Annotated in this window: 60 protein-coding genes, 3 pseudogenes and 2 riboswitches (2 of these 65 only partly in view); of the genes and pseudogenes, 44 read left to right on the forward strand and 19 right to left on the reverse strand. The window is 44.1% G+C overall.

Annotated elements, in window-relative coordinates; translation table 11 throughout:
• On the reverse strand, positions 1-359 hold the start of the coding sequence (locus V6D41_RS12675; protein WP_333518427.1) for an SDR family NAD(P)-dependent oxidoreductase. It extends 433 nt beyond the left edge of the window; the window shows 359 of its 792 coding nt (coding positions 1-359); the start codon lies at positions 357-359; the stop codon falls past the left edge of the window.
• Positions 360-511: 152 nt separating this feature from the next.
• Positions 512-651, forward strand: a riboswitch (cobalamin riboswitch).
• 105 nt (positions 652-756) lie between these two features.
• Here V6D41_RS12675 and V6D41_RS12680 point away from each other — a divergent pair.
• From V6D41_RS12680 to liaR, 11 genes are all read left to right on the forward strand, one after another.
• A complete protein-coding gene (locus V6D41_RS12680) occupies positions 757-1,701 on the forward strand; it encodes an ABC transporter substrate-binding protein (RefSeq protein WP_333518428.1) in 945 nt (314 codons plus the stop codon).
• Positions 1,664-2,725, forward strand: coding sequence for a FecCD family ABC transporter permease (locus V6D41_RS12685; protein ID WP_333518429.1), 1,062 nt, complete (start codon positions 1,664-1,666; stop codon positions 2,723-2,725). The genes V6D41_RS12680 and V6D41_RS12685 overlap by 38 nt, the downstream gene beginning before the upstream one ends.
• Positions 2,725-4,050, forward strand: coding sequence for an ABC transporter ATP-binding protein (locus V6D41_RS12690; RefSeq protein ID WP_333518629.1), 1,326 nt, complete (start codon positions 2,725-2,727; stop codon positions 4,048-4,050). The genes V6D41_RS12685 and V6D41_RS12690 overlap by 1 nt, the downstream gene beginning before the upstream one ends.
• A gap of 22 nt (positions 4,051-4,072) precedes the next feature.
• Entirely contained in the window at positions 4,073-4,654 is a 582-nt protein-coding gene (locus V6D41_RS12695) for a cob(I)yrinic acid a,c-diamide adenosyltransferase (RefSeq protein WP_333518430.1), read from the forward strand.
• Positions 4,655-4,829: 175 nt separating this feature from the next.
• On the forward strand, positions 4,830-6,098 hold the full coding sequence (locus tag V6D41_RS12700; RefSeq protein WP_333518431.1) for an MFS transporter: 1,269 nt from the start codon (positions 4,830-4,832) through the stop codon (positions 6,096-6,098).
• 161 nt (positions 6,099-6,259) lie between these two features.
• The gene (liaI, locus tag V6D41_RS12705) at positions 6,260-6,640 is read left to right on the forward strand and encodes a cell envelope stress-induced membrane anchor protein LiaI (RefSeq protein ID WP_148964077.1); all 381 of its coding nucleotides are present in this window, start codon (positions 6,260-6,262) and stop codon (positions 6,638-6,640) included.
• A 26-nt stretch (positions 6,641-6,666) separates the two neighbouring features.
• Complete coding sequence (gene liaH, locus V6D41_RS12710) at positions 6,667-7,347, forward strand: stress responsive protein LiaH (protein WP_333518432.1); 681 nt, start codon at positions 6,667-6,669, stop codon at positions 7,345-7,347.
• A gap of 100 nt (positions 7,348-7,447) precedes the next feature.
• On the forward strand, positions 7,448-8,320 hold the full coding sequence (gene liaG / locus V6D41_RS12715) for a LiaG family protein (protein ID WP_333518433.1): 873 nt from the start codon (positions 7,448-7,450) through the stop codon (positions 8,318-8,320).
• 33 nt (positions 8,321-8,353) lie between these two features.
• The gene (gene liaF, locus V6D41_RS12720) at positions 8,354-9,079 is read left to right on the forward strand and encodes a LiaRS two-component regulatory system accessory protein LiaF (protein ID WP_333518434.1); all 726 of its coding nucleotides are present in this window, start codon (positions 8,354-8,356) and stop codon (positions 9,077-9,079) included.
• Positions 9,076-10,158, forward strand: coding sequence for a two-component system sensor histidine kinase LiaS (gene liaS / locus V6D41_RS12725; protein WP_333518435.1), 1,083 nt, complete (start codon positions 9,076-9,078; stop codon positions 10,156-10,158). Before liaF ends, liaS begins: the two co-directional genes overlap by 4 nt.
• On the forward strand, positions 10,136-10,771 hold the full coding sequence (liaR, locus tag V6D41_RS12730; RefSeq protein ID WP_333518436.1) for a two-component system response regulator LiaR: 636 nt from the start codon (positions 10,136-10,138) through the stop codon (positions 10,769-10,771). Before liaS ends, liaR begins: the two co-directional genes overlap by 23 nt.
• 8 nt (positions 10,772-10,779) lie before the next feature.
• On the opposite strand, the gene V6D41_RS12735 is transcribed toward liaR, so the two are convergent.
• From V6D41_RS12735 to V6D41_RS12745, 3 genes are read right to left on the reverse strand one after another with little or no spacing between them, the layout of a single operon-like run.
• On the reverse strand, positions 10,780-11,895 hold the full coding sequence (locus V6D41_RS12735) for a Ger(x)C family spore germination protein (RefSeq protein ID WP_333518437.1): 1,116 nt from the start codon (positions 11,893-11,895) through the stop codon (positions 10,780-10,782).
• Positions 11,892-12,989: a spore germination protein gene (locus V6D41_RS12740; protein WP_333518438.1), complete on the reverse strand. Its 1,098-nt coding sequence runs from the start codon at positions 12,987-12,989 to the stop codon at positions 11,892-11,894. Before V6D41_RS12740 ends, V6D41_RS12735 begins: the two co-directional genes overlap by 4 nt.
• Entirely contained in the window at positions 12,958-14,406 is a 1,449-nt protein-coding gene (locus V6D41_RS12745) for a spore germination protein (RefSeq protein ID WP_333518439.1), read from the reverse strand. Before V6D41_RS12745 ends, V6D41_RS12740 begins: the two co-directional genes overlap by 32 nt.
• Positions 14,407-14,523: 117 nt before the next feature.
• Between V6D41_RS12745 and V6D41_RS12750 the strand changes: the two genes are divergently transcribed.
• Positions 14,524-14,709, forward strand: coding sequence for a YvzF family protein (locus V6D41_RS12750; RefSeq protein WP_087991098.1), 186 nt, complete (start codon positions 14,524-14,526; stop codon positions 14,707-14,709).
• 66 nt (positions 14,710-14,775) lie between these two features.
• Entirely contained in the window at positions 14,776-16,164 is a 1,389-nt protein-coding gene (fumC, locus tag V6D41_RS12755) for a class II fumarate hydratase (RefSeq protein ID WP_333518440.1), read from the forward strand.
• A 39-nt stretch (positions 16,165-16,203) separates the two neighbouring features.
• Here fumC and V6D41_RS12760 read toward each other — a convergent pair whose 3' ends face one another.
• Complete coding sequence (locus V6D41_RS12760; RefSeq protein WP_148964068.1) at positions 16,204-17,079, reverse strand: TetR/AcrR family transcriptional regulator; 876 nt, start codon at positions 17,077-17,079, stop codon at positions 16,204-16,206.
• A 168-nt stretch (positions 17,080-17,247) separates the two neighbouring features.
• Between V6D41_RS12760 and spxO the strand changes: the two genes are divergently transcribed.
• On the forward strand, positions 17,248-17,412 hold the full coding sequence (gene spxO, locus V6D41_RS12765; RefSeq protein WP_003221681.1) for an anti-adapter protein SpxO: 165 nt from the start codon (positions 17,248-17,250) through the stop codon (positions 17,410-17,412).
• 30 nt (positions 17,413-17,442) lie between these two features.
• On the opposite strand, the gene cssS is transcribed toward spxO, so the two are convergent.
• Positions 17,443-18,798, reverse strand: a complete 1,356-nt coding sequence (gene cssS / locus V6D41_RS12770) for a secretion stress-responsive two-component system sensor histidine kinase CssS (protein ID WP_333518441.1) — start codon at positions 18,796-18,798, stop codon at positions 17,443-17,445.
• The gene (cssR, locus tag V6D41_RS12775; RefSeq protein ID WP_333518442.1) at positions 18,795-19,472 is read right to left on the reverse strand and encodes a secretion stress-responsive two-component system response regulator CssR; all 678 of its coding nucleotides are present in this window, start codon (positions 19,470-19,472) and stop codon (positions 18,795-18,797) included. The genes cssS and cssR overlap by 4 nt, the downstream gene beginning before the upstream one ends.
• A gap of 275 nt (positions 19,473-19,747) precedes the next feature.
• On the opposite strand from cssR, the gene htrB reads away from it, so the two are divergent.
• On the forward strand, positions 19,748-21,124 hold the full coding sequence (gene htrB, locus V6D41_RS12780; protein WP_333518443.1) for a serine protease Do-like protein HtrB: 1,377 nt from the start codon (positions 19,748-19,750) through the stop codon (positions 21,122-21,124).
• 41 nt (positions 21,125-21,165) lie between these two features.
• Here htrB and mrgA read toward each other — a convergent pair whose 3' ends face one another.
• Together mrgA and V6D41_RS12790 are read right to left on the reverse strand one after the other, a co-directional pair.
• Entirely contained in the window at positions 21,166-21,627 is a 462-nt protein-coding gene (gene mrgA / locus V6D41_RS12785) for a metalloregulation DNA-binding stress protein MgrA (RefSeq protein WP_087991091.1), read from the reverse strand.
• A 77-nt stretch (positions 21,628-21,704) separates the two neighbouring features.
• Entirely contained in the window at positions 21,705-22,559 is an 855-nt protein-coding gene (locus V6D41_RS12790; protein ID WP_333518444.1) for an oxidoreductase, read from the reverse strand.
• A gap of 133 nt (positions 22,560-22,692) precedes the next feature.
• On the opposite strand from V6D41_RS12790, the gene V6D41_RS12795 reads away from it, so the two are divergent.
• From V6D41_RS12795 to V6D41_RS12810, 4 genes are all read left to right on the forward strand, one after another.
• Positions 22,693-24,489 carry a M3 family oligoendopeptidase gene (locus V6D41_RS12795; protein ID WP_333518445.1) on the forward strand — a complete coding sequence of 599 codons (1,797 nt, stop codon included), beginning with the start codon at positions 22,693-22,695 and terminating at the stop codon, positions 24,487-24,489.
• 109 nt (positions 24,490-24,598) lie between these two features.
• Positions 24,599-25,036: a YusW family protein gene (locus V6D41_RS12800; protein WP_148964061.1), complete on the forward strand. Its 438-nt coding sequence runs from the start codon at positions 24,599-24,601 to the stop codon at positions 25,034-25,036.
• Between the two features lie 217 nt (positions 25,037-25,253).
• Entirely contained in the window at positions 25,254-26,081 is an 828-nt protein-coding gene (locus V6D41_RS12805; RefSeq protein WP_148964060.1) for an ABC transporter ATP-binding protein, read from the forward strand.
• A gap of 27 nt (positions 26,082-26,108) precedes the next feature.
• Positions 26,109-26,393, forward strand: a complete 285-nt coding sequence (locus tag V6D41_RS12810; RefSeq protein ID WP_333518446.1) for a YusU family protein — start codon at positions 26,109-26,111, stop codon at positions 26,391-26,393.
• 23 nt (positions 26,394-26,416) lie between these two features.
• On the opposite strand, the gene V6D41_RS12815 is transcribed toward V6D41_RS12810, so the two are convergent.
• Positions 26,417-27,304, reverse strand: a complete 888-nt coding sequence (locus V6D41_RS12815; protein WP_333518447.1) for a LysR family transcriptional regulator — start codon at positions 27,302-27,304, stop codon at positions 26,417-26,419.
• A gap of 139 nt (positions 27,305-27,443) precedes the next feature.
• Here V6D41_RS12815 and V6D41_RS12820 point away from each other — a divergent pair, with 139 nt between their 5' ends.
• Both V6D41_RS12820 and V6D41_RS12825 read left to right on the forward strand, forming a co-directional pair.
• Complete coding sequence (locus V6D41_RS12820; RefSeq protein WP_333518448.1) at positions 27,444-28,184, forward strand: SDR family NAD(P)-dependent oxidoreductase; 741 nt, start codon at positions 27,444-27,446, stop codon at positions 28,182-28,184.
• Positions 28,185-28,201: 17 nt separating this feature from the next.
• On the forward strand, positions 28,202-28,585 hold the full coding sequence (locus V6D41_RS12825) for a tautomerase family protein (protein ID WP_333518449.1): 384 nt from the start codon (positions 28,202-28,204) through the stop codon (positions 28,583-28,585).
• Positions 28,586-28,618: 33 nt separating this feature from the next.
• On the opposite strand, the gene mdtP is transcribed toward V6D41_RS12825, so the two are convergent.
• From mdtP to V6D41_RS12845, 4 genes and pseudogenes are all read right to left on the reverse strand, one after another.
• A complete protein-coding gene (gene mdtP / locus V6D41_RS12830) occupies positions 28,619-30,235 on the reverse strand; it encodes a multidrug efflux MFS transporter MdtP (protein WP_333518450.1) in 1,617 nt (538 codons plus the stop codon).
• Position 30,236: 1 nt separating this feature from the next.
• A pseudogene (gene mdtR / locus V6D41_RS12835) lies at positions 30,237-30,708 on the reverse strand (MarR family transcriptional regulator MdtR).
• A gap of 160 nt (positions 30,709-30,868) precedes the next feature.
• Positions 30,869-31,201, reverse strand: coding sequence for a spore coat protein (locus V6D41_RS12840; protein ID WP_087991082.1), 333 nt, complete (start codon positions 31,199-31,201; stop codon positions 30,869-30,871).
• A 12-nt stretch (positions 31,202-31,213) separates the two neighbouring features.
• On the reverse strand, positions 31,214-31,459 hold the full coding sequence (locus V6D41_RS12845; protein WP_071577484.1) for a hypothetical protein: 246 nt from the start codon (positions 31,457-31,459) through the stop codon (positions 31,214-31,216).
• Positions 31,460-31,554: 95 nt separating this feature from the next.
• On the opposite strand from V6D41_RS12845, the gene V6D41_RS12850 reads away from it, so the two are divergent.
• Positions 31,555-32,463, forward strand: a complete 909-nt coding sequence (locus V6D41_RS12850; RefSeq protein WP_333518451.1) for a proline dehydrogenase — start codon at positions 31,555-31,557, stop codon at positions 32,461-32,463.
• Positions 32,464-32,487: 24 nt separating this feature from the next.
• Here V6D41_RS12850 and V6D41_RS12855 read toward each other — a convergent pair whose 3' ends face one another.
• Complete coding sequence (locus tag V6D41_RS12855) at positions 32,488-32,634, reverse strand: YuzL family protein (protein WP_087991079.1); 147 nt, start codon at positions 32,632-32,634, stop codon at positions 32,488-32,490.
• 174 nt (positions 32,635-32,808) lie between these two features.
• Between V6D41_RS12855 and V6D41_RS12860 the strand changes: the two genes are divergently transcribed.
• From V6D41_RS12860 to sufB, 19 genes are all read left to right on the forward strand, one after another.
• Entirely contained in the window at positions 32,809-35,178 is a 2,370-nt protein-coding gene (locus V6D41_RS12860) for a 3-hydroxyacyl-CoA dehydrogenase/enoyl-CoA hydratase family protein (protein ID WP_333518452.1), read from the forward strand.
• Between the two features lie 10 nt (positions 35,179-35,188).
• Positions 35,189-36,364 (forward strand): acetyl-CoA C-acetyltransferase, encoded by a 1,176-nt coding sequence (locus tag V6D41_RS12865; RefSeq protein WP_333518453.1) that lies wholly within the window; start codon positions 35,189-35,191, stop codon positions 36,362-36,364.
• Positions 36,365-36,378: 14 nt separating this feature from the next.
• Entirely contained in the window at positions 36,379-38,163 is a 1,785-nt protein-coding gene (gene fadE, locus V6D41_RS12870; protein ID WP_333518454.1) for an acyl-CoA dehydrogenase FadE, read from the forward strand.
• Positions 38,164-38,272: 109 nt separating this feature from the next.
• Positions 38,273-38,629, forward strand: coding sequence for an arsenate reductase family protein (locus V6D41_RS12875; protein ID WP_003222779.1), 357 nt, complete (start codon positions 38,273-38,275; stop codon positions 38,627-38,629).
• Positions 38,630-38,695: 66 nt separating this feature from the next.
• The gene (gene gcvH / locus V6D41_RS12880; protein ID WP_010330011.1) at positions 38,696-39,079 is read left to right on the forward strand and encodes a glycine cleavage system protein GcvH; all 384 of its coding nucleotides are present in this window, start codon (positions 38,696-38,698) and stop codon (positions 39,077-39,079) included.
• A gap of 55 nt (positions 39,080-39,134) precedes the next feature.
• Positions 39,135-39,371: a YusG family protein gene (locus V6D41_RS12885; RefSeq protein WP_333518455.1), complete on the forward strand. Its 237-nt coding sequence runs from the start codon at positions 39,135-39,137 to the stop codon at positions 39,369-39,371.
• Between the two features lie 71 nt (positions 39,372-39,442).
• Entirely contained in the window at positions 39,443-39,805 is a 363-nt protein-coding gene (locus V6D41_RS12890; RefSeq protein WP_176365274.1) for a toprim domain-containing protein, read from the forward strand.
• Between the two features lies 1 nt (position 39,806).
• The gene (locus V6D41_RS12895; RefSeq protein ID WP_148964049.1) at positions 39,807-40,127 is read left to right on the forward strand and encodes a thioredoxin family protein; all 321 of its coding nucleotides are present in this window, start codon (positions 39,807-39,809) and stop codon (positions 40,125-40,127) included.
• A 107-nt stretch (positions 40,128-40,234) separates the two neighbouring features.
• A complete protein-coding gene (locus V6D41_RS12900) occupies positions 40,235-40,579 on the forward strand; it encodes an SCP2 sterol-binding domain-containing protein (RefSeq protein ID WP_333518456.1) in 345 nt (114 codons plus the stop codon).
• A gap of 114 nt (positions 40,580-40,693) precedes the next feature.
• A riboswitch (SAM riboswitch) is annotated at positions 40,694-40,800 on the forward strand.
• 105 nt (positions 40,801-40,905) lie between these two features.
• Positions 40,906-41,931 (forward strand): methionine ABC transporter ATP-binding protein MetN, encoded by a 1,026-nt coding sequence (gene metN, locus V6D41_RS12905; RefSeq protein ID WP_148964047.1) that lies wholly within the window; start codon positions 40,906-40,908, stop codon positions 41,929-41,931.
• Positions 41,924-42,592 (forward strand): methionine ABC transporter permease MetP, encoded by a 669-nt coding sequence (gene metP, locus V6D41_RS12910; protein ID WP_087991070.1) that lies wholly within the window; start codon positions 41,924-41,926, stop codon positions 42,590-42,592. Before metN ends, metP begins: the two co-directional genes overlap by 8 nt.
• A gap of 13 nt (positions 42,593-42,605) precedes the next feature.
• Positions 42,606-43,427: a methionine ABC transporter substrate-binding lipoprotein MetQ gene (gene metQ / locus V6D41_RS12915; protein WP_333518457.1), complete on the forward strand. Its 822-nt coding sequence runs from the start codon at positions 42,606-42,608 to the stop codon at positions 43,425-43,427.
• Positions 43,428-43,511: 84 nt separating this feature from the next.
• Entirely contained in the window at positions 43,512-43,889 is a 378-nt protein-coding gene (locus tag V6D41_RS12920) for a carboxymuconolactone decarboxylase family protein (protein WP_166848651.1), read from the forward strand.
• 192 nt (positions 43,890-44,081) lie between these two features.
• Entirely contained in the window at positions 44,082-44,219 is a 138-nt protein-coding gene (locus tag V6D41_RS12925; RefSeq protein WP_003228600.1) for a hypothetical protein, read from the forward strand.
• A 193-nt stretch (positions 44,220-44,412) separates the two neighbouring features.
• The gene (gene sufC / locus V6D41_RS12930) at positions 44,413-45,198 is read left to right on the forward strand and encodes a Fe-S cluster assembly ATPase SufC (protein ID WP_333518458.1); all 786 of its coding nucleotides are present in this window, start codon (positions 44,413-44,415) and stop codon (positions 45,196-45,198) included.
• Positions 45,199-45,215: 17 nt separating this feature from the next.
• Positions 45,216-46,529, forward strand: coding sequence for a Fe-S cluster assembly protein SufD (gene sufD, locus V6D41_RS12935; RefSeq protein WP_333518459.1), 1,314 nt, complete (start codon positions 45,216-45,218; stop codon positions 46,527-46,529).
• Positions 46,529-47,749, forward strand: a complete 1,221-nt coding sequence (sufS, locus tag V6D41_RS12940) for a cysteine desulfurase SufS (RefSeq protein ID WP_148964042.1) — start codon at positions 46,529-46,531, stop codon at positions 47,747-47,749. The genes sufD and sufS overlap by 1 nt, the downstream gene beginning before the upstream one ends.
• Positions 47,739-48,182: a Fe-S cluster assembly sulfur transfer protein SufU gene (sufU, locus tag V6D41_RS12945; RefSeq protein WP_019715645.1), complete on the forward strand. Its 444-nt coding sequence runs from the start codon at positions 47,739-47,741 to the stop codon at positions 48,180-48,182. The genes sufS and sufU overlap by 11 nt, the downstream gene beginning before the upstream one ends.
• Before the next feature lie 20 nt (positions 48,183-48,202).
• The gene (sufB, locus tag V6D41_RS12950) at positions 48,203-49,600 is read left to right on the forward strand and encodes a Fe-S cluster assembly protein SufB (protein WP_148964041.1); all 1,398 of its coding nucleotides are present in this window, start codon (positions 48,203-48,205) and stop codon (positions 49,598-49,600) included.
• A 569-nt stretch (positions 49,601-50,169) separates the two neighbouring features.
• Here sufB and V6D41_RS12955 read toward each other — a convergent pair.
• From V6D41_RS12955 to V6D41_RS12965, 3 genes and pseudogenes are all read right to left on the reverse strand, one after another.
• A pseudogene (locus V6D41_RS12955) lies at positions 50,170-50,533 on the reverse strand (recombinase family protein); the annotation flags it as partial.
• 434 nt (positions 50,534-50,967) lie between these two features.
• Positions 50,968-51,408 (reverse strand): SMI1/KNR4 family protein, encoded by a 441-nt coding sequence (locus V6D41_RS12960; RefSeq protein ID WP_333518460.1) that lies wholly within the window; start codon positions 51,406-51,408, stop codon positions 50,968-50,970.
• Positions 51,408-53,309 (reverse strand): ribonuclease YeeF family protein, encoded by a 1,902-nt coding sequence (locus tag V6D41_RS12965; RefSeq protein ID WP_333518461.1) that lies wholly within the window; start codon positions 53,307-53,309, stop codon positions 51,408-51,410. Before V6D41_RS12965 ends, V6D41_RS12960 begins: the two co-directional genes overlap by 1 nt.
• 201 nt (positions 53,310-53,510) lie before the next feature.
• Here V6D41_RS12965 and V6D41_RS12970 point away from each other — a divergent pair.
• Positions 53,511-54,607 (forward strand): annotated as a pseudogene (locus V6D41_RS12970) (IS3 family transposase).
• 277 nt (positions 54,608-54,884) lie between these two features.
• On the opposite strand, the gene V6D41_RS12975 reads toward V6D41_RS12970, so the two are convergent.
• A complete protein-coding gene (locus V6D41_RS12975) occupies positions 54,885-55,061 on the reverse strand; it encodes a hypothetical protein (protein ID WP_333518462.1) in 177 nt (58 codons plus the stop codon).
• Positions 55,062-56,004: 943 nt separating this feature from the next.
• Between V6D41_RS12975 and V6D41_RS12980 the strand changes: the two genes are divergently transcribed.
• Together V6D41_RS12980 and V6D41_RS12985 are read left to right on the forward strand one after the other, a co-directional pair.
• A complete protein-coding gene (locus V6D41_RS12980; RefSeq protein ID WP_333518463.1) occupies positions 56,005-56,583 on the forward strand; it encodes a restriction endonuclease subunit S in 579 nt (192 codons plus the stop codon).
• Between the two features lie 4 nt (positions 56,584-56,587).
• Positions 56,588-57,313: the start of a type I restriction endonuclease subunit R gene (locus V6D41_RS12985; RefSeq protein WP_333518464.1), read on the forward strand. It continues 2,331 nt past the right edge of the window; the window shows 726 of its 3,057 coding nt (coding positions 1-726); the start codon lies at positions 56,588-56,590; its stop codon lies beyond the right edge, outside the window.

Here is a 57,313-nt window from a genome sequence, read left to right on the forward strand (position 1 = left end):
GTCCGAACCGCGCTCATCACGTTCACTTCAAAATATTGATTCCACTCTTCATCTGTCACATCCGCAAAGTCTTTTACCTCGAAGAAACCAAGGTTGTTGACAAGGATATCGACATCACCGATTTCATTTACTTTTTCAATAAAAGCCGTTGCTTCATCTGTTTTTGATAAATCAGCAGCCGCGCCATGCACCGTTCCGTATCCAGAAAGCTCTTCAACCGTGCGATTGACAGTCTCCTGTTTGCGTCCGTTGACAATGACTGCCGCACCCTCTTGCAGAAAGCTTTTTGCTGCGGCTTTCCCGATGCCGGACGTCGAGCCGGTGATGATGACAAGTTTGTCTTTTAGCTGTAAATCCATAAGATCATTCCTTTTCATTGATGATGGTATAAAGTATACAAGAACAAATTTAGTGTTTACGAGGATTTTGCTCCCATACACATACCGGGGAAAAGTCATTCAGGACACATATACAAGCCTATCAGTCATATAGTATAATTACTCCGAAAAAAGGATACGAATGTCAAATAGGTGCCGGTCCGTGAACAACAGCCGGCTTAATAGGGAAACCGGTAAAAGCCGGTGCGGTCCCGCCACTGTAATTGGCCATAGCGCCAAGAGCCAGGATACCTGCCTGTTTGATCAGCACGAAGTCTGCGAGGACAGATGATGTGTAAACAATAGGCTTTTTTGTGTTGTTTACAGCATCTTTACCATCGTAGAGATGCTTTTTTTAGTTCACTTAGGAGGAAAGATGATGAAAAAACTAGCCGGAATATGGACTGCGCTACTGCTGGCTGCCGTTATGATAGCAGGCTGCGGCAATACGGCAGATCAGAAGGATTCCAAGGCAAAACAAAAGACGGAAGCGTTTCCTGTCACCATTGATGATGCGTCAAATCAAGATGTGACAATCAAAAAGGAGCCGGAAACGATTGTTTCATTAATGCCGAGCAACACAGAAATCACATACGCTCTCGGTCTTGGTGAAAAAGTGGTCGGTGTCACCACAAACGATACATATCCAAAGGAAGTCAAAAAGGTTGAGAAGGTCGGAGATATGAATGTGAACGTTGAGAAAGTCATTTCTCTAAAGCCAGATCTCGTTCTTGCCCATGAGTCTTCCATGTCAGCGTCAGCGGATGCCATTAAACAGCTGAAGGACGCGGGCATAACCGTGCTGACTGTCAATGATGCGCAATCATTTTCCGAGGTCTACAAATCAATTGAAATGATCGGAGAAGCTGCCGGGACAGAGAAAAAAGCCAACCAGCTCGTGAAAAGCATGAAATCAGATTTGCAGGATATTCAAGAAAAAGCGAAAACCATTTCAAAAGACGAGGAGAAAAGCGTATTTATCGAGGTTTCTCCTGCTCCCGACATTTACACAACCGGAAAAGACACGTTTATGAATGAAATGCTCAATGTCATCCATGCTAAAAACGCAGCAGCGGACCAAACAGGCTGGGTGCAAATGACAGACGAGGCGATCGTAAAACTCAATCCTGATGCTATCGTTACAACAGACGGAGTGAAAGCGAAAGCAGTGGAAAAACGCGCTGGCTGGAGCGAAATCAATGCTGTGAAACATCATCGCGTGTATGATGTGGATCCTGATCTCGTGACACGTTCCGGTCCCCGTCTGATCGAAGGGGTCGAAGAACTTGCGGAAAGCATTTATCCGGATACGTTTAAGGAATAATCGTTTTGCCGCATATGTCATCGGTTTTTCATTTTTAGCCGTAAGCATCATCTTGGGAATTTCTTGCGGCAGCCTGCAAATTCCTATTCCCGCTATCCTTCGTGTCTTCTGGCATGAAGGCTTCGGCGGCTCTATCGGCCCTGATGACCCGATGTACACAAATATTATGATGAATATCAGACTGCCGAGAGTTGTGCTGGCCGCCCTTGTGGGGGCGGCTCTTTCTATCGCGGGAGCTGCTTTTCAGGGGTTGTTGAAAAACCCGCTTGCTGATCCCTACACGCTCGGTGTTTCATCCGGTGCTTCAGTCGGAGCGGTTGTGACGCTGTTCTTCGGCTTGCAGCTTCCTGTCATCGGAGGGTTTACACTCCCGGTTGTGAGTGTAGCCGCGGCACTTGTCACGATTGCGGCGGTGCTTTCCTTCAGCCGCCTCGTTCATGCTTCGATGTCTGTTTCCACCCTCATTTTGACCGGCGTTATCATCAACTCATTTTTGGGTGCGTTTATTTCTCTGATCATTGCCCTGACAGGAGACAACCTGCTCCCGATTGTGCACTGGCTGCTTGGCAGCGTCTCAATGAGAGGCTGGAGCTATGTTGTTCTGTTTCTCCCATTTTTTCTTTTGGGAACGATTTTACTGATCATAAACGGAAGAGAGCTGAACGTGATGACATATGGAGAAGACAAAGCAAAGCTTCTCGGAGTCAGCGTTCAGCAGAGAAAAATGCTGATTTTAATAGCCGGCTCTCTTTTGACAGGAAGCGCTGTGGCTGTATCCGGCACGATCGGCTTTGTGGGTCTTGTCATTCCGCATATTACAAGGCTTTTGTGGGGAACAGACCATCGGCATTTACTGCCGCTGTCCGCCTTGCTCGGAGCAGGTTTTCTCGTTCTGGCCGACCTGATTTCCAGAACGATTATTGAGCCAGTTGAACTGCCGATTGGGATCATTACGGCCATGGCGGGAGCGCCTGTTTTCGCCTTGATTTTAATTCGGCAGCACCGCGGGGGGAGAAGCTTATGATGAAAGCAGAAGGGCTGTCGGGAGGATACGGAGACAGCCAGCTGATCAACAATGTCAGCTTAACTGTGGAGAAGGGTGAATTTCTCGGTATTCTCGGCCCTAATGGAAGCGGAAAAACTACGCTTTTGAACTTGCTGACAGGTACGCTGCGGGCCAAGGAGGGCAGCGTTTATCTGGCTGGCAAACCGCTGGCTGACTATAAACCGAAGGAACTAGCGCAAATGATGGCCGTCCTGCCGCAAAAAACGGATCAAGCCTTTACCTTTACCGTCAAAGAAACTGTAGCCTTCGGCAGATATCCATTTCAAACAGGGCTGTTCAGACAGCAGACTGACAAGGATGAAGCCATTGTACAGGAAGCAATGGAGCAAACAGGAGTGGCCGCTTTTGCGCAAAAATCGATCCGTGATCTAAGCGGAGGGGAACAGCAGCGGGTGTATTTGGCCCAAGCTTTGGCGCAGCAGCCGCGCATTTTATTTCTGGACGAGCCGACAAATTTTCTCGACCTGGCTTATCAAAAAGACCTGCTTGATCTCATCAAACGCCTGACAAGAGAAAATGGATTGGCGGCTGTCAGCGTTTTTCATGATCTGAACACCGCGAGCCTGTACTGTGATGAGCTCTTGTTTATGAAAAGCGGTACAGCCGTACCTAAGCAAAAACCGGAATATGCTGTTACAGAACATCACATAAAGGCCGTGTACAATACAGATGTCACCACATTGGTCCATCACAGCTCACCTAAACCGATGATTGCGATTCAGCCTGAACAAAACAGCGTGAAGCATAAACCTATCCCATTTGAAGCTTTGCTCCAAGCGGGGTGCGATGACATTCTTCTGCAGACAGAAATTCCGCTTCGTACATTCTCCTCAGCGCCTATAGGTGCAGGGTTCTCGTGGAGCAGGACGCTGATCCATAAACGGCTGGAAGTTCAGGAAGATCCTGTAGAAGGGCTTGCGGTTTATCTGTCAGAAAACGGTTTTCATCTGCCGGAAACTTGTGCGATGGCTTCTCCAAAAAGGCTTGACCGTTTCGTGTATCGAACGTATGAAGATGGAGAGATATCCATTGCCATATGCGTCATGACCGGCTTTTCGATCTGGATTTTAATCAACGGCTATGCGACAGATCAATGCTTTGTCAAAGCTCTTATGGCTGTCGAAGCAGAACGGGTGAAAGTGTTAGGGGACAGACGGGCAGAGGGTGATATTCTTATCGCCGCAACACAAACTGAGCAATCTCAAAACACAGAACAGCTGAATCAATTGATACAGATCGGAACAGCTGAATGTGTAAAAGAGGCGGCAGAGCTGTTTGAATAAGTCTGTAAAGGAGACATATTGCATGAAACTATATACAAAAACAGGCGATAAGGGACAAACGAGCCTAGTCGGAGGCAGAACGGACAAGGACAGCCTTCGCGTCGAAAGCTACGGCACGATTGACGAACTGAACAGCTTTGTCGGGCTTGCTTTGGCAGAGCTTTCCGGGCAGCCTGGCTTTGAAGATATGACAGCCGAGCTGCTCACCATCCAGCATGAGCTGTTTGACTGCGGAGGCGATTTGGCAATCGTCACAAAAAGAAAAGACTATACACTAAAGGAAGAATCCGTTTCCTTTTTAGAAACGCGCATTGATGCCTATACAGCAGAAGCGCCAGAATTGAAGAAATTTATTCTTCCGGGCGGATCGAAGGGCGCTTCGCTTCTCCATGCGGCGCGCACCATTACAAGGCGGGCGGAACGCAGAGTGGCGGCGCTGATGAAATCGGAGGAGATTCATGAAACAGTGCTGCGTTATCTCAATCGTCTGTCTGATTATTTTTTTGCCGCCGCACGGGTAGTGAATGTGAGAAGCGGCATTGCCGATGTAGAATATGAAAGAAGTGCTACTGTGTTTCGGGACCGAAACAGCAGCAAATCATAAAAAGAGAAAACGAAAGCCGGCGTGTTTCCATACATGCCGGCTTTTTTGTTTTTCATTCTGTCAATTACCCATTTTACGACAAAAAATGAACCTTATGAATTATTGACTGAAAAATGGAAAAGTGAGATATTGAAACAAATAGATGTAAAAAATAGGCAGTAGGGGGCTCTGATAGATGGTGAATTTAATTGAAAGTGATAGCATCTGGAAGAGAAATTTTAATTATCTTTTTTTCTCAAGAATAGTCAAGATATCCGGCGATATGTTCGCATTTAATTCGATATTATGGTTTTTAATTTATGACGGCAAAGGCGCGATCGGCACTGCATTATTGATTGCTGTCACTTTTTTGCCGGAAGCTGTGCTGGCGCCTGTGACGGGCCCTTTCATGAAGCAGAACACGCTGAAATTTTGGATGTACTTTTCAGACCTGACTAGGGCAGTGGTTGTCTTGATTATTCCTCTTTGTCATTTTGCGGGCTATTCTCCGCTGTGGTTTGTCATGTCGCTTATGATTGTGCATTCTGCTACAGGGGCTGCCTACAATCCCGCCTCCATAGCTTTAATTCCCCAAATTGTAAATGAACAGGGCATTCAAAAAGCAAACGCTGTGCTGCAGTCCTCGGCTCAAATTGTCCGGCTCGGAGCTGTCACGTTATGCGGCGCTTTTCTTACATTTATCAGTCCTTCTTATACGATGCTTATCGCACTTGTTCTCTATTTGGTTTCTGGCTTTCTCGTCCTTTTCATTAAATACACTGCGGTTGAATCTCAATCAGAGTCTTCTGCCGTTACGCAGAGAGGCACATATATGGGCAGGCTGAAACGCGGGTTTACACTCGTCAGAAAACATCAGATTTTATATCCGCTCGCCATTTACTGTATCTTTATGAATTTCGCGGCTGCCCCTTGGGAAGCGCTCTCAGCCGTTTACGTTGCGGAAGATTTAAACGGTCAGCCGATCGTTTACTCGCTTTTAAAGGCCACTACCGCCGCAGGCGCGTTTTTATTGGGATTTGTGCTGGCGAAAGTCAAAGTAAACAGGTACGGTCTGCTATTCGTAACTGCCGGCATTATTGAAGGATTTGCTTTCTTTATTACCGGGATGAATACCTTTTTGCCGCTCGTCTTTCTCGCTGCGTTTACCTTTGGCGCCGCAGTCAGTGCTGTAAATGTTCCTGAGTACACGATTATCCAGACATCTGTGGATAGTGAGGATCAGCCGCAGGTCTACGCCGTTATACATATGATCTCAAATATTTCCATACCTGCCGGAGCTGTCATTTGCGGGTATGCTGCTAACGCTTTTGGTTCAGGAACTGTAATCGCTGTCGGAGGGGTTGTCGAAATTATTGCGGGTATCGGCATTTTGCTTTTTACAAAGCTGGCCAAAGCAGAACAGGCCGACCTGGTCAAAGAAAGGGAAGCAAGCGTCCATCTGTAAAGGGTTTTGAAACGCCATGCCTCGCGCATGGCGTTTTTTTATGCCCATGGGTCCGGCACTAGATACGACCCCGGTCTTATATCAAAATCAACCTCTGATTCGTTTTGCGCAAATGCTAATTTGTTTAAGATGAAGACAAGGAAAACGAAAGGAGGATCTGTATGAAGATAAACAAGAAAACCGCCGGCGGATTCTTATTAATTGTATTTGGGATCTCCGTCTTTTTTGGAGGAGGAAGCTTCGGCTTTATTATCCCGCTCGCCATCGGGAGCTTGATGACATACGCAGGAATCAAAAGGTTTGCTGCAGGAAAAACCATCACAGGAATTATCGTAGGCGGTATCGGAGCGATGATGCTCATCTGCTCACTTCCATTTGTCGTCGGACTCGCGCTGGCGGCAGCTATGGTGTATTACGGCTGGAAGCTGATGAAAAACGGATCAGCTGATAACGGTGTATCATCTTTTGATCCGGAACCGGCTTCGGCTGCCTATCAATCTCACTTTGATGACGAATGGGAAGAATTTTTGAAGAAAAAATAATATCAGCATATGAGGAGGAATCAGGTATGGTATTCAAAAGAATGAGAGATATGTTTGTTGCGTCAGTTCATGAAGGTCTGGATAAACTGGAGAACCCAAAGGTGATGCTCAATCAATATGTCCGTGATATGGAAAGTGACATCGCAAAAGCAAAACAAACAATTGTAAAACAGCACACAATTGCCTATCAATTTAAGAAAAAATATGAAGAAGCAGCTGAGGTGGCTGGAAAACGCAAAAATCAGGCACAGCTCGCATTTGACGCAGGTGAAGAAGAACTGGCGAAAAAGGCACTGACTGAAATGAAATATTTAGAAGGGAAGGCGGCTGAGCATAAAGTGTCCTATGAACAAGCCAACAGTCAGCTGACGGATCTGAAAGAACAGCTGGCTGCACTTGAAACAAAGCTTCAGGACGTAAAGGATAAAAAACAAGCGCTGATTGCCCGGGCCAATGCCGCGAAAGCAAAAGAGCATATGAATACGACATTTGACAAGATTGACAGCGAAAGCGCGTATCGTGAATTTTTGCGCATTGAAAATCGTATTGAGGAAATGGAAATCCGTGCGAATTATTCAAAGTCAGCAGAAGCCGGCACAGAACTCACACGCAAAGAATTCGCTGATGATGTGGAAGCGGAGATTGAAAACATGCGGGCGCTCTCGCTGCAAAAACAAGACCAGACACCACAAGCAGCAAATGAATAAGCGGGACGGGGAAGGATTTGCGGACAAGTCCTTCCCTTCCGCACGTATCAATTCACAGGCTTTTCTTTTATAATAGAATGAATGAGAAGGATGAAATCGAATGAAAAAAATGCTGGGCAAACTGTTGATCATGGCTGGTATTCTTATATTTTTCGGCGTCGTGGTAAAAGACGTGTTTGCAGCGGGCTTGGGGTTCGTAAGCGGCACTGAAGCCGATTCAGCCAGCGCATCGCCGGGGGATATCGACAGCGTGGTCATTCAGTCGGATCACAAGAATGTCCGGATCATAGCGGAAGAACGAAATGACATATCGGCAGGCATCTCAGGAGAATCGGGAAAGTTATTTGTCACTGAAAGCAAAAGGAAACTGGAGCTGACCGCAAAGGAAAAAGAATTTCAATTTTTGAATGGGTTTAACCGTTCTTTCCTTGTCGTCCGGATTCCATATGATTATAAAGGTGATCTGACGGTGCGGACCTCAAGCGGGGACATATCTGTGGACGGGAATCAGCGTCTTGCGCTTACTGAGCTGAACGCAGCATCTGCGAGCGGAGATATGAGAGTGACGGACGTCCGCCTTCAAGACATGAAAGTAAAGGGATCGTCCGGCGATGTTACCATTTCCAATACGGTCTCCAAAACAGCCGACATTGATTTAGCTTCAGGAGACGCGAATTTGGCTGATGTATCAGGCTCTCTTGATGTGAAGCTGACTTCAGGAAACTTAGATGCCGCACTGAAAAAGGTATCAGGTCCTGTATCTGTCACGCTGACAAGCGGTGATGCTGATCTGAGCCTTCCCGAAAACGGCAGCTTTACAGTCAAGGCTAAATCAGCGAGCGGGAGCGTCAGTTCGCCGTATTCATTTGCTGATACAGCACATAAAGATCATCATCACATTACAGGCTCGCAAGGAAGCGGCCGGCATCCAATTGATATCAAAACGGACAGCGGGGATCTAGTGATACGGTAGCACCAGGCAGAAGAAAGGAGGCGGACACCAGGAATGACAAAAAAACAGCTTCTCGGATTGATCATTGCTTTATTCGGCATCAGTATGTTTTTACAAATTATCGGAATAGGCGATCTGCTGTTTTGGCCGCTCTTTTTTCTGATTGCCGGCTATTTTTTGAAAAAATATTCCCGTGATTGGCTCGGCTCCGTCATGTACATCTTTGCCGCGTTTTTATTTTTGAAAAACCTCTTCAGCATCACCTTTAATTTATTCGGCTATGCGTTTGCCGCATTTCTGATTTACGCCGGGTACAGGCTTGTCAAAGGAAAGCCGATATTCGAACCGAATGAGAAACGGGTCGATCTCAATAAAAAAGAACGGCATGAGCCGGCAAAAGATGATAAACATCCCGACATGCGCAGCTTTTTTATCGGAGAGCTGCAAATGATGAAGCAGCCGTTTGACCTGAATGATCTCAATATCTCTGGTTTTATCGGTGATATTAAAATCGACTTGTCTAAAGCGATGATTCCCGAGGGAGAAAGTACAATTGTCATTAGCGGAGTCATTGGAAACGTTGATATTTATGTGCCATCAGACCTTGAAGTGGCTGTCAGCTCGGCCGTTTTTATCGGTGATATCAATCTGATCGGCTCGAAGAAAAGCGGATTAAGCACGAAGGTATATGCCGCGTCATCCGATTTCATCGAGTCAAAGCGCCGGATCAAAGTGTCCGTTTCCTTATTTATCGGTGATGTGGATGTGAAGTACGTATGAGAAAAAAACTGCTTGCCAGTCTCCAGTGGCGTGCCATCCGTATGACTACGGGAATCAGCCTGCTCCTTTTTGTCTGCATGATCTCCTTTATGATGTTTTATTATCGGCTCGATCCGCTTGTTTTACTGTCGTCAAGCTGGTTTGGAATTCCGTTTATCCTGATATTGCTGCTGATCAGCGTGACGGTTGGCTTTGCCTCAGGGTATATGTACGGCAACCGGCTGAAGACAAGGGTTGATACCTTGGTCGAATCGATTTTAACCTTTGAAAACGGCAATTTCGCTTATCGAATACCGCCGCTGGGAGATGATGAAATCGGCCTGGCCGCTGATCAGCTGAATGAAATGGCGAAGCGCGTGGAGCTTCAAGTCGCTTCTTTGCAGAAACTTTCCAATGAACGTGCGGAATGGCAGGCGCAAATGAAGAAGTCAGTCATCTCAGAAGAACGCCAGCGATTGGCAAGAGATCTTCATGACGCAGTCAGCCAGCAGCTTTTTGCCATATCGATGATGACATCGGCTGTGTTGGAACACGTCAAAGATGCTGACGGTAAAACAGTCAAGCGGATCAAGATGGTCGAGCATATGGCGGGGGAAGCCCAAAATGAAATGAGGGCGTTGCTGCTCCATTTAAGGCCTGTTACCTTAGAAGGGAAAGGGCTGAAGGAGGGGCTTACGGAGCTTTTGGACGAGTTCCGGAAGAAACAGACGCTTGATATTGAGTGGGATATTCAGGACACCCCGATATCCAAGGGTGTTGAAGACCATTTGTTTAGAATCGTGCAGGAGGCTCTTTCAAATGTATTTAGGCATTCAAAAGCCTCAAAAGTATCCGTGATTCTCGGCTTAAAGAACAATCAGCTCCGGCTCAAGGTCATTGATAATGGACAGGGATTTAAAATGAATCAGGTGAAAGCATCCTCATACGGCTTAAACTCTATGAAAGAACGTGCAAGTGAAATCGGCGGGGTCGCCGAAGTGATCTCAGTCGAAGGAAAAGGCACACAAATCGAAGTGAAGGTTCCGATTTTTCCGGAAGAAAAAGGAGAGAACGAACGTGATTCGAGTATTATTGATTGATGATCATGAAATGGTCAGAATGGGGCTCGCGGCTTTTTTAGAGGCGCAGCCTGATATTGAAGTCATCGGCGAAGCGGCTGACGGCAGCGAAGGCGTGCGGCTTGCTGCTGAACTGTCGCCAGATGTCATTTTAATGGATCTTGTCATGGAGGGCATGGATGGCATTGAAGCCACAAAGCGAATTTGCCGGGAGCTCCCAGATCCGAAAATTATTGTGCTCACGAGCTTCATTGATGATGACAAAGTGTACCCGGTCATTGAAGCGGGCGCGCTCAGCTATCTATTGAAAACCTCAAAAGCGGCGGAAATCGCCGATGCCATCCGCGCCGCAAGCAAGGGAGAGCCGATGCTGGAATCAAAAGTGGCGGGGAAAGTATTATCCCGGCTGCGCCACTCAGGTGAACACGCGCTCCCGCATGAATCACTGACAAAACGGGAGCTTGAAATTCTCTGCCTGGTCGCAGAAGGAAAAACAAACAAAGAAATCAGCGAGGAACTGTTTATCACCATTAAAACAGTCAAAACCCATATCACCAATATGTTATCAAAACTCGATGTCAGCGACAGGACGCAAGCGGCCGTTTACGCGCATCGTCATCACCTCGTAAAATAGGTCATCTGTTATTTGGTCGCTCCTTTTGTGCCGAAATCTCTGATCACCACATTGACCTTGTACTCGATTTCAGCCTTTGCAAAATAGTCATCCCATTTTGTTGAAATCTTTTTCCACTTTTGCGGATAGTGGATTCTGACTTCGTTTCCTAAGTCGGTAGGATCAGCTTTTATATCTTTTTGGAGTGTGTTTACAAATTCCGTGACTGTTTTGTGTAACCTTTTAGCGAGGATGTTTTCAATTTCTTTAATATATGAATCCTTAAATGAATCTTCTTTCGGGTTCCAATCCTCAGACAGCCGGCCTTCGATGTTGCGGGTGACAGTGAATTTGAACGTTCCATCTTTGTACGCTGTCTTGATCTTTCGATTGCTTGAATAGACCTCGTAAGAAAAAAAGTAGCCGTCATGCTTCAAGTCGATGACACCGCCTTTGACTGTACCGGTAAATAAGTTCATGTTTTGCACCTGGCCCGGTGTTAGGTCCGCGTGCCATAATCGATCTTTGATGATGGATGCCCCGGTAATCGCAAGTTTGCCGTTTTCTTTGCCGACATGAGGAATCGCAAAAGTATCGTCAGAGGTCAAGTGTCCTGAGACCTCTCCTAATGTAACGGGATCCATCATTCTGATCGTCACACTGTTATTCTCTGTCAGCTCATAAATGACATTGGATGCTGGATTTCCCTCATCAGTCATCTTCAGCAGATCTTTCGTTTTGCCGTCAGCGACAAACATATACGAGCTCCTTCTTGTACCATTATCTCTGACAAATTGATTAATGAGCGCGTCCATTCCTGTATGACCGTCAAGTAACTCTTTTGACAGCAGAATAACACGCAAATGCTGAGAAAAAGTAGGGTAGTTTTTCAATGCGGAAGTCCTCAGTATTTGATGAACGGTTTCCCCCTTTGTTGATACGAGTTTAGTCGGGTCTGAGGATGAGCCTTCTTTCGTGCTGATTTTTTTAGGAACAAGAATTTGCTGTGTCAGCTCCAAATTCTTATCTTTCGGTTTGTCCAGACCTTCGCCGACGATAAGGCTCAATTCCTCAATGTTCCTGCTGTCCCAGCAGCCGGTAAGCAGAAGGGTGCACACGAAAACAATTAGAACGCTTTTTATCATTTTTCTGTTAGCCTCCTTTTGAGCGCAACGATCAAAAACAGTATAAAGGGCAGTAAAAACAGAAAGACGAAAGTGTATCCGAGGTAATCGCTATACATCATGACCTGATTGGTGTCGCGCGGCCACAGGGAAAAATAATAGGTAACCGCACCGACAAGAATCAATCCTTTTTTGATAGATAAGCCAAACGTCTTTTTTAACCCGCTTGCAGCGAAATAACCGTAAATGACGAAGGTTGCGAAAAATTGAATGATCCAAACGATCAGTAAAAACGATTCAAACCGTTCAATGAATATGCCTTTTAGCTCAAAGGACTGAAAGAGAGAAATGGTGGGCCAGATTAACGTTTTAACCTCAGGCACAGTCAAAGCTCCGACAACAATGATGTACGTAATGATATATAAAGTAATCGGAATGAGAAATCCAATCGTCGCGTATCTGAAAGTATATTTCCTTTTCTTCATATGCTCAGGAAGAAAAAGCATAATTTCCACCCCTAAAAAGGAGATGGAAACGATAGTAAGTGAATTGGCAATCGGAGAGAAGCCTTCGCCTAGTACAGGGCGTAAATGATTGATATCAAAAATTTTAAAGCTGATACAGAATACAATCAGCAAAATAATGATCGTAACCATTAAATAAAATGGAAACAGCCGTGACACATCACTCAGGCCGCCGATCATTAAATAAATCCCACAGCAGATAAACGTAATAATAATAATTTGAATCGGCGTTCTCTCTAACAGGAAAAATTTAACAATTTCGGCCATTGCCCGGACTTCAAAGCTGGCCACACCAATAAAATAACAGCAAATCAAAAGGCCGATGATGCTGCCAATCCATTTCCCAAGCCCTTCCCGCAAATATTCAAACAGAGAAGGGTATTGATGTTTTTTTTGAATGAGCGTATTTAAATAAATAAAAAAGATAAAAAAGATACCTTCTAATATCAGCACGATCCAGCCGTCAGGAGTATTCGCCTTAGTGGTCAGCGCTCGCGGCAATGTTAAAAGACCGGCCCCGAGCATCGTATTCGCTATAATTGAAATTCCCTGGAAAGTATTAAGTTTCAGTGGAGTCTGTTTTTGGCTCATTTGGATTATTCGCCTCTTTTGGTTTGTTTTTAATTGGGAGACGGATAATGGAATCATCCGTATTTTTCAAACTGAAGAATCCGTTTGGAGAAAAATACGGAGATCCAAAGCTCGTTTGTCTCGTTAGGTGCGTATAAATCACAAGCATAAATAAAATAATCCCGTACAGCCCGAGAATAGCGGCCGAAAACATCGAAATAAAACGCAGCACCCGGAAAGAAAGCCCCATTCCGTATTGGGGAACGGTAAATGATGAAAGGGCAATGACGCTGACAACGATGACCATAATCGAACTGACGAGATTCGCCTCTACAGCCGCCTGTCCGATGACAACGCCCCCGACAAGACCGATCGTTTGGCCAAGCGGATTCGGGAGGCGCAGCCCGGCTTCTCTCAGAAGCTCGATCGTCACTTCCATCAGCAGGGCTTCGAATATCGGCGGAAACGGCACGTTTTCCCTGTTTGCCGAAATCGTGACAGCAAGCGCTGTCGGCAGCAGCCCTTGATGAAAGGACACGAGCGCGATATAAATTGATGACAAAAACAAGGTAATAAAGATGGAAGCAAAACGCAGCAATCGGATAAGAGATGCTGAGATCCAGCGCTCATAGTAGTCATCCGGAGATTGCATCAGTACACCGAGAGAAACCGGGACCAGCAGCACAAATGGTGAACTGTCGACCAAAATGGCCACCCGGCCGTTATATAGGGCAGACGATACCTTGTCAGGTCTTTCCGTATTTTGAATCTGCGGAAACGGCGAATATTTATTATCTTCTATGATCTCCTCAAGCGTTCCGCTGTCCTGAATATCCTCCAGCTGGACATTTTTAAGCCGCGCTTTCACTTCTTTTATGACGGACTTTTTTGCTCTGCCTTCAATGTACATAATGGCCGCCGGCTTCAGCTCGTTTTTGCCGATCATGATTTTTTTAGTGGTTAGTTTCGGATGAGAGGTTCTTTGTCTGATCAGAGCGAGATTTGTATTGAGATCTTCCACAAACGCAACTTTTGGTCCGCGAACCACTTTTTCAGTTGTCGGCTCTGCCAAGCTTCTTGTTTTTTTCTTTCCTGTAGACAGGATATAGACATGATCCAATCCGTTAATAAATACAGCACAATTGCCGCTAAGAATAGACTTGACCGTTTTTTCCGCGGTTTTAACCGGTCTTGCGTCAAGCTGGTCAAGACGTTTTTTGACCTGATCAAGCGTGAGGGTCTCTTCATCTTTGATTAAGGTTTGCATCGATTCTGAAACCTTCTGCTGATCATTCAGTTCACTAAAATAAAGATAGTAAAAAACAAGCCCGTTGGAGAGCATTTTTTTGTTTTTTACGAGATCATCGTTTTCTTTTAATTTAGGAAGCACCAATGCTAAATTATCGTGTATATATTCCTTAAACTCTGTTTGTTCCAACGAGGTCACCTCTTGTCCAAAACCTTAGTAGAGGTTATCTTTTCCTGTTAAATAAATGATATACTGTGTTACAGTATTTCATGGCAGAAGTTTTTTTATGAAAGCGGAGGATACGAAGTGGCACAGGTAAGACTTGCAGGAAAACAAGAAGAAATCGAACAGCTCATCAAATCTTTTGAAAAGAATTATGATGTCTCCTATACATCAAAGGAGTACGGCAGGACGAATCCAAAGTACAAATATTCAAAGGATTCCCGCGTATATCTCGAATTAAAATTAAAATCAGCCAAGATCGAAAAATAAAAAGGATTTTTTGTGTCACTGGCGAATTATGATCTATTGAAGCAACCGTTATGGAGGGATACATAAATGGAATACAGAATTGAACGAGACACCATGGGAGAAGTAAAAGTTCCAGCTGACAAATTTTGGGGCGCCCAAACACAGCGAAGCAAGGAGAACTTCAAGATCGGTTTTGAAAAAATGCCGATGCGTGTTGTGAAGGCGTTTGCAATATTAAAACGAAGCACAGCGCTTGCTAATAAACGCCTTGGCAATCTGGATGCGGAAAAAGCGGAAGCGATTGCAGCGGTTTGTGATGATGTGCTCAAAGGCAAATACGATGACAACTTCCCGCTTGTCGTATGGCAGACAGGAAGCGGCACACAAAGCAATATGAACATGAATGAAGTGGTAGCCAACCGCGCGACTGCTCTATTAAAAGAAAAGAACTCTGATCAAACGATTCATCCAAATGATGACGTGAACCGCAGCCAAAGCTCCAACGACACATTCCCGACAGCGATGCATGTGGCCGCTGTTTTGGCTGTTTACGAGCAGCTTGTGCCTGCGCTTGACCAGCTTCGCAATACATTGGATGAAAAAGCGAAAGCATACAACGATATTGTCAAAATCGGGCGCACGCACCTTCAGGATGCTACGCCTCTGACGCTCGGACAGGAAATCAGCGGATGGGTTTACATGCTGGACCGTTCGAAGGAAATGATGTTGGAAGCGACGGAAAAAATGCGTGCGCTTGCAATCGGGGGAACGGCTGTCGGAACGGGAATCAACGCTCACCCAGAGTTTGGAGAGCTTGTCTCAGAAGAGATCACAAAACTGACCGGCCAAACGTTCACCAGCTCGCCGAATAAATTCCACGCGCTGACAAGCCATGACGAAATCACTTATGCACATGGCGCATTAAAAGCGCTTGCGGCTGACTTAATGAAAATCGCGAACGATGTCAGATGGCTTGCGAGCGGACCTCGCTGCGGCATCGGGGAGATTGTCATCCCTGAAAATGAACCGGGCAGCTCCATTATGCCTGGTAAAGTCAACCCGACACAAAGTGAAGCATTAACAATGATCGCAGCGCAAATCATGGGGAACGATGCGACAATCGGCTTTGCGGCGAGTCAGGGGAACTTTGAACTGAACGTGTTTAAGCCTGTGATTATTTACAACTTCCTGCAGTCTGTGCAGCTGCTGAGTGACGGCATGAATTCCTTCCATGATAAATGTGCTGTCGGTATTGAGCCTGACAAAGAAACCATTCAGGAAAACCTGTCAAATTCATTAATGCTCGTTACGGCGCTGAATCCGCATATCGGATATGAAAACGCGGCGAAAATCGCCAAGGTCGCCCATAAAGAGGGATTGACGCTGAAAGAAGCGGCTTTGAAGCTTGAATTGCTGACAGAGGAGCAATTTAACGAAATGGTTAAGCCGGAAGATATGGTAAAACCAAAGGCGTAATAGAAAGAAAAAACGGCTGCTGTTTAAGCAGCCGTTCTTCTAAATATACTGCTGTTTTAATAGATATTTAAGCTGCTCCGCATCTTTGGCGAGGGTTTCAGACTCCGTCAGATTATGGATCATCCCTTTTATGATCGCCAGCTTCGGTGTTTTTTTCTTCATTTCTGCTTCAAGTATGTCCAAGCTCTCCGATAATTCAAGAGAGGAGTTTGTGTTTAAGCTGTTAATTTTGTCACGAAGGCTTTTCACAATCGATTCAGTCAGCGGGTCAGGCCGTCCGTGCGTAAGAGGCCCAAATAAAGAGCTTGCCTCTTCCAATGTGACGAAAGGCTTATCGTTTCGTTCAGACATGCCTTGTACCATATCATCAATTCTATTCATCATGATATCAGCTAATTGGTCAGGCTTCACAGTGTGGCCGAGCAGGATCATGCATTCCAGATAAATCTGGCTGATGCCCTCTATTAAGAAACAAAGCTCTGCAGTATACGGTTCCGCCTTTTTTCCGTAAATGTTCAGCAGGCTGTCGATATGAAATTGAAGTGAGGACTGGCGGACTTTTTTTGCGCATTGCTCCACTTCTGCTGTGTAAGGCAGAGAACCCTCCTTCATCTGCATGCCGATAAAATCCTTGTGTTCAAGGATGTTTTCATAGAGCACGGTCAGCTGTTTGCGGTAAGCTGTTCTGGGGCTGTCACCCTTCGTTTGTATATTTAAAATTCGGGTAAACGTTTTATCGTAATAGTAATTCAGCATAGACAGAAGAAGCGCTTCTTTCGAAGGAAAATAAATATAAAAAGCGCCTTTAGATATTTTGCATGCTTTTGCGATTTCCTGAACTGATGTTGAGTTGTATCCTTTTTGGGCAAATAGTTTTAAGGCTGTTTCAATAATCAGCTTTTCTTTTTCCTTCAATGGTTCCACCCTTTCGGAGCCCGGAGGCTTGCATAGGATATGACCATATAGTCACATCTTCTGTTATAAAATTAACCTTATTGTAACTTGTTTTTTTATCATGTATTATTTATATTATAAATTGAGATGACCAAACGGTCAAAGCTCAAGCGAAAGGGTGAATCTAAAATGAGAGAATTGGACGAAATGATCAGCCGCTTGCGAAACAGAGGAATTAAAGTGGAAAAAGTCAAATATCCAAAGCAAACTTTGTCAGAGAAAAAATGGGTTCATCAATGCAAACAGCCGCTCAAAACAAATTACAGAGATTTTAACGGCTATTCTTTCACATGAAAAAATAGACTGCAAAAAAACATTTACAGTCTATTTAGGCACTGCTATTCGGTATGTTACACCCGTTTTGTCATTTTCAATTGAGATAGACGCCTGATGAAGAGTTAAAATTCGTTTTACGATGCTGAGACCAATCCCGAATTCGCCTTTCTTCCCCTTATTAAAAGGCTCATAGAGGCTGGAGAGCATCTCATCTTCAATATGCGGGCCGTCATTTTTAATGGTGATCACGATATTCCGATCATCTTGTTTCATGCTGATTTCTATTTTTGCCGCAGCATAACGGATTTGATTTTCCAGAATATTCTCGAGAAGTTTATTCCATTGCTCCGGATCGCCCGGCATAAGAATGTCTTCCGCTACATTAATTTCCCACGATAATTCTTTTCGCGCCCACTTGAGTCTTTCAATGACTTCTTCTGTCACTTCCACGATACTGAACATATCGTATTGCACTTTTTGCTTCGCTAAATAATCCAGCTTCGTTAAATATAATAAATCCTTTATTTTTTTCTCCAGCTTAAGAGCTTCGCCTTCAATGACATCTACTGTATTTTCAAGGTCTCCTTTAGGAAAAATCCCATCTTTAATTGATTGCGTATAGCCTCTGATGACCATAACCGGCGTCTTTAAATCGTGAGAGATATTTTGCAATAGGGTTCTTTCTGTTTCGTCCTTTTGCACAAGCTTTTGGCGCATCTCTTCAATGGTATGGCCCAATTTGCCGATCTCATCTTTCCGATCCACTTTCACTGGGTCATCCCAATCCTGTTCGGAAATCCGTTTGACGTGCTTTTCAAATGACACGAGAGGCCTTGATAAATACTTCGCAAGCCAAATGGCCGGAATCCAGCTTAATAAAATGACAACAGCTATAATAAACAGAAGCTGTTTGAATAGGGTATAGGCCAAATCGTCCCGATAAGAATCAAGCGCGTAAGAGAGCATCATAGCTGATTGTCCATTGACGGAAAGCCCCTTTTTGATGACAAAAAATACTTTCTCTCCATTGACGTCTTCGCTGTACCGTTTCTTTTCGTCCTTCTGTTTATCGGCCAGCTTGTACACCTTATGGATAAACGAAGACGACAGAATGCTTAAATCCTTGTCTGAAGAAGATTTTTCATTTTCAGGCAAAAGCACGTGCTGTACGGAGCGGACGGTTGTCGGCGCCGTGGCTTCCTCGCTGTAATAGCGCCTTTCAATTGAACCAGGAAGACGGTACTCCGTCAGAACATGCTGCTCATTTTCAATCGTCGTATACGTTTCATTGGTGAAGAAATCGCGCAGCGTGTTTGAAAATAAAACAAGCAGCAAAATGGATATCGCTAACAGGATGCCGGATATGACAACCCATATTTGAAACGAGAGCGGCTTGTTTTTCATGATGTCATCATCCTGTAGCCGAACCCGTAAATCGTCTCCACCTTCAATTCAGGCATCTTTTTGCGCAGTCTCCGGACGAGGTCATCAACGACCCGGTCTGTTCCAAAGTAGTCATATCCCCATACTTTAATGAGAATATCCTCACGAGAGTATGGGTGTCCTTTATGATGGATAAATAACAGCAGCAGATCAAATTCCTTCGCCGTTAAATTGATGATATTTCCGTTTTCATCATAAACCTCGCGGGCGTCTTCTGAGACCCGATACGAGGAGACGGCGATTTCATGTTTTTGTACAGGCGGAGCGTCCTTATAAACGAGCTCCAGCAGCTTTTGCACACGTATAATCAGCTCCCGCGGCAGGAATGGCTTTGAAATATAGTCGTTGCTGCCAAGCTCTAAGCCAAGCACTCTGTCAATATCTGCATCTCGGGCGGAAATAAAAATGACCGGCACGTCAGGGTCTTTCGCTTTGATTTCTTTTATTAATGTATAGCCGTCGGTATCCGGCAGCATGATATCGAGAATCCACAGATGAGGAGACGGCGTCATTTTCTTTCTGGCGTCTTCACCTTTCGTAAAAGATGTAATGTTCCAGCCCTCATTCTCTAAATACTTCGTCAGCAGTTCATTCAGGTTATCCTCATCTTCAACTAGATAAATGATGTATGACAAGGCTCTTCACATCCTTTCAACGTCATTATAAACTAGTTTTAACATACGGCAGGCGATTTTCATAATTTCACATATTCTTTTCATTTTTATCCCACAATGTTTGTTTATGATATGTATAAGGGAAGAAAGGAAGAAAAAGAGCGAGGAAGATGCAGGATGATCAAACATATTCTATTTTGGTGCTTTGCTTTTCTCCTCATCATTGGGACAATTCAACTTGTACATGCGATGAATATGTAACGATAAATGAAAAACCGTTAAAGGAGTGTAAGAACATGGATTATCGACGTGATGACCAAAATGATCAACATCAAACAGAATCTTCACATACAGAACATCAGGATACAGAAAACCGGCAGCAGATTAACCAGCCTGACCAGGAATTGCTTGACGCGCCTGTTTCGTATGAAGCAGGACGGAAAGAAACGGCTTCCGCTTTAGAAATGGAAAAGACAGAAACGGCTGTGAAAAAAGAAAAGAAACGAAGAGCCGCATGGCTGAGCCCGATTTTAGGCGGGATTATCGGCGGGGGCCTGATGCTCGGGATCGCGCCTTATCTGCCGTCGGATCAAGATCAGACGACCGAGACCGTTTCCGCCAATAAACAGGTGCAGTCAGATAATTTTACAACGACACCGATCACGAACGCTTCAAACGTCGCGGATATGGTAGAGGATTTAGAGCCGACGATTGTCGGAATCTCAAATATCCAAACCTCGCAAAATAACACTTTCGGCACGGGAGGCGGTTCCAGTTCAGAAAGTGAAAGCGGAACCGGGTCAGGCGTCATTTTCAAAAAAGACAGTAATAAAGCGTATGTCATTACAAATAACCATGTCGTTGAAGGCGCGAATAAGCTGACTGTCACGTTATACAACGGAGAAACAGAGACTGCCAAGCTTGTCGGCAGCGACGCCATTACTGATTTGGCTGTTCTGGAAATCAGCGGCAAAAACATCAAAAAAGTGGCGAGTTTCGGTGACTCTTCACAGCTGCGTACGGGAGAAAAAGTAATCGCCATCGGAAATCCGCTCGGACAGCAGTTTTCCGGTACGGTGACACAAGGCATCATCAGCGGATTGAACCGGACGATTGATGTGGATACCACACAAGGCACGGTGGAAATGAACGTGCTGCAAACTGACGCAGCGATCAATCCGGGGAACAGCGGAGGCCCGTTAATCAATGCAAGCGGCCAGGTCATTGGCATCAACAGTTTGAAGGTGAGCGAAAGCGGCGTAGAGTCACTTGGATTTGCGATCCCGAGCAATGATGTCGAGCCGATTGTTGACAGTCTGCTGGAAAATGGAAAGGTAGATCGTCCGTTTTTAGGCGTGCAGATGATTGACATGTCACAAGTACCGGAAACGTATCAGGAAAATACGCTCGGCCTGTTTGGAGATCAATTGGGCAAAGGTGTTTATGTAAAAGAAGTTCAGGCAAATTCACCAGCGGCAAAAGCAGGTATTAAATCTGAGGATGTCATTGTCAAACTAAACGGTAAAGACGTGGAAAGCAGCGCGGATATCCGTCAGATCCTTTACAAAGACTTGAAAGTCGGAGATAAAACGACAATTCAAGTGCTGCGAAACGGAAAAACGAAAACCTTGAACGTGACGCTGACCAAGCAGACAGAAAGCAGCTCAAGCTAGGAGTAATCAAAAAGCTGAACCCGAAAAGGGTTCAGCTTTTTTTATCCTAAGTAAGCGGAAAGCATCCACACTTGTTTTTCAACTTCATCAATTAATCCGACAAATAAGTCCGCTGTCGCATTGTCTTGATTCTCTTCAGCCAGGCCGATCACGAATTTAGATTCGCTGCTGATTTGTTTGTAGTCTTTTACCAAGGCTTGTACCATGTCTGACGCTGATGTTTCGTTCCCGCCGTCTGTGATAGACGCATGCTCAGTGTACTCTTTCAATGTGGCAACAGGCTGGCCGCCGATCGCCAGCAGGCGTTCAGCAATGGTATCGAGTGTTTCCGCCGCATGGTCATACAGTTCTTCAAATTTTTCATGTAATGTAAAGAAATGCGGCCCTTTCACATACCAATGGAAACGGTGGAGCTTAGAGTATAAAAGAAACCAGTTTGATAATTGTGTGTTCATTGAATTCTCAACTAATGTTTGATTTGTTTTTGCGTTTTCAGTTTTCATAAGATAACGTCCTCCTTGTGATCTGTTAATTTAATTGTACCACGTATTAATTAAAAATCAATACTAAATTATAATGATTATAATTTAGATGAACTGAATAGTTTTTTCTTTAGGATAGACTCCCATGCAGACCAAGGAAAAAGCGATCGGAATAACAAGGTGAGCTTGATGCCTTTTCCGATCGGGTATCGCAATTTCTTTAGATGCTGTTTTGTCGCCAATTGATATATGAGGTCGGCAACCTCTTGAGGATCTCCACTTTCATCTGCGTTTTTTTCAACGTAGGAAAGGATCTTTTTGTAGTATTGATGATAGGCTGAATCGTCAGCAGGCACCGACATATAATGTGATAATGAGGTTGACCAGATCGATGTCTTGTATGAGCCAGGCTCGACCAATGCGGTTTGGATACCGAACGGAAGCAGCTCCGCACGCAGGCTCTCAGAAAAACCCTCCAATGCATGCTTGGAAGAGGCATAAGGCGACATCGCGGGGAATCCGGTCAGACCGCTGATGCTACTCATGTTTATAATCTTTGCTCCGCTATGCTTTCTTATGTAAGGCAGAACGGTTTTTGTCACATGAATTACTCCGAAGACATTCGTTTCATATTGTTGTCTGAAATGTTCCATCGGGACATCCTCGACAAATCCCCCGTAAGCCGTTCCTGCGTTGTTGACGAGAAGATCAATGGGAGCGTAAGCGCTAACGGCTTTTCCAAATGAGGCGATGGATTGCTCATCGGTGACATCGAGAGCGGTAATATGAATAGAATCAGCCACATTGTGTGCTGCGGCCAATTCCCGAAGCTCTTCTGCTTTCTCAAGCTGTCTTGTTGTGGCAATCACGAAAAATGACTTGGCGAGCTTCACGGCTGCCAGCTGGCCAAAGCCTTTTGACGCTCCTGTTACGATTGCGATTTTTTTATTCATCATAAACCTCCTCATGTAACTGCTACAGCTATTGTACAATCATGAACGGAAAATGACGCTTATAAAAGAATTTTTATACAATAATTCAGAATTATTCTATAATAAAACGAAAGAAGGAAAGGGGTTTTATGTTATGGCGCTGCAAGGGGTAGACCAAAGATGGGATCTTGATTCATTTTTTAAGGGCGGGAGCCAGTCAGAAGAATTCAAGGGATATATCGAAAAACTGTCACAAAGCCTGCGTGCATTTCAAGATATGACTGATGCGTTTCAGGTGCCCGAATCGTCTGAAGAGGCTGAAGGGCTGACGGCAATACTTGATGTATTCGAACAGATATCAGTCAAGCTTCAGCAGGCCGGCGCTTTTGTCGCTTGTCTTCAGGCTCAAAATATCAGTGATCACAAGGCTAATGAGTATAAATCGCTGATGCATCAGCTTTCTGCAGATTTTCAGTCCTCTCTCGTCACATTAGATCATAAGCTTGTGGACATTGAACAAGACGTGTGGAATGAATTGTTAACAAAACCGGGATTATGCGATGTATCGTACATATTAAATGAAAGAAGACAGAGGGTCGCCGAAAAGCTCGGCCCCGGTAAAGAAAAACTGATTGGAAACCTTGCAGTGGACGGATATCACGCTTGGAGTGACTTATACAATATGGTTGTCGGGAAAATGACGATCCCGTATGAGGAAAATGGCGGGAACAAGCCATTGTCTGTCGGTCAGGCTGAAAATATGCTGGCTCATCAAGACCGTGCTGTCAGAAAAACAATATATAAACGTTTGCATCAAGCGTGGAAAAGCAAGCAGGATATTTTCAGCAGCACGCTGAATCATTTGGCGGGATTCCGGCTTGAAACCTATCACGCGCGCGGCTGGGAGGATGTCCTGAAGGAGCCGCTGCAAATCAACAGGATGAAAAAAGAAACACTGGATACGATGTGGCAGGTCATCACCGAAAACAAGCAGCCGTTCGTTCAGTTTCTGAACCGGAAAGCGTCCATGCTCGGTCTTGAAAAGCTCAGCTGGTACGATGTTGAGGCCCCAATTGGGTCTGATGGAAAGGTCTACTCATATGATGAAGCCGCAAATGTTATCGTCAGCCAGTTTTCAACGTTCGGCAAAAAGCTTTCCGCTTTCACTGAGAAAGCGTTTCGGGACCGTTGGATTGAAGCGGAAGACAGGAGCGGAAAAAGGGTCGGCGGCTTTTGCACGAGTTTCCCGGACAGCGGAGAATCACGGATTTTCATGACGTTTTCGGGAAGCGCCTCAAATGTCTCAACGCTTGCACATGAGCTCGGACACGCGTTCCATCAGGAAGCGATGCTTAATGTCAGACCGTTAAACCGGTCCTATGCCATGAACGTCGCGGAAACGGCTTCAACGTTTGCGGAGATGATCGTGGCAGACGCGACTGTTCAGCAGGCGGAGACGAAGGAAGAAAAGCTTGTCCTTCTCGAGGATAAAGTGCAAAGAAGCGTTGCTTTCTTCATGAATATCCATGCCAGATTCCTATTCGAAACGAGGTTTCACGAAGAACGAAAGCGGGGAGCAGTACCGGCAGACCGTCTGAATGAGCTGATGGAGGAGGCGCAAAAAGAGGCATACTGCAATGCGTTAGGAGAGTATCATCCGCTCTTTTGGGCGTCGAAGCTCCACTTTCATATCACGAGGGTGCCGTTTTACAATTTCCCTTATACGTTCGGTTATCTGTTTTCTCTCGGCATTTATGCGCTGGCGCTTGAAGAAAAAAACGCGTTCGAAGAGAAGTATATCGCGCTATTGCGAGATACGGCTTCTATGACCGTGGAGGATTTGGCGATGAAGCATTTGGGCGCTGACATTACGAAGCGCGATTTTTGGGAGAATGCCATCAAGCTGGCTGTGCGGGACGCGGAAATCTTTTTGCAAATGACTGAATCTTAAAGAAAAGCCGTGGCGTCATACGCCTCGGCTTTTTCAATTCTTCTCTGAATGAGGATTTCATTCTCGGGACATACCTAAAACAAATGGGATCCTACAGGGGGGAAAACATATGCATTTGATCAGAGCAGCCGGTGCTGTTTGCCTCGCAGTGGTTCTGATTGCGGGCTGCCGTCTCAATGAAGACCAGCAGCAGGCAAAAGGAGAAAATACAGCCGTCACCCAACTGAAGTCTGTTCCTTACAGCGATTTCTCGCTTCGGGTGAGTTACGGGGATGGAGAGCATGATCGTTATGAAGGTGTATATACAAAAAATGGAACTCGTGAAATAGCGGAAATACAGGATAAGCTCTCTGGCGTAAACCAGGAGGGGGAAGAAGCATTGGATGAGATGAAAATGATCCTGAGCGAGCTTTCCGTGACAGAACATATGGCTGAATCAGAAGTGATACACAGTGTGCTGGCAGCGTTTAATTTGGACAGCCATTATGACCATATCGACTTAAAACTAAAGCTGAAGAACGGCTCAATAAGAGAAATTAAGAAATAATCCTGTGATAAAAAACCCATAAACGCCAATTATGTCCAAAAAACTAATTGAAAATGATTTTCAAAGTCATTGTTTTCTGCTACAATGAGGGATATATGACCATATCAAATGGCTGAATATCGAATCACTTGCATTGATGACAATTGACTTAACACGCATGTATATAGAAAACGTGCAATACATAGTGCTGCTAAAAAGCCAGCAAAAAGGAGCGGTTATGGGTATGAGTGCAATTTCTACAGAAACGCTGAGCTTAGGATACGGGGATGCCGTTATTATTGATGAGTTGAATTTAACCATTCCAAAAGGTGAAATTACCGTATTTATTGGCAGCAATGGCTGCGGAAAATCGACACTTTTACGTTCATTAGCGCGTCTGATGAAGCCGAGAGGCGGTTCAGTGCTGCTGGAAGGAAGAGCGATTGCCAAGCTTCCAACGAAGGAAGTCGCAAAAGAGCTCGCAATCCTGCCGCAGGGTCCTTCGGCTCCAGAGGGGCTGACGGTTCACCAGCTGGTGAAGCAAGGAAGATATCCTTATCAAAACTGGCTGAAACAGTGGTCAAAAGAGGATGAGGCAGCAGTTGAGAGAGCGCTTAAAGCAACAAAACTTGAGGACATGGCTGACCGCGCCGTCGATTCTTTGTCAGGAGGACAGCGCCAGCGGGCTTGGATCGCGATGACGCTTGCGCAGGAAACGGATATTATCCTTCTGGATGAGCCGACGACGTATTTGGACATGACGCACCAAATTGAAATTCTTGATTTGCTGTTTGAGCTGAATGAAAAGGAAGAGCGGACGATTGTTATGGTTCTCCATGACTTAAACTTGGCGTGCCGCTATGCGCATCATCTTGTGGCTATAAAAGATAAACAAATTTATGCTGAAGGCCGTCCGGAAGAAGTCATCACTTGTGATCTTGTGCAAAATGTGTTTTCTATGAACTGTCAGGTCACACAGGACCCGCTGTTCGGAACGCCTCTTTGCATCCCTCATGGCAGGGGCAGATGCATTGTCCGGGAAGCGGCTTTTACATCACATGGATAAATAAACGTCAGCGAAAGGAGCTTTCACTTGAGAAAGCTCCTTGCTGTTTTTTTGAAAGGAAGATGGAAAATGGAACAAAAACTTAAGGAACAGCTCGATGGATTGCTGGAGAAGTATACTGAGCTTCTGCTTGGTGAATCAAACAATGAGCTAAAAGAAGAAGTGAAGCAATGGATTTTGTACACGCATATAGCCAAAAGCATGCCGCCCCTCGCTAAGCATTGGAATGCGACATATCCTGACGCGAAGCAGGGCATTAAAGATGTCATTCAGCATATTAAGGAATTAAATGAAACGCATCGAAACAAATAATAATTAAAAAAGCAGTCTGCCAATCACAGCAGACTGCTTTTTTGTGATGCTGCCGTTTGATCTGGCGCGAAGGAATCCATAAAAGTCCGCAGCGCGCTGCTGATAAACGAATCTTTTCGGACAATAAATTCTGTTTTCATCTGTCTGAGAGCCTTAGGCAGCGGGTACAAGCGAATCGACCCTTCAGCCTCGCGTTTTTGCACAACCGTTCTCGGCAGCAACGAGATGCCAAGACCTGCTGTAACCCCGCCGATAATCGCTTCAAGCGTACCAAATTCCATAATAACCGGCTGTGTGACGCCGGCAGAGCGCAGCCATTTTTCAAGTGTTTCCCGATACGAACAGCCTGTGCTGTAAACGAGAATCGGCTTTGTGATGGCTTCCTCTGCATTGGATACGGAAGCTGCCGAAACAACCACTGGTTCTTCCTCAAATGCAGGATAGGACACGAGCTCGGGATGATTGCATTCACATCCGATAAAGGCGCCATCCAATTCATACCGGAGAACTTTATCAAGGAGAAATTGTGTATGACCTGTTGTTAAAGACAGCTGGACGTTTGGATGTTCTTCATAATAAGAAGCCAGAAGCTTCGGAAGCCTTACTGCGGCGGTTGTCTGAGTGGAGCCGATCATAAGCGGCCCGCTTGGTTCGACGGAGGATGAGAGCGCTTTAGACGCCTCATCCAGCAGGCCGATAATTTTATTGGCGTAGTCCAGCAGCAGCTTTCCGCTTGCAGAAAGTGTCATGCCCCGGTTATGGCGCAAAAACAGCATGGTGCCCAGCTCAGCTTCCAATTGCTGAATTCTGGCCGTGACATTCGATTGCACATAGCCAAGCTGCAGGGCTGCTTTCGTAATGGAGCCTTCACGGGCTACCATTTGAAACACACGTAAATCTCCGCTTTCCATTTTGAATTCCTCCGTTCGTTTATTGGTATCAATCTGAGTGATAGCAAGCATCTTTAACAATCATTATACGTAACACCAAACCTGAATTACAATGGAATCAGCAAGATATTATTTAAATCAACTGCAAGGAGTGGCGGCAATGAATGTCATGAACAAAATAGCTCTTGTAACAGGGGGCGGCACAGGAATCGGAAGAGCAGCCAGCATGGAATTGGCAAAACGCGGAGCGGTTGTTGCGGTGAATTATTCACGTTCGCAATCCGAAGCGAAGGAAACAGTGGAAATGATTCAAAAAGATGGCGGGCAAGCCTTCGCCATACGAGCAGATGTATCAAAAAACACCGAAGTGCAGGACATGGTTCACTCGATCGTAAAAACGCACGGCACGATTGATGTTTTAGTCAATAACGCCAGCATTACACGGCATATTCCAATGGATGATCTTGAAGCTGCGACAGAAGACGTCTGGGATGAGCTGTATGCTGTAAATGTGAAAGGGATGTTTTTCTGCGCGCGGGCAGTGGTTCCGTTCATGAAAAAAAGCAAGGCTGGGGCGATCGTAAATGTCGGCAGCATCGCAGGGTTAACCGGGGCGGGTTCATCTATGCCTTATGCAGTGTCAAAATCGGCGGTGCACGGTTTAACGAAATCATTGGCTCACGCCTTAGCGCCCGAAATCAGAGTGAGCGGTGTAGCACCAGGAGCTGTCGCAACGAGATGGTGGGCTGGCCGGGAAGAAAAAATGAAAAGCATGATCGGCGCTTTGCCTCTGCAGCGTATTGCTGAACCGGATGATGTCGCCAAATTGATCTGTTCGCTTGTTGAACAGGAATTACTTACAGGCCAAATCATCACAATTGACAGCGGACAGACGCTGTAAAGAGAGGAGATGCGGGGATGCCATTTGTACAGATTCATTTACGGGCGGGAAGAAGTGAAGCGTGTCTTCAAAAACTAAGCAGGACCATCCATCAATCGATGATCGAAGAAATCAATGTGCCGGAAGATGACTATTTTCAAGTCATCAGGCAATATGAAAACAGTGAATTTTTTTATGATCCGTCTTATCTGCAGGTCGAGCGTACTGATGAATTGATATACATTCATTTTACGTTGAAAGATTCAAGAACAACTGAACAGAAAAAAGCGCTTTACCACTCAATCGCAAGCCGGATTCAATCCGGGCTTGGTGTAAGAAAAGAAGATGTGTTTATCATACTGGCTGGAAATCAGGATGAGGATTGGTCCTTCGGAAATGGAAGGGCTCAGATGATCGAATAAGAAACCCCGCGGGTTGACCCGCGGGGCGCTCTATTAATGTGAAGGTGATTCAACGACTTGTGCCGCTTTCTCTTTTACTTGTTCATCCGTTTTCTTATTCGATAGCTTGATAGGTTTTAAGAACAAGGTAAATACGGCTCCGACTGCGATAAAGATCAGGCCTGTATAAAACACGCTGTGGAGCGAATCCATCAACGATGTTTTTAAAATCGGCACAACATGGGATGAGAAAGCCGCAGGAATTTGTTTGATTGCGTCCGGGCTGAACAGTGATTGCAGCAGCCCTTGCGGATTTGTATCAATCATACTCTTTAGCTGGTTGGCAAATGAGCTTGCCTGTGCCGGAAGTGAGTCTAAATACGGCACCAGTTTATCTGTTAATAAGTTTCCTGATCTCGCATTCATTACAGTTCCAAGCATGGTAATGCCGAATGTTCCTCCGATAGAACGGAAGAATTGGCTGGATGATGTGACAACCCCAAGCTCTTCTTTCGAAAAGCTTTCCTGTAAAGCCAGTGTCAGAATCGGCATAACCAGACCCATTCCCAGACCAATAATCGCCATATACGATGTAGCGACAAGCTTGCTCGTATCAAGACCCAAAGTCGTTAACAGCAGGAATCCTCCGGCCATAATCAGCATGCCTGTAATGATTTGCGGTTTAATGCCGATTTTGTAAACCAGCTGGCCGCCGATAATACTTGTAATAATCATTGAGATCATCATCGGTGTCATAATCGTGCCTGATTCAGACGCGCTTACACCGACAATTCCCTGCATAAAGAAAGGAACAAACGTAATTGCACCAAACATGCCGATACTCATAAAGAAACCGATCAAGTTTAAAAATGTAAACGTTCTGTTTTTAAATAGATACATTGGCAGGATCGGCTCTTTTGCTTTTGATTCTACGATAATAAAGCTGACAATGCCGATCAGCGCGAGTGCGAACAAGCCAAGAATCTGCCATGAACCCCACGCGTAATCTTTTCCGCCAAAACTTAAGGCGAGAAGGAGGCTGACAATCCCGACTATCATCGTGAAAATCCCAGCGATATCGAAGTTGATCGGACCAGTCTGCTGGCGGCCCTGCAACCCTCTGGCAATAAAAATAACCGCAATAATTCCGACTGGAAGGTTAATATAGAAAACCCATTTCCAGTTTAGCGAGTCTACAATCCAACCGCCGATTTGCGGCCCAATCACTGAAGCGAGCCCGTAAATCGCGCCAAAGACCCCTTGGAATTTAGCACGCTGTTTTCCAGTGAACAAGTCACCGATGACAATCATCGCCATCGGCATCATAATGCCTCCGCCGATTCCCTGCAGTCCCCGGAAAATAATCAACTCTGTCATATTGTTGGCCATTCCGCACAAAGCGGAAGCTGCCATAAAAATAATCAAACCTGATACATAGACAATACGCCGTCCCAATAAATCGGCCAGTTTACCGGCAATCGGAACGACAGTTGTTGATGTTAACAAATATGCAGTTGTCAGCCAGGTCATCATGCTCAAACCGCCCAGATCACCGACAATTTTCGGCATGGCCGTTCCGACAATGGTACCGTCAAGAGCTGAAAAAAACATGGCAATAATTAAGCCTGTGATTAATAACGTCCGTTTTGATTGTTTGCCTTCATTACTCATTTCATCCGTTTCCTCTTTTCATGTTTTGCTTTTCAATCCGTTTCCGCTGCAGCCTGTGCGAGCTTTTCTGTAATACGCGCCGCCTGAAGCATTTCCTCCTCCGTCAAGAAGGAAAGGTATCGCGCCATAATGGCTTTTCTGCCTGCCAAAACCTCCTCGAACTTTCCGTCTCCTTCATCAGTCAGACTGATGTCAATCACTCGTCTGTCTTTTGTGTTGTGTGTTCTGGTGATGAGATTTTTTTGTTCAAGGCGATCTGCCATTAACGTCACAGCACTTGGCTTGACCTCCATCCGCTCGGCGATTTCAGAAATTTTGAGGCTGCCGTGTTTTTTTAAGCTGGCCAGCACAAACAGCTGCGCTGGGGTAACTCCTTGTTTCTCCATGCTTTCAAGCATTTCAGGCTGTATCTTTTGAAAGAGCGCCTGAAGTGATAATTGAATATCGGACATTAACTGATCCGCACTCTTCATATTCATTTCCCCTCTATTACATAAACTGTATTTATATTTAAGATAGTAAAATAGTTAATGTATATTAAATATAAATAAGTATTAATAAAAAGTCAACCAATTTCACATAAAAAAAGGATAGATGCCCTGAAGCACATCGTATCCTTTTTGCTCATGTATTTTATTGCTGATAAGGAGACTGCTGCTGAATGGTCTGCTGGAATTTTTGATAGGACTGCTGCAGCTTTTGGGCATCCTCCGCTTCGACAGAATACCATCCATATTGGAACATGAGGTCATACAGTTTTCTTTGCGTTTTTTGTGACTCATCAAAAATGGTTTGAATATCCTGGTAGAGAGACTCATGGCTGAATTCGTTCAAGGCTGTACAATACGCAGTTGTCATATATTTTTCTGTTGTCAGCAGTTCGTTGACGAAATCTCTGTCATTCATCTCCGAAGTTGTCGGTACAGGTGTCTCCGGGTTGCTGATTTTCTGATTTTGCTGATTCATTCTGGCGCCTCCTTATTGGATGTAGCCGGACTGCTGCTGGCCTGGCTGCAGGTGCTTTAATATTCTTTGATAGTGGTCATGATGCATGTGTCCGACGCGGTCGAGTTCTTGTTTTAACGATTGATCCTGGCACTTTTGCGCCATGAAATGCGCTTTTTTCATCGCGAGCAAATTCCAGTTCAGCATGTCATTCAGATACAAATGATCTTTTGTCGAAATAACGGAAGGCGGCATTTGTGATTGCTGCTGATTGTCCATTGTGATCCTCCTTTGGTTTTCTGTTCAATATATAGTTTCCTTTAGTCCGGGAGTTATATGCAGGTGTTTTGAAAATGGCGGCAGGAGGGAGTCGGATGTTGAGACATATATTTTTATTCTTATCTCAAAATAAAGCACTTACCAAGTTCGCAAAAGCATACGGGCCGCGGCTTGGAGCACGAAGGTTTGTCGCGGGGGATACAATTGAATCGGCGGTTAAGGCTGTCAAAAGGCTAAATAGATCCGGTTTGTGCGCAACAATTGATTATTTAGGCGAGTATGCAGCTTCAGAAAAAGAAGCGAAGCAAGTCGCAGAGGAATGCAAGAAAGCCATTCAAGCCATTGCCCAGCATCAATTGGACTCAGAGCTTTCACTCAAGCTGACTTCAATCGGGCTTGATCTTTCAGAAGAACTTGCCCTTTCTCATTTGCGTGCCATTCTATCCGCTGCGAGGCAATATGGTGTTGCTGTGACGATTGATATGGAAGACTATTCTCATTATGAACAGACACTCGCTATCTACAGGCAATGCAAACAGGAATTTGAGATTCTCGGCACGGTGATTCAGGCCTGTTTGTATCGGGCGGCAGAAGATATCAGAAATATGCATGACTTAAAGCCGAATCTCAGACTTGTGAAAGGCGCTTATAAAGAATCTGCGGCTGTAGCATTCCCTGACAAAAAAGGAACAGACCTTCATTTTCAAAGCTTAATAAAACTGCAGCTGTTAAGCGGGAACTACACGGCTGTCGCCACACATGATGATGACATCATTGCGTTTACGAAACAGTTCGTGGGTGAACATCAGATCCCAGCGTCACAATTTGAGTTTCAAATGCTATATGGCATCAGGCCGGAGCGGCAGAAGGAACTGGCTAAGGAAGGATACAGAATGCGAGTGTATGTCCCATATGGAACGGACTGGTTCAGCTACTTTATGAGAAGAATTGGCGAACGGCCTGCCAATGCAGTGTTTGTGCTGAAAGGAATTTTGAAAAAATGAAAGCAGCCGCGGGAAGCAGCTGCGTCATGATTGTTCCATGTTATGTTTTTTATATTGCTGATTTTGACTTGTCCGTTTTCCGCCGCCGTAATGCTGAGTCGGACCGGCATCACCTTTCACGCTCGCCGCGCTGACTGCCGCTGAAGACGGATCTTTTTTCTCTCGCACCATTCCCTTCACCTCCGGGCTTAAGTTGCCCTTCTTTTATAAGCTTCATGCAAAAAAATAACAAATTAGCTATTGAAGTCGAACCGAAAATCTTTTAAGATGAAAGAAGAAACGGGTTTCATTTTTTTTGTTCAAAAAATGAATGATCATTCATTCAATGTTCAAGGGGGATATCTTATGCACAAACACATTCGGAAGGCAGCCGTTTTAGGATCGGGGGTAATGGGTTCCGGGATTGCTGCGCATTTGGCTAATATCGGCATTCCTGTTCTGCTGCTTGATATTGTGCCGAACGATTTGACAAAGGAAGAGGAAAAAAAGGGGCTGACGAAGGACTGCCCGGAGGTGCGCAGCAGGCTGAGCCGGCAGGCGATGAAAAAACTGCTGAAACAAAAGCCCGCTCCTCTCACATCAGCGGAAAATACCTCCTATATCACACCTGGCAATCTGGAGGATGATGCAGCAAAGCTGAAAGAAGCAGATTGGATTATTGAGGTCGTTGTCGAAAACCTTGAAGTCAAAAAGCAAATATTCGCTCTTGTGGATGAACATCGAAAGCCTGGCAGCATCGTCTCAAGCAACACCTCCGGCATATCAGTACAGGAGATGGCTGAAGGACGGTCGGATGATTTTAAAGCCCATTTTCTCGGAACACACTTTTTTAATCCCGCTCGCTATTTAAAGCTGCTGGAGGTCATTCCGATTAAGGAAACGAACCCTGATATTTTAAAGTTTATGACAGCCTTCGGTCAAAATGTCCTTGGTAAAGGCGTCGTCACAGCAAAAGACACACCGAACTTTATCGCAAACCGCATTGGAACGTACGGGCTTCTCGTCACAGTCCAAGAAATGCTGAAAGGCGGCTATCAGGTCGGGGAAGTCGATTCAGTCACAGGTCCGCTGATCGGCAGACCGAAAAGCGCGACCTTCAGAACGCTTGATGTTGTCGGACTCGATACATTCGCCCACGTCGCCCGAAATGTGTATGACAAAGCGGACGGAGACGAGAAAGAAGTATTCCGCCTGCCGGGTTTCATGAACGATATGCTGCAGCAAGGGTGGATCGGAAGCAAGGCCGGCCAAGGCTTTTATAAAAAAGAAGGAAAAACGATTTATGAGCTTGACCCAGTGACGCTTACTTATGGCGAACGGACAAAAATGAAAACAGCGTCACTTGAAGCGGCAAAACAGGCAAAAGGAACAAAAGCCAAAATGAAAGCGCTTATTTACTCGGATGACAGAGCCGGCAGACTGCTGTGGAATATCACATCTCAAACTCTGCTTTACTCAGCCGAACTGCTTGGGGAGATTGCCGATGATATTCATGCGATTGACCAAGCCATGAAGTGGGGATTCGGCTGGGAGCTGGGCCCGTTCGAGATGTGGGACGCCATCGGCCTCAGGCAGTCGGCGGAAAAGCTAGAACAGCTTGGAGCGAAAATGCCTGACTGGATCAAAGACATGCTGGACAAAGGAATTGAAACCTTCTACATCAGAGAAAACGGAATGGTATTTTATTATGACCGCGGCGAATATAGAGCTGTGAAAGAAAACAAAAAACGCATTCATTTACAAACGCTCAAGGAAACAAACGGCGTGATTGCGAAAAACAGCGGAGCAAGCCTGATCGACCTTGGAGATGATGTGGCCCTTCTTGAGTTTCATTCAAAAAGCAATGCGATCGGGCTCGATATCATTCAAATGATCAACAAAGCATTGGAGGAAACAGAGCGGAACTACAAAGGCCTTGTCATCGGCAACCAAGGGAAAAATTTCTGCGTCGGCGCCAATCTTGGCATGATCTTAATGGAAGTTCAAGATGACAATTTTCTGGAAGTCGATTTCGTGATACGCCGTTTCCAGGAGACGATGATGAAGATCAAATACAGTGCGAAACCGGTTGTCGCCGCTCCATTTGGCATGACGCTCGGCGGAGGAACCGAAGTATGCCTGCCGGCGGCGCGCATTCAAGCAGCAAGCGAAACCTATATGGGGCTTGTGGAATCGGGTGTCGGCCTCATCCCTGGCGGAGGAGGAAACAAAGAGCTGTACATCAACCATCTTCACCGCGGTCTTGATCCGATGAATGCGGCGATGAAAACATTTGAAACGATTGCGATGGCGAAAGTGTCCGCTTCCGCCCAAGAGGCTCGTGAGATGACCATCTTAAAAGAAGCGGATCCCATCAGCGTGAATCAGGACCACCTGCTGTACGATGCAAAACGGCTGGCCGCATCTTTATACGATACAGGCTGGCGGCCGCCTGTAAAAGAAAAGGTCAAGGTGGCGGGAGAAACCGGTTATGCGGCACTCTTGCTTGGCGCGGAGCAAATGAAGCTGTCCGGTTATATATCAGAGCATGATTTCAAGATCGCGAAAAAACTTGCTTATGTCATTGCCGGCGGACATGTGCCGTTCGGTACAGAGGTTGATGAAGAATATTTATTGGAGATCGAGAGAGAAGCGTTTTTGAGTTTGGCAGGAGAGGCGAAATCTCAAGCGAGAATGCAGCATATGCTTGTGAAAGGTAAACCTTTACGGAATTAGGAGGGAGCTTATGAAAGAGGCAGTCATTGTGTCAGGTGCAAGAACACCGGTTGGGAAAGCAAAGAAAGGATCGTTGGCCACCGTTCGCCCGGATGATTTGGGAGCGATTTGCGTCAAAGAAACACTGAAACGGGCAGGCGGCTACGAAGGCAATATTGATGACTTGATTATCGGCTGTGCGGCACCTGAAGCGGAGCAGGGGCTTAATATGGCCAGAAATATCGGCGCGCTTGCGGGGCTGCCGTACACGGTCCCGGCGGTCACAGTCAATCGCTACTGCTCTTCAGGCCTTCAGACCATCGCATATGCGGCAGAAAAAATTATGCTCGGCGCCTACGATACAGCGATCGCCGGCGGAGCGGAATCGATGTCGCAGGTACCGATGATGGGGCATGTGACCCGTCCGAACCTCGCATTGGCAGAAAAGGCGCCGGAGTATTACATGAGCATGGGCCACACAGCCGAGCAGGTCGCGAAAAAATACGGCGTTTCCCGAGAGGATCAGGATGCGTTTGCCGTTCGCAGCCACCAGAACGCGGCCAAAGCCCTTGCAGAGGGGAAATTTAAAGATGAGATTGTGCCCGTCGAAGTGACGGTGACAGAAATCGGAGACAACCATAAACCGCGGGAAAAACAGTTTGTCTTTTCCCAGGATGAAGGCGTTCGCCCGAAAACGACGACAGACATTTTATCAACATTGCGCCCGGCTTTTTCCGTTGACGGAACGGTTACTGCGGGCAACTCCTCGCAGACGAGTGACGGAGCGGCGGCAGTTATGCTGATGGACCGGGAAAAAGCGGATGCGCTGGGCTTGGCGCCGCTTGTGAAATTCCGTTCCTTTGCAGTAGGCGGCGTGCCTCCGGAAGTGATGGGCATCGGGCCGGTGGAAGCCATTCCGCGTGCTTTAAAGCTAGCCGGGCTTCAACTGCAGGACATCGGCTTGTTTGAACTGAACGAAGCTTTTGCATCACAAGCCATTCAAGTCATCAGAGAACTCGGCATTGACGAAGAAAAAGTGAATGTCAACGGGGGCGCAATCGCGCTTGGACACCCGCTTGGCTGTACGGGAACAAAGCTTACACTCTCACTGATTCATGAAATGAAACGGAGAAACGAGCAATTTGGAGTCGTCACAATGTGTATCGGCGGCGGGATGGGAGCGGCCGGTGTATTTGAATTATGCTAAAGGGGGAAAAATAAATGGCAAAAAAAGCGGCTGAAGTACAAAAAGGCGGCGGTTTCTTAATCGAGGATATCACATACGATCAAATGTATACACCGGAGGATTTCACTGACGAGCATAAAATGATTGCGAAAACAACAGAGGACTACATCGAGCAAGATGTGCTCCCTCATATAGATGACATCGAAAACCATCAATTCGAGCATTCCGTCAGGCTGTTAAAGAAAGCGGGCGAACTCGGGCTTCTTGGCGCCGATGTGCCGGAGGAGTACGGAGGGCTCGGTCTTGATAAAATCAGCTCGGCACTCATCACTGAAAAATTTTCGCGTGCGGGAAGCTTTTCGCTTTCTTATGGCGCGCATGTCGGCATTGGATCCTTGCCGATCGTCTTTTTCGGGTCAGAAGAACAAAAGAAAACATATTTGCCAGGGCTCGCTTCAGGCGAAAAGATCGCGGCTTATGCACTGACTGAGCCGGGCTCCGGATCTGATGCCCTTGGAGCAAAAACAACAGCCGTGCTGAATGAAGCGGGTACGCATTACGTGTTAACCGGGGAAAAACAGTGGATTACCAACTCTGCCTTTGCTGATGTATTTGTTGTTTACGCTAAGGTGGACGGTGAAAAGTTCTCAGCCTTTATTGTAGAAAAAGATTTCCCGGGTGTATCTACGGGTCCGGAAGAAAAGAAAATGGGGATCAAAGGGTCATCGACAAGAACCCTCCTTTTAGATCAAGCTGAAGTGCCAAAGGAAAACCTGCTTGGCGAAATCGGCAAAGGGCATGTTATCGCCTTTAATATTCTAAATATCGGCCGCTACAAGCTGGCGGTTGGTTCAATCGGCGCATCTAAGCGGGTGATCGAGCTGTCCGCGGGTTACGCGAACCAGCGCCGCCAATTTAAAACGCCGATTGCGGGCTTTTCGCTGACACAGGAAAAAATCGCGACAATGGCATCAAGGCTCTACGCGATGGAAAGCTCTGTGTACAGAACCGTCGGGCTGTTTGAAGACAATATGAGCCAGTTTACGTCCGAAGATCTCAAGGACGGCCGCCAAATTGCCAAGTCGATTGCCGAATATGCCATCGAATGCTCTCTTAATAAGGTATTCGGCTCCGAGACGCTTGATTATATCGTTGATGAAGGCGTGCAGATTCATGGAGGCTACGGTTTTATGCAGGAGTACGAAGTGGAAAGAGCCTATAGGGATTCAAGGATCAATCGGATTTTTGAAGGGACAAACGAAATCAACCGGTTAATCGTGCCAAGCACCTTCCTGAAAAAAGCGCTTAAAGGCGAACTGCCTCTATTTGAAAAAGCGCAAACGCTGCAGGAAGAACTCATGATGCTTATGCCTGAAGAGCCTGGCAGCGGCGTTTTAGAGCAGGAGAAATATATTGTCAAACAAGCTAAAAAAATCGCGCTGTTCGCTGCCGGTCTCGCCGCGCAAAAATACGGGAAAGCCATCGATCGCGAACAGGAAATTCTCGTCAACGTTGCGGACATCGTCAGCAATGTGTACGCGATGGAATCAGCCGTGCTTAGAACGGAAAAGGCCATCGCCGCGCAAGGCGGGGAAAAAGCAGCGCAGAAGGTGCTGTATACAGAAATTTTCGTTCAAGAAGCCTTTAACGAAATTGAAGCGCACGCCAAGGAGTCTCTCATCGCAATGGAAGAAGGAGATTCACTCCGCATGATGCTTTCCGCTCTGCGCAAGCTGACGCGGGTAACCCCTAAAAACGTGATTCGGAAAAAACGTGAAGCGGCAGCGGGCGTTTTTGAGGCTGAAAAATATATTGTTTGATCGGCGAAGAGCTCCGCATGCGCGGAGCTTTTTTTAAGAAGCACTGTTTTAGGTTTTTAAAACAAACTGTGTTAAAATAACCTCGATTATTTTATTGAGGGGGAAGAAGATGTCGTTAACTTTTTACTGGTACCCTAAATGCGGAACGTGCCGCAAAGCAAAGAAATGGCTTGAAGAGCATGGAAAAGAAATCAACGAAATACATATTGCAGAGCAGCCTCCAAGCAAAGAAGAACTAAAAGCGCTTTATGAAAAAAGCGGGCTGGATCTCAAGAAATTTTTCAACACGAGCGGGATGAAATACCGTGAGCTCAATCTCAAGGAAAAGCTGTATCACATGTCGGAGGACGAACAGCTTGAACTGCTGGCTTCAGACGGAATGCTGATCAAACGACCGCTTACAACAGACGGCGAAAAAGTGACAGTCGGTTTTAAAGAAGACCAATTTGAAGAAAACTGGGCTTAATGTCAATTTTTTTTGAAAAGTATGGTATCTTCTTATTATAGTGCTGTAAAAAATGGAGGGATTCAATTGAGCATACCTAAAGATTTGCGTTACTCAGGAGAACACGAGTGGGTAAAAGTTGAAGGAGAAAAAGCCAGAATCGGGATTACGCATTTTGCCCAGTCCGAGCTAGGCGATATCGTGTTTGTCGAACTTCCTGAAGTGGGCGCTGAAATCAAAGCGGACGAGCCATTCGGCAGTGTTGAATCCGTTAAAACGGTATCTGAGCTTTATGCGCCGATTAACGGAACTGTTGTGGAAATTAACGAAGATCTTGATGACAGTCCGGAATTCGTAAACGAATCTCCGTACGAAAAAGCATGGATGATCGTCGTTGAGCCGTCTGACGCTTCTGAAATTGAAAAACTGATGACAGCAGAGCAATACGAAGAGATGACACAGGAAGACTAAAGCAGGATAGCTGTAAAGGCAATTGGACACGCTAACGTTATGGGAGGTGTCCAATATGGCTTTCAGCAAACAAAAGCTCGATGTCACCAATGATGTGACAGGCCGCTTTCAACATGGCCAGCTCTCGTTATATCATGAAAATGAGAGAATCGGCCAAATGACAAGCATGAATGAATATGAGCTTAAGTCCGGTTATTCCTTTGAAAATGAGAAATTTTATAAGACAGCCGATGTGGTCTCTGGAAACGATGAGAAATATGTGGATTGTGACTACGAAAACGGCTGGTGTTAATGTTGGCGGTGAATTTCACTGCCTTCTTTTACAATCTGAACGTTTCAAATTTGACGCGGCAGGTGAAGAAGATGGATGAGCTGGAAAAGGTCATGATTGTGGAAGGGAAATCAGATAAAGAGAAAATCGAAAGCGTTCTGGATGAACCGGTGCGCATTATCTGCACAAACGGAACAATCAGCCAGCTGAGGCTTGAGGAATTGGCTGACGAGCTTTATGATAAAGACGTCTATATATTAGTGGATGCTGACGAATCAGGCGAGAAATTGAGAAAACAGCTGAAAAGAGAATTTAACGAAGCCTGCCATCTGCATATCGACAGAGCCTATAAAGAAGTGGCGGCTGCACCCAGACACCACGTCGCCTCTGTATTGCTGCGCGCGAATCTGAATGTCCATACTATTTTTCTTGAAAGAAAGTCCCGAGGTGTATAGCATGAAAGAACTCCAGGAACACGAGCTTGAGCACATTGCTGATGATGTGTATCTTCTATATTTATATACTCCGTTTTGCGGCACTTGCCAGCTTGCAAGCAAAATGCTGACAGTGGTGAAAGAAATGCTGCCTGATGTCGCCTTCTACCAAAACAATGTCAATTACTCTCCGACATTCGCAAAAGCGTATCAAATTGAAAGCGTCCCTTGTTTTCTGCTGTTTAAAGGAGGAAAAATGGTTGAAAGAGGATATGCGTTTCATTCCGTTTCTTATTTATATGAGCTGATCAAACAAAAATCATCTTCCGCATCCCATTTATGACATATTTCTCAGCGCATTCCAATGAAATTGTCGTTCGTTTTATAAAGGGGTTCGTGCGCCAGAGAGAGAAATGTCTATGTATGACCAACAAATAGGAGGTTGTACATATGGAGAAAGCGGAAGTTTTGGAAGATGAGTATCAGCATCTGTTTTTAAAACCCCTTTTGAGCGCTTCAACATTGCTTATTACCTTTCAAGGAGAAACAGAAGCCTTAACCGTCTCAATAAACGAACAGGGAGAAATAAAAAAAATTTCTCCGCGCCAACCGTCCAACCTGACCTTTTACGGAAACCAATCCGAAATCATTCATTTATTGCACGGAGACATTTCCCTTCAGCATCTGATTCAGAGCGGAAGCCTAAAAGTAAAGGGGTCCTTCAGAGCCCTGTTAAAGCTTGAAGCGATTCTCTGGCTGACGAATGGTTTTTTTCAGAGGATTGCGAATAATTAAAAAATAGCAAATTATTATAATAGTAAAAGTTGACATCATTTATTTTATTGACATGCAATCATCCGCCATGCTATTCTACATTAAGAATTTCCGGACGAAAAAGACTATATATTTCTCTTATCAAGAGAGGTGGAGGGAAGTGCCCTATGAAGCCCGGCAACCATCAACACTGTTGAAATGGTGCCAATTCACACGAAGCGTTCAGCTTTGAAAGATGAGAGAAAGGCATTTTATATAAGCCTTTCTGCTCAAGTGTGCAGAAAGGTTTTTCTTTTGCAGAAAACCCCGGAAGATTTCTTAGAATAGTGTTAAGGCAGGTGATTGCTTTGATCAATCTTCAAGATGTTTCAAAAGTGTATAAGTCGAAACATGGAGATGTCAATGCTGTCCAAAATGTCTCGCTTTCCATTAAAAAAGGTGAGATTTTTGGAATTATAGGATATAGCGGAGCTGGTAAAAGTTCCTTAATCCGTCTGCTGAACGGCCTTGAGAAACCAACCTCAGGAACCGTGGAAGTGGCGGGAACCAAGATTAATGAAGTAAACGGACGCGGGTTAAGAAACGCACGCCATGACATCAGCATGATTTTCCAGCACTTCAATTTGCTTTGGTCGCGGACCGTCAGAGATAATATCATGTTTCCTCTGGAGATTGCCGGGGTGAAAAAGAGCGAGCGTATCAAGCGCGCCAATGAACTGATTAAACTGGTAGGTTTAGAAGGAAAAGAAAAATCTTATCCGTCTCAGCTGAGCGGCGGACAAAAGCAGCGTGTCGGAATCGCCAGAGCGCTCGCAAACAATCCGAAGGTTCTCCTTTGTGATGAAGCGACATCAGCATTAGATCCGCAAACGACAGATTCAATTTTGGATCTATTGTCCGATATTAATGATAGACTCGGTTTGACAATTGTGCTGATCACGCACGAAATGCATGTGATCCGCAAAATCTGCAACAGAGTCGCTGTCATGGAAAACGGAAAGGTTGTGGAAGAAGGCGAAGTTCTCGATGTCTTCAAAAACCCGAAGGAAGACATGACAAAACGGTTTGTTCAGCAGGTGACAGAGCCGGAAGAAACGAAAGAAACGCTTCAGCATCTTCTTGATGAAACAGCATCAGGAAAAATGGTTCAGCTCACATTTGTCGGTGATTCGGCTGAACAGCCTCTGATTACAGAGATGATCAGAAACTTTAATGTCAGCGTCAATATTCTGCAAGGGAAAATCTCGCAGACGAAGGATGGAGCCTACGGTTCACTGTTTATCCATATTGACGGAGACGAGGAAGAAGTGCAAAACGTGATCCGGTTTATTAATGACAGACAGGTGAAAGCAGAGGTGATCACGAATGTTTGAAAAATACTTCCCGAACGTTGATTTAACAGAATTGTGGAACGCGACATATGAAACCCTTTATATGACGCTGATCTCTTTGCTGTTTGCTTTTGTCATCGGGGTGATTCTCGGCTTGCTGCTCTTTCTGACAAGTAAAGGGAGCCTCTGGCAGAATAAAACGATCAACTCTGTGATTGCGGCCGTTGTCAACATATTCAGGTCGATTCCGTTCCTTATCTTAATTATTTTATTGCTAGGATTTACGAAATTTTTAGTCGGCACGATCTTAGGGCCAAACGCCGCATTGCCGGCGCTGGTTATCGGCTCGGCACCGTTTTACGCGCGCCTTGCTGAAATCGCGTTGCGTGAGGTAGACAAAGGTGTTATTGAAGCCGCTAAATCAATGGGAGCTAAGACGTCTACGATTATTTTCAAAGTGCTGCTTCCGGAATCTATGCCGGCTCTTATTTCTGGTATCACGGTTACGGCGATCGCTTTGATCGGCTCAACGGCAATTGCCGGAGCCATCGGTTCAGGCGGCCTTGGAAACCTTGCGTATGTAGAAGGCTATCAGTCTAATAATACTGATGTGACCTTCGTTGCTACTGTGTTTATTTTAATCATCGTGTTTATTATTCAAATCATCGGTGATGTCATAACAAATATTATAGACAAACGATAAGGGAGGATTTACATTGAAAAAGCTATTTTTAGGTGCATTACTGCTTGTATTTGCAGGAGTTATGGCTGCCTGCGGTTCGAATAACGCCGAATCCGGCAAGAAAGAAATTGTCGTTGCTGCGACAAAAACACCGCATGCGGAAATTTTAAAAGAAGCTGAACCATTATTGAAAGAAAAAGGCTACACGCTGAAAGTGAAAGTGCTTAGTGATTATAAGATGTACAACAAAGCTTTAGCTGATAAAGAAGTGGATGCGAACTACTTCCAGCACATTCCTTACCTTGACCAAGAAATGAAAGAAAACACAGATTACAAACTTGTAAATGCCGGTGCCGTTCACTTAGAGCCATTCGGTATTTACTCTAAAAAATACAAGTCACTGAAAGACCTTCCAGACGGCGCGACCATTATCCTGACAAACAACGTCGCTGAACAAGGCCGTATGCTTGCAATGCTTGAAAATGCTGGATTAATCACACTTGATTCTAAAGTCGAAACAGTTGACGCAACATTGAAAGACATTAAGAAAAATCCGAAAAACCTTGAATTCAAAAAGGTAGCGCCTGAATTAACGGCAAAAGCATATGATAACAAAGAAGGAGACGCGGTCTTCATCAATGTAAACTATGCGATCCAAAGTAAATTAAATCCTAAAAAAGACGCGATTGAAGTGGAAGCAACGAAAAACAACCCATACGCTAACATCGTCGCAGTAAGAAAAGGCGAAGAAGATTCTGACAAGATTAAAGCGTTGATGGAAGTTCTTCACTCTAAAAAGATCAAAGACTTCATCGAGAAAAAATACGATGGAGCTGTGCTTCCTGTATCTGAATAAGACTGAAACCCCGGATGAGAAATCCGGGGTTTTTTTCGGGTATTTTCCTAAAAGCTGTTCATAATAAAAAGGAATGTTAAACAGATGGAGGGATCTTCGTTGAATCAAGACAGAGGAAGCATGCAGGACGCGCTAAAACAATATAAGTTAGGTCTAGGCACATTCGAACAAAAGATGCCGCTGATGGGAAGAAAGTTCAACGAGTTTACTGAACAGTGCTTTGCCGGAAATTCACTGACTGAGAGAGAAAAACAGCTGATTGCCCTCGGAATCGCCATCAATGCCCAAGATGAATATTGCATGATCTATCATACAAAAGGCTGTCTTGATGAGGGAGCGACAGAAGAAAACATTCTCGAAGCTGTCAGTGTGGCAGCGGCATTTGGAGGCGGCGCGGCTCTCAGCCAAGGAGTGACAGTTGTCCAGCAGTGCATAGAGGAATTTGGAAACACTACGCATTAAGAGAAGGAATATTCCGAAAAACCATTCTCATTTGATCTGAAAGGACGCTTTCGTCTCATCTGCCGCTATTTCAAGCCATATCCTTTTTGCGGCATCTATCGCAGAGCTGATACAATAGAAGCAAATAAATGAAGGGATTGATTCATTATTTGCAACAGCCAGGATAGACTGAACCTCGATTACACGTCAGAAATGGAAAAAGCGATGCAGCTATCTCACGGAATTGGATACGAGGAATACGGGCGCCGGCTGGAAACAAGAATGAAAGTAGAGCGGCAGAGAGAGCTTGATTATGAAAAGAGTAAGCGGATTTCTGCGGGAGCTTATTGAGAAAATCAATCTTCTGAAAAAGGGTGGGAATCCACTCTTTTTCTTTTTCAACCGCTTTAATAAAGTGCTGATCTTTGTTAAACTTGAGAAATGTGCGAGGCACGATAAAAAGTTGTATTTACTTTTCATTTGTTATAAAATTAGAATGAGAATAAAATGAGAATAATGATTATATATTTTTGGAGGTATAGATATGGCTGCTTCAACATTAACGATCAAAGATCTTCACGTTGAAATCGAAGGGAAAGAGATTTTAAAGGGTGTAAACCTTGAAATAAAAGGTGGAGAGTTCCACGCAGTAATGGGACCGAATGGAACGGGTAAATCCACGCTTTCAGCTGCTATTATGGGGCATCCTAAGTATGAAGTAACAAAAGGCAGCATCACGCTTGACGGCAAAGATGTACTGGAGATGGAAGTGGACGAGCGTGCGCAGGCAGGATTATTCCTTGCGATGCAGTACCCAAGTGAAATCAGCGGTGTGACAAATGCCGACTTCCTTCGTTCAGCAATCAACGCGCGCAGAGAAGAAGGCGATGAAATTTCTCTTATGAAATTCATCCGCAAAATGGACGAAAACATGGAGTTCCTTGAAATGGACCCTGAAATGTCTCAGCGCTACCTTAACGAAGGCTTCTCAGGCGGAGAGAAAAAACGCAACGAAATCCTTCAATTAATGATGATTGAACCAAGAATCGCCATCCTTGATGAGATCGACTCAGGTCTTGACATTGATGCTCTGAAAGTTGTATCTAAAGGGATCAACAAAATGCGCAGCGAAAACTTCGGCTGCCTGATGATCACGCACTATCAGCGCCTGTTAAACTACATCACTCCGGATGTTGTTCACGTTATGATGCAAGGCCGCGTGGTGAAATCCGGCGGTGCAGAACTTGCACAGCGTCTTGAAGCAGAAGGTTATGACTGGATTAAACAAGAACTTGGTATTGAAGACGAAACTGTAGGCCAAGAAGCGTAAGCGTTAGGGGGATTAACATGACACTAGATACAAAACTATCCGTAGATCAGGAGTATCTCAAAAGCTTTTCCGAAAAGCATCAAGAACCTGCCTGGCTGAAAGACCTGCGCTTACAGGCTCTTGAACAAGCTGAGGATCTGCCGATGCCGAAGCCTGACAAAACAAAAATCACAAACTGGAACTTCACGAATTTTGCGAAGCATACAGTTGATAACGAACCGCTTTCTTCATTGGAAGATTTGACTGATGAAGTAAAAGCGCTGATCGATGTTGAAAACGAAGATAAAACATTATACGTACAGCGTGACCAGACGCCGGCATACCTTTCTCTTTCTCAAGAATTGAAAGACAAAGGCGTCATCTTCACTGATATTCTGACTGCCGCACGCGAGCACAGCGACTTGGTGGAGAAATACTTTATGAAGGACGGCGTGAAGGTTGATGAGCATAAATTAACTGCGCTTCACGCGGCTCTTGTTAACGGAGGAGCATTCCTTTATGTTCCGAAAAATGTCCAGGTGGAGACGCCGGTTCAGGCTGTTTATGTCCACGAAAGCAAGAATACGGCTCTCTTCAACCATGTGCTGATTGTGGCTGAAGATCACAGCTCTGTAACGTATGTTGAAAACTACATCAGCACTGTAAACCCGAAAGACGCTGTCTTCAATATGATCAGTGAGGTCATCACAGGTGATAATGCCAGCGTGACATACGGTGCGGTGGATACTCTGTCCAGCGGTGTGACAACATATGTTAACCGCCGCGGTGCTGCACGCGGACGCGACAGCAAAATTGAGTGGGCTCTCGGTCTTATGAACGACGGCGACACGATCTCCGAAAACACAACAAACCTTTACGGTGACGGCGCATACGGCGATACAAAAACGGTTGTTGTCGGTAGAGGAGAGCAAACACAAAACTTTACAACACAAATCATCCATTTCGGTAAAGCTTCAGAAGGATATATCTTAAAGCACGGTGTGATGAAGGATTCCGCTTCTTCTATCTTTAACGGAATCGGCAAAATCGAACATGGCGCTTCTAAAGCGAATGCGGAGCAAGAATCACGAGTGCTGATGCTCAGTGAAAAAGCACGCGGAGACGCAAACCCTATTCTCTTAATTGACGAAGACGATGTAACTGCAGGACATGCGGCATCTGTCGGCCGTGTTGACCCTATTCAGCTTTACTACCTGATGAGCCGCGGAATTGCGAAAGAAGAAGCAGAACGCTTAGTCATCTACGGATTCCTTGCGCCGGTAGTAAACGAACTTCCGATTGAAGGCGTTAAGAAACAATTGGTTTCTGTTATCGAAAGGAAAGTGAAGTAATGAATATCACGGATATTCGTGAACAGTTCCCGATCCTTCATCAGCAAGTGAACGGACATGATCTCGTTTATCTCGACAGCGCGGCGACTTCCCAGAAGCCGCGTGCTGTCATTGAAACACTGGATAAGTATTATAATCAATACAATTCCAATGTTCACCGGGGCGTCCATACACTTGGAACCAGAGCGACAGACGGTTATGAAGGAGCGCGTGAAAAAGTCCGCAAGTTTATTAACGCGAAGTCAATGGCTGAGATTATTTTCACAAAAGGCACGACCACATCACTGAATATGGTGGCGTTAAGCTATGCGCGCGCCAACCTGAAACCGGGTGATGAAGTGGTCATCACCTACATGGAGCATCATGCGAATATCATTCCGTGGCAGCAGGCTGTCAAAGCGACTGGCGCCACATTAAAATATATTCCGCTGCAGGAAGACGGAACGATTTCTTTAGATGACGTAAGAACGACGGTCACAAGCAATACAAAGATTGTTGCAGTGTCCCATGTATCTAACGTCCTCGGTACGATCAACCCGATTAAAGACATGGCGAAAATCGCTCATGACAATGGAGCTGTTATTGTGGTGGACGGTGCGCAAAGCACGCCGCACATGAAAATTGACGTGCAGGATCTCGATTGCGACTTCTTTGCGCTTTCTTCCCATAAAATGTGCGGCCCTACCGGTATTGGTGTGCTGTACGGAAAGAAAGCCCTGCTGGAAAACATGGAGCCTGCCGAATTCGGCGGTGAAATGATCGACTTTGTCGGGCTTTATGAATCAACTTGGAAAGAGCTTCCGTGGAAATTCGAAGCGGGTACGCCGATTATTGCAGGAGCAATCGGCCTTGGCGCCGCAATTGATTTTCTCGAGGAAATCGGTCTCGATGAGATTTCCCGCCACGAGCACAAGCTTGCAGCTTATGCGCTTGAACGCTTCCGTCAGCTTGACGGCGTAACGGTTTACGGGCCGGAAGAGCGTGCCGGGCTTGTCACATTTAATCTTGATGATGTTCATCCTCATGATGTGGCAACCGTACTTGATGCGGAAGGGATCGCTGTCAGAGCGGGTCACCATTGCGCGCAGCCGCTGATGAAATGGCTGGATGTAACTGCTACTGCAAGAGCAAGCTTTTATCTGTATAATACAGAGGAAGAGATTGATAAGCTTGTGGAAGCTCTTCAAAAGACAAAGGAGTATTTTACAAATGTCTTTTAATGCAAACTTAGATACATTGTACAGACAGGTGATTATGGATCATTACAAAAACCCGCGCAACAAAGGGGTTTTGAATGACAGCATCGTCGTGGATATGAACAATCCGACATGCGGCGACCGAATCAGGCTGACAATGAAGCTTGACGGAGACATCGTGGAAGATGCGAAATTTGAAGGGGAAGGCTGTTCCATTTCAATGGCATCCGCTTCGATGATGACTCAGGCGATTAAAGGGAAAGATATCGAAACAGCCCTTTCCATGTCTAAGATTTTCTCGGATATGATGCAAGGGAATGAATATGATGATTCTATAGATCTCGGGGATATTGAAGCTCTTCAAGGCGTTTCAAAATTCCCGGCCCGTATCAAATGTGCAACCCTGTCATGGAAAGCACTTGAAAAAGGAGTCGCAAAAGAAGAAGGCGGCAATTAAAAGGATTGGAGTGAAAATGGATGGCTAAAAAAATGCCTGATATTGGTGAATACAAGTATGGTTTTCACGACAAGGACGTTTCCATTTTCCGTTCAGAGCGCGGATTGACAAAAGAAATCGTAGAAGAAATTTCTCGCATGAAAGAAGAGCCTCAGTGGATGCTTGATTTCCGCTTGAAATCACTTGAGCATTTCTACAACATGCCGATGCCTCAATGGGGCGGAGACTTAAACTCACTGAACTTTGACGAAATTACGTACTACGTAAAACCGTCTGAGCGTTCAGAGCGTTCTTGGGATGAAGTGCCTGACGAAATTAAACAAACATTCGACAAGCTCGGTATCCCTGAAGCTGAACAAAAATACCTTGCGGGTGTTTCTGCTCAGTACGAATCTGAGGTTGTATACCACAATATGAAGGAAGATCTTGAAGAGCAAGGCATCGTCTTTAAAGACACTGACAGCGCGCTGAAAGAAAACGAAGATATCTTCCGTGAGCACTGGGCAAAAGTGATCCCGCCGACTGATAACAAGTTTGCGGCGCTTAACTCAGCTGTTTGGTCTGGCGGATCTTTCATCTACGTGCCTAAAGGCGTGAAGGTTGAAACACCGCTTCAAGCTTACTTCCGTATCAACTCTGAAAACATGGGACAGTTCGAACGTACGCTGATCATCGTTGACGAAGAAGCGAGCGTTCATTATGTTGAAGGCTGTACGGCGCCTGTCTACACAACAAACTCACTTCACAGTGCGGTTGTTGAGATCATCGTGAAAAAAGGCGGCTACTGCCGTTATACAACGATCCAAAACTGGGCGAACAACGTTTACAACCTTGTAACGAAGCGTACGGTCTGTGAAGAAAACGCAACAATGGAATGGATCGACGGCAACATCGGTTCTAAACTGACAATGAAATATCCGGCTTGTATCCTAAAAGGCGAAGGCGCGCGCGGTATGACGCTTTCTATCGCTCTTGCGGGTAAAGGCCAGCATCAGGATGCGGGTGCGAAAATGGTTCACCTTGCACCAAACACATCATCCACAATCGTATCAAAATCGATTTCAAAACAAGGCGGAAAAGTAACATACCGCGGAATCGTCCACTTCGGACGCAAAGCGGAAGGCGCCCGTTCTAACATCGAGTGCGATACGCTCATTATGGATAACAAATCAACTTCTGACACCATTCCTTATAATGAAATCTTAAATGATAACATTTCATTGGAGCACGAAGCGAAAGTGTCTAAAGTATCTGAAGAGCAGCTCTTCTACTTGATGAGCCGCGGCATTTCCGAAGAAGAAGCGACTGAAATGATCGTCATGGGCTTCATCGAGCCATTCACAAAAGAGCTTCCAATGGAATACGCAGTTGAAATGAACCGTCTAATCAAGTTCGAAATGGAAGGTTCAATCGGTTAATAATTAAAAACCCTTGTCCTTTAAGGGTCTAAACAATAACATTGATTTTCTAATAACGGGGTCGTGCCGATTTTGTGCCGACTCCGTTATCTTTTTGTATCAGAGCAAACTTTTTCAACTCGTCTTGTTCAATCTTTTCTGTTATATCTAAATAAGTGTCAGCAGTTGTTTTAATGTTTTATGGCCTATTCGATTAGATACATATTTGATTGAGGTCCCAGCTTATAATAAAAGGACAGCATGTATATGTCTAAATACATGAGTTCCTTTATGTTCGACACCAGACCACATGCAGTATTTAACCATACTTTCACGTACCGTAGATGGTGTAAGGTAGTTACCTAAATAATCATCTTTATTTGGTGTAAAGGCTTATATTTTACGATAGCCTGGTTCTGATCTAGCTTAAACTTTCTTAACTTCATGATTGTTCGATAAGACGAAGAATCTTCCCTTCTGATTGCTAACGCTTCGGTTAATCTTAGTCCTGTGTGACTTAAAAAAGCTGTAACATGTAACATAAAAGATATTCTTTTAAAGCGCTGAATGTTAACAGCTGATTTGCTTCAAAGCCAGTCGTTGGGGTCTTGCTTATGGATACTGTACATAGGTTGTTCAATGCTTTTAATGCCACAGCCATATCTCTTCAACTCTTGTTGTATCAGCACTTTTACAATATTTGACCGCCATAATCGGCTTGTATTCAGCACCAGCACATAATCAATTTGGATAGACATAAGGTGAGCCAACATCTCTTGTAAGCCCACCCTGTCTATTCCCAATGCTTCTTCATTCAATTTTGCACCACTAATTCCTTCATCTCTAAAAATTGTATCAAGTTAAAACCCTGTTCTTCACAGTATGCTTTAATTTTCTCTTCTTGATATTTCAAACTGTAACCACCTTTTGCTTACGCTTGTGTGGAGCTCGTATATACCCAACAAAACGTTCAAATTTTCACCCTCCTGTTACAAAATTTTAATTTTCGTAACGCTTTTTAAACGAATAGCGAGTATTATAAGACCGTCTCTAGTAAAAATACAACTTAATATTTTATGAGCCAACACCAAGTACGTACACCTTTTTAATACCCGATGTTTATCGCCACGAGCTTTGTCATTATCGTTTTATAGTCATTATTCCATACAAAACTACCTCCTGCATGTAAAATGTCATCTCGCCTAATTATCGTTTTATTTTCACAAACCAAGTATTAAAACATAATGCCATGATGGTACTACCATCATGAGCTCTCGATTCTCAAACAATTTATTTCTTTTTGTCTCACTCAAATCAGTTAGTTTAATATAAATTAAAGAAAAAAACCTTGAAAGGCGTACAACCATTCAAGGTATGTTTATCGTTCTTTAATCAGCTAGTAACTCTAAGTAATATTTGTCATTTTTTTCTATCTTTCTTAAAAATTCTTCAAGAGAAGTCGCAATTTGAATATCATAATAGTAAACTGCACTTCTATTATTTTCATTCAATTCTAATGACATTAAAGCTGATTCACTGCCTTCAAAAAATATTAGTTTGTTATTCTCAAATTCATCATAGATTTCTATGTCGGGATAAAACTCAAAATCATTAACTCTTAATCGAAAATCCCTTACTGAATATGGGTCCATAATACGATTGATATTAAACTCTGAACCTTTAATAAATCCGTAGCCAACCTCTTTATAAAAATTAACTAACTCCTTAGGAAATTTTAAATCGAGTTCCTTCTCAACCTCTTTTATTTCGTTTTCAGTCACTGGATAAAAGCTATTTTCTTTGTTTGCCTTAATAAATTCATAGCTCATTATTTTTTACCTCCTTTAAATAGTGTATTTGCTGGTGAACCTGCTCCATGAATACCAGCTTGATGCTCATTTGGGAATTTTGCAGGATGCATATTCCACCATTCATGCTCTCCGCCAAAAGTATTTTCAATTATATGATGAGCATCATACTTATCTCCTTTTTTCCTAATTACTTTACCTGTTTTTTCTGAAATAACATTTTCATTATACACAGGCCACTTTTGCCCAGTATTTTCTTCCCACTCTTTAATTACTTTATTTTTTACTCTATCAAATTCTGCCCTATGTTTAGCTGTTTCTATTGGTGACATTTTTTTATATTCTTTATTTCTTAAGGTTTCCTTCAACTTCTCTATTTGGTTTTTAGGTAACTCTCTGCAGGTTCGCCCTTCTATATCTCTAATATATTTTTTTATTGTATCAGAATCTATCTTATTAACCGTACCCTTATTGTTAGAACGTTCAGATCTTCTGAGAACACTCTCTTTTTTATCTTCAATCATACTTTTTAGTAGAGGAGTATTTTTTGCGTTAAAGGTATTCTCGATGTCTTGCGCAATCCCCACAAGTGCAAGATCATTCTTATTTTTAACGAAAGAATTGAGATAAGATTTGCCTTTGTTTATCCCTTTATTGACATGAGAAGTGGCTGTTCCACCTTCAACCACTTTACCTACTTTAGAAAGTTTGGTCGTGGTTTGCACTGCGGAACCCGCACCTTTTGGTCCAACAATATTGCCGATGGCATAACTGATATAATGTGCTCTTGTGTATGCATCACCATTTATCATTTTATCATTCCATGAATCGGAGATGTTTGTCCAGATTATTTTTGGATAAGAGGGAACGCTTAAGACTGTTGTAATTGTTTTTGTGAGTTTTAGTTCCATAGGAAGCTGTGAATATTCCCAGGCTCCTACAACCAAGTCTTTCATACCGTATATCGTATCGTCAATCGTATCGTTAATTCCATCATTAACACCATCGATGATATTAAATGCTGTCTTACCGGCATTAATTACACTTTCACGGAAGTCCTCCAGCTGTTTTGCTTGTTCAAGCTGTACCACATACTGGAGCTGTACAGCGGTGAGATTCTCATACCCAACCTTCTTGGCAATGTCTAAGTATTCATCCGGGTCCGTAACTCCGTCAGCTAGTTTCTTCTTTAGCTCTTTGATTTCTCGTTCTTTCGCTTCATCTTTCTTGATCTTCAAATAAGCTTCAGTCTGTTTCTCGATATCGCCTTTTTTCTTATGTATATCACTTTCTCGATAAGCTTTGGCATTGTAATGGATGGGTGTAGCATTTTTGCCTTTGCCTGTTGATTCCTCAAGCTTTTGGAAGTCCTGCTTGATGAATTGCTCGTTTGGCTCTGACTGAGCATATTCAGATATAAGTGCTTCGTCTACGTTGCCTAGTTTATCAACCGTTTTTTTGCGTTTGTCTTCCGCATCGGCGAGTTCGTCTTTAAAGTCTTCAGTCGAAAACAAATCAAGCGGAAGGATATCATCTATATCATGTAAGATATCTTTCATCGCTTTCTTCTGTTCAGACATAATAGATTTTGACTTTGTGTAGGCGTTAGCCAGCTCGTGTTCTAAGAAGGATTCTTCTATATATGCATCAGATAAGCTGGCGTCCTCTAAAGTGCCTGAAATGCTTGTCAAGAAAGCAATTTTCATATCAAGTAAGTCAATCCAATTGTCAGCTACACCTGCGTGGTCTTGATAAAATGCTTTAATGTTGTCGGCGCCTTTGCCGGAAAACTCACTGTCATCTAAATCAGCTACAGCTTTAAAAGCCTTTTTTAGATTGACCATCTGGCTTCTTAGTTCCTTGTATTCTCTTGTACGGCTTTCAGCCTCGGAAAGCAGTGTTTTGGCCTCAAATACTTTCATGATCATATCCCTTCTTTTGGAATTGCACATCCGAAATTTTACCACGGGGAAAAGGCGAATAATTGAAAAGTCTTTGTATTAGATGAAAATGATTCGTTTGATCTACGTCTTTATTCCTGTTGTATAAAACAAAAATAGTCCCGGCTCATGGGACTGATTCTATAAAATGAGACAAATAAAAACACCTTCCAAGTTTGAAACATGAGATGGGCAGGCGTGCTTATAAAAGAGATCATGCAGAAATTGAATATCAAGAATAAGACACAGATTCAGACATGGGTTAGATGGTATAAAGCCAGGGATATACATCGATTCGAACAGCCTGTTGGAAAGCAATACACTTACGGAAAAGGTCCGGAGTATGCTTTAGAATTAGAGAAACTGCAGGCAGAGAATCGATATTTAAGGCAACAGAATGAAGTGTTAAAAAAGTAAAACGAATTGGAAAGGAAGTTGATAGCCGAACGTCAGTCGAACTTGTAGAAGAATTGCACAACACAATGACCATGCAGGTTATCTGTATTTATTTAGGTATCTCACGAGCGTCTTATTATTGTTGAGAAGAATCTGGCGAAAGATCACCCCAAACGGCATTTGGAAAAACAAATTGGCATATTATGCCGAAAGCACAAGTATCGATACGGAAATCGAAAAATCACTGCCCTATTAAAAAAGGAAATGCATATTAACCATAAAACGGTATAACGGATGATGCAGAAAATCAGTGGCAGTGCCGGGTTAAGGAAAAGAAGCGTAAGAAAAATGGGCAGCCATATGCCGTAGTCGATCATATATTGGATCGCAACTTTCAGTCTGATCATCCTCTTGAAAAACTAGTAACGGACATCACGTATTTGCCTTATGGACAGCAACAATTGTACCTTTCCAGTACATTGGATGTATACAATGGAGAAGTGATTGCTTTTACGATTGGGGACAAGCAGGACACAGACTTTGTCTTAGACACACTTGATCAGCTGCCAACGCTGCCTGAGAACTGCGTGTTACATAGTGACCAAGGTTCTGTGTATACATCTTATGAGCATCAAAAAGCTGTTAACACAAAAGGCATTACCATGAGCATGTCCCGCAAAGGGGCGCCCGCTGATAATGCCTCCATCGAAGCGTTTCATTCCTCGCTAACGTTCGAAACGTTCTATCTTAACAGCATTGATCGAACTACGACCGCCCTCGTAGAACGTACTGTCATAGAATACATTTATTATGATAATAATATTCGTATTCAACTGAAACTAAACAACCAATCACCGATAAACGATAGGCAATTGGCTGTTTAAAAGGTGTTTTGATCCCTGTCTCAAAAACGGGAGGAGTCCCATTTCACTTTTTCTTTATTTATAACAACTGTATCTTGAACAGGAACTATTAATTTATCAGCAGGATTTTTTCACGAACTTCAAGTTCATGAATAGCACGATGTAAAATACTTCGGTTATTTTTCTTTTCCGTTTCCACCTAGTTCACAAAATGTTGCAATCCATCTTTTTATTTCAGTTCTTTTTAAACTCATGAGTTTTTCATCTCAAAAAGTGGGCATAATGTGATTTCTAACAATTACTTCAAGCTGAACAAATGTATTTCCTTTACATTTGCTTTTTTATGCTCAAGCCGATCTTTCACAACTTCATCAAAAAACATATTGCGATCATTTATTGTTTGTTCATAATTTTTTCTTTCTTCAACTTTTGCTGCTTCTATTGCTGCTTCCTTTTTTTGTTCTGAATGTGCCAAGGCTTACTAATTTCCATCCTTGTGAACACGTGCTTGCCATTTGCCGCTAGCAAGCTGTCTGAAGTTTGCCATGCTGCCTTTCCCCCTTTCAATCCTTTAAAACAATTTCGATAAAGCTTTTTAATTTTGATTTTTCTTCTGTTGTCAGATGCCTGTCCTTAAAAATAGTGATCATTAGAGCCTAATAAATGTTCAATTTTCAATCGTTCGTCTCTAACTCGTAGCAATGACCGTTGTTCAAACTTTTCGTAATTTCTGCATATGCTCAATAATATCTTCTGTTTTTCAACTTTGCATAGTTATATTTAAATTCATATATCCTGTTGCTTTCATCAAATCCTCGTATGGACCTTTTAAGCTTTTTGAAGCTTTTTTAATACTTCAATTGATGGTTTATCACGTTTCCCACCTTTTTATTAACATAAAACAGTCTAGGGCATGATGTTAAACGACCTTATCATTCATTTTTATCTATATAATGAAAAATAACGGAAAAATACGGCTTGTTTTAGGTGAACAAAGCTACATCAAATCATCAATAATTTAGTTTTAACAATCAGCACACCAGCATGAGGAGACGGCCGCACTGCGAAAATATAAGATTGTGGAACCCTTAGAATTGCTTATGGCGTGATTTTCAAGGGTTCTGTTTGTTCTTGTGGGAAGCATGAGCGATGTTTGTTTTAGCGGTTTGAAGTCGTTTGTGGAAACAGAACTGACGTTGAATAGGGGATGCACTTTTTGCATTGTTGGTTTAAAAAATTGGCGTGGAAGAGTGAAAAAAACAGGGATTTCGAAATAGTTTCAGTAGGATTCTCCTGCAACGATAATATGAAATATAAAATTATTTCATATTATCGTTTGACGAAGCAAATTTAATGTGATTTAATGTGAAATATAGAATTATTTCAAAAAATAATATCTGTGATTAGGGGCGATTTATTTGGAGAAAAGAAAATTAAATGAATTCGTAACATTCGTTCCTGGTATTAATCCCACAAGAGCACAAAAGCAGTTTGAAACTCAAAAAATAAATTATTATGACCAGCTGTCTTTTGAAGCTGATTATAATCATGAGGACGTAGTAGTTGAAGATGAGTCAAAATCTTCATCCCAAAATAACCTAGCATTAAATGAAGGTGATGTTGTTATCAGTAACTCATTACAGCTTGCAACAATGGTCGGTAAAAATAATGTTGGTAAAGTGTTGTCCCTCAACTTCACAAAAATAGAGTTTGATAGCGAACAACTTGATAAGAGATATTTTCTTTTCTTATTTAATGCTTACAAAGATGTGAAGCGACAAAAAGAAAGGGAGTTACAGGGGAGTGGCCCTGTTTTAAGAATTCCACTTCGTGCTCTTGGAGAAATTATCGTTCCTGTTGCTCCGATCGAGGACCAGAAGAAAATGGGCGCTATATACGTAGAAACACTGAAGCTACAAAATAAGTTAAATAAGTACGCAGACTTGATTGGGCAGTTTACGAGCTCGGTAATAGAAGAAACATTAAAGGGGGAGTAATTAAATGAAAAGTCAATCGGAATTAGCATTTGAAAATGAAGTTATCGATTATTTGACCAAAATCGGTGGAGTAAAACAATGGGAATACAAAAAAGACATTAAAACAACTGAACAACTTTGGGATAACTTTAAAATAATCCTAGAACAAAACAATAGCGCTCGATTAGATGAACCCTTGTCTGTTGCTGAATTTAACCAGGTGAAGAAAATCATCACTAGTATCGAATCACCTTACCATGCCGGACAGTTTTTGTATGGTGTTAATGGTGTTTCTGAAATTGAAGTTGACCTTGACAATGGTAAGCATGTATTTTTGACAGTATTTGACCAAGCTCAAGTTGGGGGTGGAAACACTGTTTATCAAGTGGTGAATCAAATTAAACGGCCAAAAGTTATTGATGGTAAGCCTAACCGTCGATTTGACGTGACGTTGCTTATTAATGGTTTGCCGATTATTCAAATCGAATTAAAGAAAGCACTTCACAGCGCTACAGAATCTTTAAATCAGATGGAACAGTATATTGCTGAAAAACAATTAAGCGGTATCTTTTCAACTTTGCAGATTTTAATCGCGATGACACCGTTTGATATTCGTTATATGGCAAATACCCCACTCCAAAACTTTAACCGAGCTTTTGCTTTCAACTGGCAAAACGAAGATGATGCTCGCCCTATTCGTTCATGGAGGACGTTTGCGGATAAGGTGTTGTCCATTCCAATGGCACATGAT

It is taken from the genome of Bacillus sp. 0102A (assembly GCF_036765155.1).
In the GTDB taxonomy this organism is placed as follows: domain Bacteria; phylum Bacillota; class Bacilli; order Bacillales; family Bacillaceae; genus Bacillus; species Bacillus subtilis_G.

Excerpts from the sequence above, each read along its gene's own strand:
- V6D41_RS12680 (WP_333518428.1), top strand. The coding sequence starts at position 757 with ATGAAAAAACTAGCCGGAATATGGACTGCGCTACTGCTGGCTGCCGTT.
- V6D41_RS12690 (WP_333518629.1), top strand. The coding sequence starts at position 2,725 with ATGAAAGCAGAAGGGCTGTCGGGAGGATACGGAGACAGCCAGCTGATC.
- V6D41_RS12695 (WP_333518430.1), top strand. The coding sequence starts at position 4,073 with ATGAAACTATATACAAAAACAGGCGATAAGGGACAAACGAGCCTAGTC.
- V6D41_RS12700 (WP_333518431.1), top strand. The coding sequence starts at position 4,830 with ATGGTGAATTTAATTGAAAGTGATAGCATCTGGAAGAGAAATTTTAAT.
- liaI (WP_148964077.1), top strand. The coding sequence starts at position 6,260 with ATGAAGATAAACAAGAAAACCGCCGGCGGATTCTTATTAATTGTATTT.
- liaH (WP_333518432.1), top strand. The coding sequence starts at position 6,667 with ATGGTATTCAAAAGAATGAGAGATATGTTTGTTGCGTCAGTTCATGAA.
- liaG (WP_333518433.1), top strand. The coding sequence starts at position 7,448 with ATGAAAAAAATGCTGGGCAAACTGTTGATCATGGCTGGTATTCTTATA.
- liaF (WP_333518434.1), top strand. The coding sequence starts at position 8,354 with ATGACAAAAAAACAGCTTCTCGGATTGATCATTGCTTTATTCGGCATC.
- liaS (WP_333518435.1), top strand. The coding sequence starts at position 9,076 with ATGAGAAAAAAACTGCTTGCCAGTCTCCAGTGGCGTGCCATCCGTATG.
- V6D41_RS12735 (WP_333518437.1), bottom strand. The coding sequence starts at position 11,895 with ATGATAAAAAGCGTTCTAATTGTTTTCGTGTGCACCCTTCTGCTTACC.
- V6D41_RS12740 (WP_333518438.1), bottom strand. The coding sequence starts at position 12,989 with ATGAGCCAAAAACAGACTCCACTGAAACTTAATACTTTCCAGGGAATT.
- fumC (WP_333518440.1), top strand. The coding sequence starts at position 14,776 with ATGGAATACAGAATTGAACGAGACACCATGGGAGAAGTAAAAGTTCCA.
- spxO (WP_003221681.1), top strand. The coding sequence starts at position 17,248 with ATGAGAGAATTGGACGAAATGATCAGCCGCTTGCGAAACAGAGGAATT.
- cssS (WP_333518441.1), bottom strand. The coding sequence starts at position 18,798 with ATGAAAAACAAGCCGCTCTCGTTTCAAATATGGGTTGTCATATCCGGC.
- htrB (WP_333518443.1), top strand. The coding sequence starts at position 19,748 with ATGGATTATCGACGTGATGACCAAAATGATCAACATCAAACAGAATCT.
- mrgA (WP_087991091.1), bottom strand. The coding sequence starts at position 21,627 with ATGAAAACTGAAAACGCAAAAACAAATCAAACATTAGTTGAGAATTCA.
- V6D41_RS12790 (WP_333518444.1), bottom strand. The coding sequence starts at position 22,559 with ATGAATAAAAAAATCGCAATCGTAACAGGAGCGTCAAAAGGCTTTGGC.
- V6D41_RS12795 (WP_333518445.1), top strand. The coding sequence starts at position 22,693 with ATGGCGCTGCAAGGGGTAGACCAAAGATGGGATCTTGATTCATTTTTT.
- V6D41_RS12800 (WP_148964061.1), top strand. The coding sequence starts at position 24,599 with ATGCATTTGATCAGAGCAGCCGGTGCTGTTTGCCTCGCAGTGGTTCTG.
- V6D41_RS12805 (WP_148964060.1), top strand. The coding sequence starts at position 25,254 with ATGGGTATGAGTGCAATTTCTACAGAAACGCTGAGCTTAGGATACGGG.
- V6D41_RS12815 (WP_333518447.1), bottom strand. The coding sequence starts at position 27,304 with ATGGAAAGCGGAGATTTACGTGTGTTTCAAATGGTAGCCCGTGAAGGC.
- V6D41_RS12820 (WP_333518448.1), top strand. The coding sequence starts at position 27,444 with ATGAATGTCATGAACAAAATAGCTCTTGTAACAGGGGGCGGCACAGGA.
- V6D41_RS12825 (WP_333518449.1), top strand. The coding sequence starts at position 28,202 with ATGCCATTTGTACAGATTCATTTACGGGCGGGAAGAAGTGAAGCGTGT.
- mdtP (WP_333518450.1), bottom strand. The coding sequence starts at position 30,235 with ATGAGTAATGAAGGCAAACAATCAAAACGGACGTTATTAATCACAGGC.
- V6D41_RS12840 (WP_087991082.1), bottom strand. The coding sequence starts at position 31,201 with ATGAATCAGCAAAATCAGAAAATCAGCAACCCGGAGACACCTGTACCG.
- V6D41_RS12845 (WP_071577484.1), bottom strand. The coding sequence starts at position 31,459 with ATGGACAATCAGCAGCAATCACAAATGCCGCCTTCCGTTATTTCGACA.
- V6D41_RS12850 (WP_333518451.1), top strand. The coding sequence starts at position 31,555 with ATGTTGAGACATATATTTTTATTCTTATCTCAAAATAAAGCACTTACC.
- V6D41_RS12855 (WP_087991079.1), bottom strand. The coding sequence starts at position 32,634 with ATGGTGCGAGAGAAAAAAGATCCGTCTTCAGCGGCAGTCAGCGCGGCG.
- V6D41_RS12860 (WP_333518452.1), top strand. The coding sequence starts at position 32,809 with ATGCACAAACACATTCGGAAGGCAGCCGTTTTAGGATCGGGGGTAATG.
- V6D41_RS12865 (WP_333518453.1), top strand. The coding sequence starts at position 35,189 with ATGAAAGAGGCAGTCATTGTGTCAGGTGCAAGAACACCGGTTGGGAAA.
- fadE (WP_333518454.1), top strand. The coding sequence starts at position 36,379 with ATGGCAAAAAAAGCGGCTGAAGTACAAAAAGGCGGCGGTTTCTTAATC.
- V6D41_RS12875 (WP_003222779.1), top strand. The coding sequence starts at position 38,273 with ATGTCGTTAACTTTTTACTGGTACCCTAAATGCGGAACGTGCCGCAAA.
- V6D41_RS12885 (WP_333518455.1), top strand. The coding sequence starts at position 39,135 with ATGGCTTTCAGCAAACAAAAGCTCGATGTCACCAATGATGTGACAGGC.
- V6D41_RS12890 (WP_176365274.1), top strand. The coding sequence starts at position 39,443 with ATGGATGAGCTGGAAAAGGTCATGATTGTGGAAGGGAAATCAGATAAA.
- V6D41_RS12895 (WP_148964049.1), top strand. The coding sequence starts at position 39,807 with ATGAAAGAACTCCAGGAACACGAGCTTGAGCACATTGCTGATGATGTG.
- V6D41_RS12900 (WP_333518456.1), top strand. The coding sequence starts at position 40,235 with ATGGAGAAAGCGGAAGTTTTGGAAGATGAGTATCAGCATCTGTTTTTA.
- metP (WP_087991070.1), top strand. The coding sequence starts at position 41,924 with ATGTTTGAAAAATACTTCCCGAACGTTGATTTAACAGAATTGTGGAAC.
- V6D41_RS12920 (WP_166848651.1), top strand. The coding sequence starts at position 43,512 with ATGGAGGGATCTTCGTTGAATCAAGACAGAGGAAGCATGCAGGACGCG.
- V6D41_RS12925 (WP_003228600.1), top strand. The coding sequence starts at position 44,082 with ATGGAAAAAGCGATGCAGCTATCTCACGGAATTGGATACGAGGAATAC.
- sufC (WP_333518458.1), top strand. The coding sequence starts at position 44,413 with ATGGCTGCTTCAACATTAACGATCAAAGATCTTCACGTTGAAATCGAA.
- sufD (WP_333518459.1), top strand. The coding sequence starts at position 45,216 with ATGACACTAGATACAAAACTATCCGTAGATCAGGAGTATCTCAAAAGC.
- sufS (WP_148964042.1), top strand. The coding sequence starts at position 46,529 with ATGAATATCACGGATATTCGTGAACAGTTCCCGATCCTTCATCAGCAA.
- sufU (WP_019715645.1), top strand. The coding sequence starts at position 47,739 with ATGTCTTTTAATGCAAACTTAGATACATTGTACAGACAGGTGATTATG.
- sufB (WP_148964041.1), top strand. The coding sequence starts at position 48,203 with ATGGCTAAAAAAATGCCTGATATTGGTGAATACAAGTATGGTTTTCAC.
- V6D41_RS12960 (WP_333518460.1), bottom strand. The coding sequence starts at position 51,408 with ATGAGCTATGAATTTATTAAGGCAAACAAAGAAAATAGCTTTTATCCA.
- V6D41_RS12965 (WP_333518461.1), bottom strand. The coding sequence starts at position 53,309 with ATGAAAGTATTTGAGGCCAAAACACTGCTTTCCGAGGCTGAAAGCCGT.